Source organism: Polymorphospora sp. A560 (assembly GCF_045781765.1).
Lineage (GTDB): Bacteria > Actinomycetota > Actinomycetes > Mycobacteriales > Micromonosporaceae > Polymorphospora > Polymorphospora lycopeni.
Genome location: NZ_CP122282.1, coordinates 6,757,840 through 6,815,510 on the forward strand (window position 1 = coordinate 6,757,840; position 57,671 = coordinate 6,815,510).

Here is a 57,671-nt window from a genome sequence, read left to right on the forward strand (position 1 = left end):
GACATGGTTGTAGTTGCTGGCCATGCTCCGGCAGTAGGCACCCGTGCCGGGCACGGCGAGAAGATCTCCGGGCTGCACGTCGGCGGGCAGGAATTCATCCTTCACCACGATGTCCCCGGACTCACAATGCTTTCCCACCACGCGGGCGAGGATCGGCGTCGCGTCCGACGATCGTGACGCGATCGTCGCCGAATATGACGCATCGTAAAGGGCCGTGCGGATGTTGTCGCTCATCCCGCCGTCGACGCTGACGTAGGTGCGGATGCCGTCGACGTCCTTGACCGTGCCCACCTCGTAGAGGGTGAACACCGCCGGCCCGATGATCGCCCGGCCCGGCTCGACCGACAGGTGCGGCACCGCCAGCGAGAGCGCGGCGCACTCGCTGTCGACGATCTTGTTGAGCCGCTTGCTGAGGTCCTGCGGCGTCGCCGGGTCGTCCTGGGTCGTGTACGCGATGCCGAACCCGCCACCGAGGTCGAGTTCGGGCAGCTCCACCCCGCGCGCGTCACGGATCTGGGCCTGGAGGCCGAGCACCCGGCGGGCCGACACCTCGAAGCCGCTGGCGTCGAAGATCTGCGAGCCGATGTGCGAGTGCAGGCCGCGCAGGTCCAGCACGTCCTCGTCGATGATCCGGAAAGCCGCCTCCGCCGCCGCCCCGCCGGCCAGCGAGAAGCCGAACTTCTGGTCCTCGTGGGCGGTGGCGATGAACTCGTGCGTGTGCGCCTCGACCCCGACCGTCACCCGGACCAGCACCTTGGGGCGTACGCCCCGCTCGCGGGCGATCCCGGTCAGCCGGTCGATCTCGTCGAACGAGTCGACGATGATCCGGCCCACCCCGGCGTCGACCGCCTGGGTCAGCTCGGCGACCGACTTGTTGTTGCCGTGGAAACCGATCCGCTCGGCCGGCATCCCGGCCGCGAGCGCCGTCCGCAGTTCGCCGCCGGTGCAGACGTCGAGGTGCAGCCCCTCCTCGGCGATGACCCGGACCACCGCCCGGCACAGGAACGCCTTGCCGGCGTAGTAGACGTCCTGGTCGGGGAAGGCCGCCCGGAAGTCCCGGCAGCGCGACCGCAGGTCGCCCTCGTCCAGCACGTACGCCGGGGTGCCGAACTCCTCGGCGAGCGCCCCGGCGGTGAGCCCGCCGACGGCGAGCGTGCCGGTCGCGTCGCGCGCCACGTTGCGCGGCCAGAGTTGCGGCACCAGGTGGTTGACGTCGTCCGGGGTACGCAGCCAGGCCGGCCCCCGGCTGCCGAGGTCGCCGTGCAGCGCCCCCGCTTCGTGTGCGCGCATGTGTTCCTACTCTCCTACGGCTCGCGGTCGGCGGGTCACGGCACGACGCCGGGCCGTGACGCGCCGCCGGCTCGCACTACATCCGTTCCGGCGCGGATACGCCCAACAGGCCCAGGCCGGCGGCGATCACGGTCCGGGTGGCGTCGTTGAGCCACAGCCGGGCGCGGTGCCGGTCGGTGATCTCCTCGTCGCCGCGCGGCAGGATCCGGCACCTCGGCTCGTCGTAGAACCGGTGGTAGGTGCCGGCCAGCTCCTCCAGGTAGCGGGCCACCCGGTGCGGTTCACGCAACTCGGCCGAGGCCGCCACCACCGCCGGGTATTCACCCAGCGCCTTGAGCAGTTCGTGCTCCTTGTCGTGGTCCAGCAGTTCGGGGTGGAAGTCCGCGGCGTCGCCCCGGCTCAGCCCCGCGTCGGCGGCGTTGCGGGACACGCTCGCCGTCCGCGCCGCGACGTACTGCACGTAGTAGACCGGGTTGTCCCGGCTCGCCCGGGTCCACAGCTCCACGTCGATGTCGATCGGCGAGTCGCTGGAGTAGCGGGCCAGGGCGTACCGGGAGGCGTCGACGCCGATCGCGTCGACCAGGTCCTCGAGCGTGACGACCGTGCCGGCCCGCTTGCTCATCCGCATCGGCTGGCCGTCGCGGACCAGGTTGACCAGCTGCCCGATCAGGACCTCCAGCGCCCGGTCGGGGTCGTCGCCGAAGCAGGCCGACATCGCCCGCAGCCGGCCGACGTAGCCGTGGTGGTCGGCGCCCAGCATCATCACGACCCGGTCGAAGCCGCGTTCGCGCTTGTCGAGGTAGTAGGCGCAGTCGGCGGCGAAGTAGGTCCAGTCGCCGTCGGACTTGCGCAGCACCCGGTCCTTGTCGTCGCCGAAGTCGGTGGTGCGCAGCCAGGTCGCCCCGTCGGCCTCGAAGACCCGGCCCTGGTCGCGCAGCCGGGCCAGGGCGAGGTCCAGCTCACCCCGGTCGTGCAGGTCCTTCTCGTTGAAGTACGTGTCGAAGTGCACCCCGAACTGGGTCAGCGACGACTTGATCTCGTCGAACATCAGCGCGACACCCTCGGCCCGGAAGACCTCCTGGGCGGCGTCGTCGTCGAGGTCGAGCACGTCGGGGCGGCGGGCCCGGACCTCGGTGGCGATCTCGGCGATGTACGCCCCGCCGTAGCCGTCCTCGGGCGTCGGCTCGCCCCGGGCCGCGGCGAGCAGCGAGCGGGCGAACCGGTCGATCTGGGCGCCGGCGTCGTTGAAGTAGTACTCGGTGCCGACCTCGGCGCCGGTGGCGCGCAGCAGCCGGCCGAGCGCGTCGCCGACCGCCGCCCACCGCACGCCGCCGATGTGCACCGGGCCGGTCGGGTTGGCGGAGACGAACTCAAGATTGATCTTCTGGCCGGCGAGCCGGTCGCTGTGCCCGTACGTCGGGCCGGCCTCGACCACCTCGCGGGCCAACTGGCCGGCGGCGGCCGCTTCGAGACGCAGGTTGAGGAAGCCGGGGCCGGCGATCTCGACCGACTTGATACCGGGCGTCCGGTTCAACTGCTCGGCGAGGCTGGCGGCCAGATCGCGTGGCGGCACACCGACCCGCTTGGCGAGTTGCATCGCCAGCGTCGACGCGTAGTCGCCGTGCTCGGGATTACGCGGTCGCTCCACCGTCGTTACGTCCGGCAGCACGGACGGGTCGAGCCCGCGCTGGTCGAAGACGGCGTGGGCAGCGGCGAGCACGACCTCGGCGAGTTTGGCGGGAGTCACCGATGCATGTTACCGGGGGTAGACTCGGTCACTCGGCGGCGACCCTGCGCGTTCTCGGGAGCCGCCGGCCCCGTGCAACAGACCGTGCCGCGGACGCGGTACGGATCTCAGCACGGATCGCAACACGCGCAGTGACGAGCACCACAGCACCAAGATCCGCGTACGACACGTCCCCCCGTGACCGATCCCGATATGGCGAGGCCCCATGAGCATCAGCACCCCGGGTGGCAACCAACGCCGTCCCTCCGTGGTCAGCACCGGTAAGAAGGCCCCGGCCAGCAAGGCCACCGCCGACGGCAAGCCGGACACGGACGACAAGAACGCCACGACCGGCGGCAAGGCCGGCACCGCCACGAAGAGCGGACCGAAGACAGGCTCCGGCCGCCCCGGCGGGCGCCCGGCCGGCGGCGGCAAGGGCGGCGGCAAGGGCCGCAAGCCCATCGCGCCGGTCAAGGTGAGCCAGGGCCGGGCCTGGGGCCCGATCGCCATGTTCGTCGCGGTCGGCGTGCTGGCCGCCGGCATCATCGGCTACGGCGCCTTCGCCGCCTTCCAGGGCTCGAAGCCGTGGGAGGACCGGGCCGCCGACATCTCCGGCATCACCAACTTCCGGGAGACCGACCCCGAACTCGTCGCGGGCAGCCAGCACACCCCCGACCCGGTGCAATACACGATCACCCCGCCGGTCGCCGGCCCGCACAACGCCGCCTGGCAGAACTGCTCCGGTGACGTCTACGACGCGCCGATCGCCAACGAGCACGCGGTGCACAGCCTCGAGCACGGCGCGATCTGGATCACCTACCGCCCCGACCTGCCGCAGGACCAGGTCGCCCGGCTGGCCGAGCGGGTGCAGGGCACCGACAAGACGCTGATGAGCCCCTACGAGGGCCTCGACTCCGCGATCTCGCTCCAGGCCTGGGGCTACCAGCTCAAGGTCGACGACGCCGACGACAGCCGGATCGACGACTTCATCCGCGCGCTGCGGATCAACGCGTCGATCGAGGGTCCGAACGCGCTCTGCGCCCAGGGCATCACCGCCACCGGCACCACCCCGCGCAACATCGGTGGCGGCCAGTAACCAGCCGTCCGGCAGCCCGCACCCCAACCGGTAAGGAACGCAGATGGCCACATCCGTGGAAGCCGAGGTGCCGACGAACACCGGCACCTCGGCTCCCGGCGACTCGACCGAGCGCCGGCCCGCCCCGCGCTACGGCCTGGCGGTGGTGGCGATCGCCCTCGTCGTCGGCCTGCTCGCCGGCTACGCGGGCGGTTGGCTCACGCCGACCCTGACCCGTCCCGGCGAGAGTTCGCCCGAGGTCGGGTTCGCCCGGGACATGTCCGCGCACCACGCGCAGGCGGTCGAGATGGGCCTCATCGCCTTCCGTAACGCCACCGACCCGGACACCCAGCAGATCGGCATCGACATCGCCGCCGCCCAGCAGGGCGAGATCGGCACGATGCAGACCTGGCTGCGGCTCTGGGGCGTCGACCCGTCCGGCAGCCAGGCGCCGATGGCGTGGATGCCGGACGGGGTCGAGGCGATGCGTGACCGGGGCAACCTGATGCCCGGGATGGCCACCCCCGAGCAGATGGCCGCGCTCCGTACCGCCACCGGGCCACAGGTCGACCTGCTCTTCATCCAACTGATGCGCGACCACCACCTGGGCGGCATCCACATGGCCGACGCGATCATCGAGATGACCGACGACTCCGAGGTCATCAAGGTCGCGACCACGATGAAGAACACCCAGCAGACCGAGCTCGCCAACTTCGACATCCTCGAGAAGCGACTTACCTCCTGAAATGTCCGACCATGCTGTTTGCGTAGTTTCCCTGCGCCAACGGCCACCCCGCCCGTCCCGGGCTCGTTGTCCGGACGTGCGGGCTGTATTGAGAGACACCAGGCGGTCGGTCGCCAGCTGGTGCCGGCGGCACACGATCGGCGGTGACGGCGCGGTCGTCACCCGCCGCACGGACGGGCCGGAGCAGGCGGACCCGCTCACCCGTGAGCAGGAACTCGACCTCATCGACGTGCTCCGCGGCCGGCTGCCCGACCAGGTCGGCTTCGACGAGGAACTGTGGACCCGGCAGAGCGTCGCCGAACTCGTCGAGCACCTCTACGACATCCCGATGACCCCGCGGATCATCGGCCGCTACCTGCGCGGCTGGGGCCTCGGCCCGCGCGAGCCCGTGGAACGCGCCTGTGGCCTGTGCGCCGGCGCGGTCGCCCACTGGGTCGACACCGAATACCCCGCCATCGTCCGCAGCGCGCTGGACCACCACGCCGAGCTGTACTGGGTCGGCCGTACCCGGCTGCACGGCGTGGCACCGACCGCCGACGTACTGTCGGCCGTCTCCGCCCGGGGCCGGATCCGTTTCATGATCACCACACCGTGGGCAGACCGGTCGGTACCCCGCGACTTCCTGCTCCGGCTCAGCGGCGCCGACCACCGTACGGTCCACGTCGTCGTCGACGGATCGTGGGCCTCGGTCGACAGTCCCCGCCGTACGCCGGCCCGGATCGTGTTGCACCCGCTGCCGAGCTGTGGGCGCGGCACCGCGACCCGGCCGGGCGCAGACACGGGCGATACCGGTTGGGCGGGACAGCAGGGGTCCTGATACTCTTCCGTGGTCGCTGAGCCCCCGTAGCTCAGGGGATAGAGCACCGCCCTCCGGAGGCGGGGGCGCAGGTTCGAATCCTGCCGGGGGCACCATCGATAACCAGCACGAAAAGGCCCCTGACCAGGGAGAATCCGGTCAGGGGCCTTTATCACGTGTCCGGCTGTGTCCGGCCATCTACGGCCGCTGGCGGCCATCTGTCCCGAAGTGGTCCCGAAGTTTTGGCCAGTTCAGCCGTGCCCTAGGGCTCTCTCGACGCGCCGCCGAAGATCCGCGACCCCGCCGTCAAGGCACTTGGCGTAGATCCTGAGGAGCACCTCCACAGACTGTCCGGCCCACTCTGCTACCTGAGTAGCGGGTACACCCTCGTTCAGCCAGGTCGACACGGCGGCGTGCCGCAGGTCGTACGGCGTAGCGGCCAGCGGTGAGGTGGCCACCTCGGGAACCAATACGGCACGGCGCGCGTCGCGCCACACTCGGTTGATCGTCCCCTTTGGAAGATCTTCCTTGTTGCGCTCTCCGATGAACAGGCGACCGTTCGGGCCGTACCCGAACAACTCGATGTGAGCATTGATGATCGCCGTCAACTCGGGAGGGCACGGAGCAGTACGGGTTTCGCCCCGTGCCCGCTGCTTGAGTTGTCGACTGTCGCGGTTCTTGCCGCTGTCCGTCCATTCACTGCCGGCGTACGGATCGGCTCCGTCCAGAATGAATTCACCCCACCCCTCTTTTGGTAGGTGAAGGTTTGACTTGGCAAGCCGTACCGCTTCCTCGGGTCGCATGGCCGCGTAGTACAGGCATGCGTAGAACGCGACCATGCGTGGGCCGATGCGCCCCTGTTCTCGAACGCCTTCCAAAAGGGTTCGCGCTTGCACGGGGTTAGCAACCGATCGCTTGTCAATCGTCGTAACTATTTTCGGCGGCTTCCATTTCAAGTCGGGAAGCGGATTTGCCGAGAGCAGGCGCTTTTCTACGCCGTACTCAAGCGCAGTATTGAAGATCTTTCGGCGGCGACTAATCACGCTCGGCGCGGCCGGCTTGCCATCGAGTCGCACCGTGAGACCGTCCAGCACCGGGCGCAACACATCGGGCCGACTCAGGCTCGACACGTTTCGACTATTGCGCTTCACCCAGTCAAGCGCCAACCGCACTCTTTCGGGGACGTCTTGACCGGTGCGGCGCGCCGTGTTGAATGCCCACCGGCCGAGGGCGTAGCGCAGTAGCTTGCCGTCTGGGCGTCCTCGGGTGCCGGTCAGCATCAGAACCGTAAGGGCGGTCAGCGCCTCGGCGTGGGTACGCCTGGTTGTCGCAGCCACGTGTGGCCACTTCATGTCGGCAAAAGAACAAGCCAACTCGTACCATGACATTGAAGCGTTCTTGCGACGCATCGAAACAGGAAGCCCCGTTTCTACTTCGAACGCCTCACCTTTTCTGGACGCGGCAATCAGGTCCGACCGGAAACTCTCAGCCAGAGCTACAGTCTTGAAGGGTTCTTTCTGCCGCTCGCCTGCCACCTTCCAGCAAACCCAGTAGGTCTGGGTTCGCTTTCCTTCGTATACCTCGATTGCCCAGATTCGGACGTCGTAGGTGGTGGTCAAGCTGCCTCCTCGTAGAGCGATTCAAGCCACGCCTCGTAGTCGCGACGTTCGATTCGGAGTTCGCCGTTAGGCAACTTGCGGGACAACGGTCCCTTCCGCTTTGCCCGCCAGTCGTAGAAGGTCGATCGGCTAATACCAAGGTCGGCGCAGACATCGGCAATGGTCAGGTGGCGAGCAGAGCGGGATGCCCCCGCCGCATTGCGCCGAGCGGTCATGGCCGGACGTCCTTCCTTGGGGTGGCGTCGAGGTAGATCCGTTCCAAGGTGGAGGGTGAGCGGTCGGGGTAGCGGCGGCTGACGTAGCGGATATTGAAGGTCTTGGCGAGGGCAGCAAGTGCGGCAGTCATCTCACTGGAGGTGCCGTGCAGCCTGATTCGCATCGTGGGCGCCTTTCGGACGCAAGTGGCCATCGGTAGAGGATCAGGGAGGTATCGCCACAGAAGGGCTCAGAGCGGCCCTCTGAGAGGGCCGTAGGCGCAAGATCTCGGGTGTCCTGGTGTGTTGGTATGCGCCGAACCGTCTCAGGCGCTCTCAGAGGGTCGTTCGCTCTGGCTCGGGCCGCGCGTTGGTCGCGGTCCGTTGGCTCTTGCGTAGGGGGCTGAACCATCTCGGCATCTCGGCATCTCGGCAAAGGTGCGGTTGACCTGCGGAAATGTCTGCCGAGATCTTTTAGGGTCTGGTGGTTCATCTCGGCAGTCTCGGCATCTCGGCAGGAGGGTTGCCGAGTTGCCGAGATTGAAGGTTGTCGACTGGTTGGGTCTCGGCAGAGGGTTTGTGCTGGTGGAGGGCCGGTTCTGCCGAGTTGCCGAGTTGCCGAGTTGGTTCAGCGATTTCTAGGCGTCGCGTTGTTCGACCCAGTAGACGGCGCGACCTCGTTCGTTGGTGCCGTCGCGGATGACGTGTTCTCCGCGCCATCGTCCGGCTTGGCCGGTGAGGAGGCGGCCGAGTTGGAGGGGGTTGGGTAGGCGGCCGGCGCTGGTGGTGATGAACTGGCCGTCCCATGGGTCGGTGATGTCGCTGCCGATGTGGGTGGGTTCGGCGTCGCGGCGGAGGTCGGCGGCGGTCATGGGGCGGTTGCCGTGGCGGTCGTGCCAGCAGGTGAGGAACGTGCGCCAGCGCGTTTCGTCTTCATCGATCTTCCGGACGTCGGCGGCGTTGGTCAGGAAGCCGTCGATGTCGTGGTGGGCGAGGAAGCCGCCGAGCGCTTGCGCCCAGGGGGTGAATTGGCGCATCGAAAGTCCGGCGGCCCGCGGCGCACCTTGGCGCGTCCAGTCGAGTACCAGGACGAGTAGGTGCCACAGGACGGTGAGTTGGTTGGCGGGGGCGGTGATCCACTGGTCAAGGTGTGGGATGCCGAATCCGGACTGGTCGCGTAGTTCGGGGCGGGGCATGTCCGGGTCGAGATGTACCCGGACGGTGCGGGATGCCATGTCGCCGCCGACCTGGAGGTTGTTGCCGGTGGCCATCCACAGCCGGTCGTTGACGGTGGCGACGTTGCGGGACGCGCCGAGTTGCCGGTCGGACCACACGCCGCTGGTGACGAGTTGGGCGAGTACCGCCGAGTCGATGACGGTGCCCTCTGCGAGGTTGTCCCAGATGACGACGCCGACCTGTTCGGCGAGTACCGCGGTAATGGACTTGCGTAGTTCCTCGTCGGCGTAGGCCCAGGGCATGACGCGCTGGCCGTAGAGCATGCCCGGACCGGCGGTCAGGATCGTCTTGCCGGACGAGGGCATGGTCGCGTCGATCAGCGCGAACGGCGTCAACGAGCGGGTGAAGTGCCGCAGGATCGGGGTGGCCAGCAGCGCGACGTAGTTCGCGCGGTCCGCGGCACTGGCCCACGGGAAATCGCGCAGGAACTGGCCGAGCAGGAACGTGCGTGCCTGGCTGACCTGTTCCGGGGTGGGTTCGTCGGGAACGGGTGGCAGGGCGACTTTGGCGGCGAGGTAGAGGCCGGTGGCCGGGTCGTAGCCGGGCTGCTGTAGGAGGGTGCCGTCGCGGCGTAGGACCGGGGCGCCGATGATGCCGCGCAGCGGGGCGACGCCGGGCCAGGTCTTGCCGGCCAGGACCGAGGCCAGGATGTCGCGGGGCGGGGTTACCTCGTCTTCGTAGACCTGGGGGTCGCCGCTGTCGTTCTTGCGGGTTTTGAGCCGGTAGACGTAGGCGTGTTCGGCCAGCAGGCCGGCCAGTCCGGCCGGGGTGACGGTGCTGGCTGCGACCGGTAGCGGTGAGTCTTCGTCGGCGGCGGTGGCCAGGCCACCGGAGACGGCTTCCATGTGGACCAGCGCACCGGCCGACACGTAGGTGTCGGGCAGTAGTCCTTCGGTGAGCGCCTTCTTGAGTACGCGGATCGTTTCCGGGCCGGAGCCGATCTGCAACCGGGTGGTCACGGGGCTCTCCTTCCTGCTCCGGGGGCGGGGTTAGGCGGCGACGGTTCGGGGCTGACGCGCGCCGGTCCGTAGACCGGACGCGATCGTGCGCGCGACTTCTCCGGCGGGTAGTCCGCGGGACAGTGCGACCGGGGTCAGTACCGCCGTCACGTCGTCGTCGGTCAGGGCGCCACCGGCGGCGAGCTGGCCGAGCGCGACCGCGGCGACGAACAGCGCCCGGTTGCGTTGCCCGTCCGGGGCGGCGGCCAGGTGGGCGACCTGCCGGCGGATCGCCGCCGCGAGGTACGCGCCGCGCCGACTGGTCGGCAGCGCCACGGTTACCGGCCCGCGGGCCGGCAGCGGCGCCGGGGCGAGCAGCCCGGCCAGCCAGCCGGGCAGCGGCATCGGTTCCAGGTCGACGGCGACCCGGTACGGCCGGCCGTTCGCGGTCGAGCCGGCGGCGACGACGTATCCGCCGTGGGCGCGGGTGTCGACCAGCCACCCCAACCGGCCCGCCGTGTTTCGCAGAGCCGGGCCGCTGGTCGGGTGGCGGTAGTAGAGGTGGGTACCGCCTCGGCCGGTCGTGACCGTGTACGTCAGGTCCGGCACCGGCTGTCCGGCGCGTTCAGCGAGGACGGTGAACACGTCGCCGCCGTCGTGTACGCCGTCGAGCCGCCATGCGGCCGGCGGGGTCTGGCCGGGCTTGGGGGTATCCAGGTCGCATACGACCAGCCCGGACGGGCCGCACGCGATACCGATCCCGTAGGGGCGGGTCGACCATGCTCGGCGGATGCGGTCCGGGTCGACGGTGGCGCGTTCCTCCCACCCGACATGGCGGCCGGCGGCACGGCATCGGGGGTCGGTGCCGTCGCAGCGCTCGGCGGTGCACCGGTCCGGGAACGCGGGCCGCTTGTCGTCAGGAATCAGCGGAAAGACGTACCAGCCGCGTTCGGCGTAGCCGAGAGCAGCGGTGAGTAGGTCAGGCATGGAAATTCTCTCCGTTCCGGTCGGTCAGGAGTCAGGCGGAGTGAGGCAGGTCGAACAGCCCGGCCGAAGGCCGGTCCGATCGGCTCGTCCGTGGGCGGAGCGGCACGACCGGCGCCAGCCCGACCGGGCCGACGAACGCCCGCCGGGGCGCGGTCGACGCGGCGGCCCGCAACGCGGCGACCACCTCAGCCAGTGTTCGGCGCGGGGCGTTCGACCACGGGATGACCGGGGCACGCATCCCAGCCGCCCCGTAGCTGGACAGGTGGTAGTTGAGGTGATCGAGCGTCGCCGCGTACGCCTCGGGCGTGCCGGGCGGTGTGCTGGTCAGGTACCACTTCGGACGGCCGACAAGCGCGGCCCGGACAGCGCCGAGGATCGACGCCGGGAACATGCCGGTCCGATGCACCGGACAGTCGCGTTGGCAGTTGTCGTGGGAGTCGTAGAGGCGGTGGTCGCGGGTCCAGCCGTGGCGGCCGATGTAGGCGGCGGCCAGGTGAAGGGTGTCGGGGATGCCGGTCGGTCGGCCCATCAGGCTGCCTTGCGGGCGGTTGCGCGGACGGTGGTGGCCCAGTTCAGGGCGTAGGTCAGGCAGTTGGCGCAGTTCTTGTGCCGGGCGGCGTGGCCGGGCAGCGGTGGCCGGCGTCGGGCGTCGATAGACCAGGCCATCGAGTCGGCTGAGGTGAGTAGGTGGCCGTGTTCGGCCAGTCCGAGGACTTTGAACCCGAACCCGTGCAGGCGTCGCACGCCGCGTAGGTGCAGGGCGCGCAGGATCAGCCCGGCGTCGCGGGTGCCCTGCCGGCGGCATACCGAGCCGAGTCCGACCAGCGGCACCGTGGTCAGGTCGAGCCCGATCATCGACTGGTAGAGGTCGACGCACCGCAGGTAGTCATCGGGCTGCCAGCCCTGCACCACCGGGATGATCGGTAGGTCGGGGGCGAGGTCGCGCAGCTGCGCGTAGTTCGCCACGGTCCGCCGCTGGTGTTCGGCCACGGACAGGCCGGTTCCGGCGAACCGTTGCCCGGCGGCGATCCCGCCACCGATGACGATCGGTTCGCACATCCAGTCCTGCGGGGCCGCCCACAGCAGGTGTCCGATGTGGTCGCGGTAGCGACGTAGCCGGGCCACGTATTCGGCCGGGGTGACGGTCCACCGGCCGTACTTTTGTAGCTCGGTGAACCCGCCGGAATCGCATGCCCACGGCGCAGCTGCGACGGGCAGTGTCTTGTAGACCCGTAGCCGCCGGTCGGAGACGAACAGCGGCACCCGTGCGCGGGACAGCCAGCCCGGCTGGTGACTACCGAGCATGAACAGTGGCCCACCGTCCAGACCAGCTCCGACGCTGGCGACCGGCCGGGCCATCACGCGGCCCGCCTGGCGGTGGCCGACACGGCGCCGTTGGTGATCAGTCGACCGATGTGTTCGGCGACGTCGGGGACGACGGCGTTTCCGAGTGCGCGACGTCGGTCCACCCCACGGGGAATCCCATGAGCCACTCGACCCACGTCGGGTTCGGTGGCCCACCGATCGCGTCCCCCAGGTCGACCGTGCCCCCCTTCGCTCTGGCCATCCGGCGCAGCAGGGCCGGTTCGCTGAGCCCGCCACGGGCACCGTCCTTGGCCTTCGGGGTGGGCCAGGATGAACAGGCGCTTACGTGGGTGTGGGGCGCCCATCTCGCAAGCGCTGATGTAGCCGGCACGGGCGGCGTACCCGAGCCGGTCCAGGTCGGCAAGAACAGTGGCGAGGCCACGGGTTCGCAGACCGGGCACGTTCTCGGCGACGACCCATTCGGGCCGCAGATCGGCGACGACGTCGGCCATCGGGTTCCAGAGCCAGCGCGGGTCCTGTTGCGCCAGTTTGCGACCCGCGTCGCTGACCGGCTGGCACGGGAATCCACCGGCGACAACGTGAACAGCGGGACGGGGACGGGACCGCCACCAGGCGACAGCGGTTCGGACATCGTCATGTCGGGGCACCTCCGGCCAGTGGGCGGCGAGCACGTGACGGCAGAACGGATCGATCTCGACCTGACCGACGACCGTCATCCCGGCCCGCTCCAAACCGAGTTCCAGACCACCGATCCCGGCGAACAGCGACAGCACGTTCATCACGCCGCCCCCCGGTACCGGTCCGGCGTCGGCCGGCCGGCGAGCGCGGCGCGCGTGACCAGGGTGCGCAGGTCGCCGAGCAGCGTGCGCAACTGCCGGCGGGCGGTCGACTCGACCGGGGCGAGGGCGATCCGCAGTCGGACGTCGGCGTACTCGCCACCGCCGTCGACCAGGACGCGGGTGAGTACGGCCCGGCCGTGGCCGGGCAGGTCGACCACGATCTCTTCCGATCGGTGTTCGGCGAGGTTGCATCGGTGGTCGCGGGCGCACCAGTCGGTGTGCGGCCGGGGCCGGCGGCGGTTCATCGGGTGCCGTCCCGGCGTACCTGGTTGATGCGGTTGTAGAGCCGGCGGCCGGCGCGGAGTCGGCGGCCGGTGCCGTCGCAGCGGCGGCATTCGCGGAACGCGCGGCCGGACGGGGAGCGTCGGCGGCCGGTTCCGGTGCAGCGTCGGCAGGCTTTGAACGGCCAGACCGAGCAGGCGAGAGCGTAACCGAGTGTGATCAGGATGGCGGTGGTGGCGAGGGTGCCAGCACCGATGGCGGGGGTGTCCACAACAGCCTCCCAGACGGGTTTTTGGGTGCATGAGGCTGTGAGCTGCTATCTGCTAGATCGCAGCTCAGGTTTCCGATGGGGTGCTAGCGGGGCTGCTATCGCTAGCAGGTCGAGCCGCTATCGATAGCAGCCCCGCACCGGCTAGTCCGCCGACCGCTTCCGGTTACGTTCGGTGATCGCGGCGAGGAGGTGGGCGTGGGTGAAGCCGCGCCGGGTGATCTGCTTGCCGTCGATGCGCCGTCCGACGTCCCGAACGGTGATCGACGGGTGCGGCTTGAGCGCGGCGGTCAGTTGCGCCGCCTCCCAACCGCCGTAGACGTCCGGGCGCAGTTCGGCGAGCAGCGTGCACAGCGTCTCGTTCCACGCCGACTTCTCTCCGGCGGGCCAGACCTGGGCGAGGTCGGCGAGCACGTCGGCGATGTGGGCGGCGTCGCGGGTCTGGCTGTCCGGCTCGGGCAGCGTCCCGGCCACCTGCCGCAGCGCGACGGCGCGGGCGACGATGCGGGCGGCGGCGTCGGTGTTGACGTAGTACGAGCGGACCGAGGCGGGCTTGCCGAAGCCGCGCAGGATGCCCCACCCGGCCTCATCAACCGGCTGGAACACGGTGGCGCGGTAGCCCTGCTTGTACGACGACGTCCCGAGGATCATGTCGTTCGCCGTCTGATCGGCCACCGACAGGCAGAACCGGGAGTTGACGTTGCGGGTGATGCCGGTCGGCAGGCTGTCCTTGTCCGGGATCTGCGTACCGATCAGGATGATCACGCCGAGCGCGCGGCCGAGCTTGATGACCTTCTCCAGGATCTCCCCGGCGTCCTTGCCGTACTTGCTGGTCATCAGCTCTTGCAGCTCATCGAACCAGGCCACCAGCGGGTGAAGGCCCGAACCCTTGAGCGAGGCGAGTTCCGGGGTGACCTTGTTCTCCGGTGCCTTGCCGAGCCGGGCGTAGTGCTCGATGCGCTTGGACCGGCGGCGGCATTCCTCGTACAGCCACTCGATGAACGCGAAGCAGCGGGCGAGGGTGTCGTCATCGAAGCCGTTGCCGTACTCGGTCATGACCGGTTCCAGCACGGCGAAGTCCCCGACGCCCTTCAGTTCGTAGCCCCGGATCTCCGTACGTGCGTCCAGGGCGGCGGCGAGGACCAGGTCCCGCAGCGCGAACGTCTTACCGCTGCCGGGTTGGCCGCCGAACAGGTAGTTGCGGAACATCAGGCTGACGTCGACGTTCTCCAGCCGGGGCGTGGTGGCCAGGGGGAACGGCTTGAACACGTCGACCTTCGCCGACGATGACAGCAGCGGCCAGGCGGGCTGTTTCATCTGCGACGCCGGTTCGTAGCCGACCCACAACGCCAGGCGGCCGGTGTGTCCGTCGGCCGGTTCGGGCCACACCTGGTCGAGCGGCAGCCGCAGCGCCGAGGCGAGCTTGCCCCGCCGCGCGACGACCTCGGAGGCTTCGACGCCGTACGGCAGGTCGACGATGGCGATGTGGCCGGGGCCGTCGCGGTGGATGTCGACCGGGAAACTGATCGCACGCGGGTCCTTGGCTACCGCGGAGTTGATGCCGGACAGGCCGAGCGACGTCAGGCCGCGCCGGACGAGTTCGGCGGTGAGCTTGCGGTAGCGGGTCGCCTCGGTCACCCGGTCGGTGATCGGCTTGTCATCCGGCCGACCCACCCGCGCCAACAGCCCAACCGTGAGCGCCGACGCGGCCCACGGCGCCCACTCGGGTACCGGGCCGTAGGCCAGGACCAGGCCACCCGCCGTCGCCGCGCCGGCACCGGCGGCGAGCAGCCACCAACGCCACGTCGACTGACGCTGACGGCGCGCGTCGAGCTTCAACCACTGATCGATGTCCGACGACGAACCCCGACCGGCCGCGGCCTGCCGAAGCCCGTAGTTGCCTTCCTCGGCACTGGCCCACAACAGCAGACGGCCGGTGCCCTTGAACAGCCCGACCGGGCACCACACCAGCAGCTTGCCCGCGTACTTCGGCAGCCGGACCGCGTGGAACGCGGACACGTAGCCGAAGTCCTTGAGCTGCCAGCGGATCGCGGCCTTGATGCCACGCAAGGTGTAGGCCCAGCGGGGCAGGATCGCCCGCCGATCCGGACGGCGGGTCGGGGTGAAACCGGGGTCGTCGTCCCGGTCGACCGGCGCACCGAGCGTCGGCGCGTCGTCGTCAAGCGACTCCGCATCCCCGTCGCTGTCGTCGTCGGTGTCGTCGGCGGCCGGGCTGGTGGAGGTGTCCCCCGCCCCGGCGCGGCGGTTGCGGACCTTGTCCAGGTCGACCACCTCGGCGTCGACCACCTCGCCGTCGATCGTGCGGTCGTCGAAGTCGTCGGGCTGAAACGCGTTGGTACTCATCTGCGGTACTCCCCTCGCGGGCAGGTGGTGGGCGTGGCGGAATCGATCAGGGCCAGGTCAGCGCGGTCCTTCGGGCGGGCGGTGGCCAGCTTGGAGCGGCGGACCTCGGACAGCGGGGCGAACGGGATACCGGCATGCCACTCGGCGGACCGGATGAGGTGGTCGGTGTCGAAGCCGGGCAGCCACCGGTCGGCGGCTTCAATCTGAAGCCGGACCATGCGGCCATGCCCGGACGGCGCGGTGACCGGTCGGGACATGGCGGCCAGCCGGTCCCACGCCGCACCACGCGCCACCACATCCAGGTCACCAAGCTGGGTACGCAGGCCGTGAGCGAGCAACGGACCGGACCCGAACACGACGTAGTCGGTCGCGGGCAGGTGCAGGGCGCGCAGCATGCGGATCAGCGGGTGTCGGCCGATCGTGCTCATGCGGCCACGACCAGGGCCGGGGGAAGGGTCTGGGAACATGGGTGGTCTCTCCTGATGTCTGGTGACGGACGGGGAGACCGGCGGCACGGCACTGGTTTGCGAGGCCGTAGGCCGTGCCGCCGGGCGGGGTCAGCGGTTCTTGTGCCGTCGTCCGAAGCCCTCGCAGACGCCGATGGACTCGCGCTGGCAGTCCTCGCACCGCAGGTCCGGGCGCGGGGTCGGCTGCTGTCGGGCGATGAGCTGCGCGACCAGTTCGACGGTGCTCTTGTTCTTGTCCTTCTTGCTCACGTCGGTTCCTGTCTGTCGGTGGGCGGGTCAGGTGTTGGGGTTCAGGTCCTCGCACAGCACGGCGAGGCCGGTCAGCAGGTCTTCGAGCACGGCCTGTCGGTCGGCGTCCTCGTCGTTGAGCCGCGTCTCGGCCTGCCCGATGAGCTGGTCGATCCGGTGACGGGCCGCTGCGATCTGTCGGCGGTAGCCGGCGGCGGTCACGGCGAGGTGACCGGCGACGTCGGCCATCACGCGGCCTTCAGGTGGCCGCTGTAAGCGGGCGTTTCCGCAGGGTTCGGGCCGGATGGTGAACCGGTCCCGGTGCGGGGCCGGTGGCGCTTGACGGTGCTCACGCTGACCCGCGCCAGGTCCGCGATCCGCTCGTGGGTGGCGGCCGGTTCGGCGTCGTGTGCGGCGGTGACCCGCTGCGCGGCGGTCAGGGAACGCGGCGTGACCCGCTCCACCACGACCGGCTCAACCGGCGCCGGAGCGACCGGTTCAACCGGGGTCGGCTGGTCGACGACGACCGGCTCAGGAGCCGGCTCGGCGGCCGGGGCCGGGCCGGTCACGGCGACCGGTCGGAGGGCCGGCGTGGGGGTCGGCTTGCCGGTCAAGGCGTGCCAGGCGGCCCGTGTGCGGTTGGTGCCGGCGGCGGCGCGGCGGGCGGCGCGTTCGGTGTTGTAGCCCTCCCATGCCTTGCGGGGGTCGCGTTCGTTGTGCTCGATCGACCACCGTTCGGCCATCCGCGACCGGATCGGAAACGCGCGGCGTCGTTTCGGGGAGAACTCGACCCCGGCGTCATCGATGAGGTTGGAGTCCTCGGCGAGCAGTTGCATGTGCTGTGCCCGGCGGGTGTGGAGTCCCCACAGCCACGGGCTGAGCAGCGACAGCAGGGCGAACGCCACCGCCGCAGCCGTCGGCTTGATCCCGTCGGCGAAGTGGGCGTAGTTGATCGCGGCGACCACGGCGGCGATCAGCCATGCCGCCTTGCGCAGCGACGCGGCCGTGGCGTGGGCCTTGAGCATCAGGGCGTCATGGGCGTGCCACTGCACGTAGACGGCAATCGACTCCAGCGCCAGCGCGAACGCCAGCGCGAACGCCAGCCGGGGCGGAACCGTCCACGTTGCCGGGGCGATCTCGGAGAAGGCGTAGGCGGCCTGGGCGTAGGCGGCACCACCGTTGATCAGCAGCAGCGGCAACGCCGGGCGGACCTTCGCCGCGAACGCCGCCCGTGCCTTGCGGCGCCGGTCGCTGCTCTCGGCACGCTCCCGGCGGCGGACCGCCGCGCGCCGCTGGCGTTCCTCGTCTTCGGCGATCGCCCGGCGGCGGGCCTGCTCGGCGGCGGCGTCCTGCCGTTCCCGGTCGAGCTGGGCCATCAGCCGCATCCGCTCGACCTCGGCGGCGGCGGCTTCCCGCCGGGCCGCCGCGTGCGCGGCAGCGGTGTCCGCGTCCACGAACGCGGCACTTCGTCGGAACCTCATCAGTTGTCCTCCGTCCTCTCGTAGGCGGCGGGAGTGGGGTTGGGTTCGATCCATGCCTGACCACGGGGGCGAGACCAGTCGAAGCCGGTGCCGCACCGCTTGAACGGCGGCACCTCAGACCGGACCACCCGGCCGTTACGCCGAAAGATCACGTCGAACGCGTCGGCGCAGTCCGGGCAGGCGTAGATGGTGTGGGCGGCGTACTGGTGACCGAGCAGGCCACGCTGGTACGCCTCCACTCGGATACCGGCCGGCAGGCCGCAGCCCGGCAACAACCGGCGGCGGGTGTCGGCCATGTCAGGCACCCGTCAGCGCGGCGAGCTTGTCTACCGTGTCGGTGTCGAGCGGGCCGGGGTCGGTGCGGTCCGTGGCGTAGGCGCTGATCTTCCAGCCGTGCCACTTAGGCCAGGCGTACAGCGTCCGGTACGGGGTGCCGTCGTCCTTGACCTCGGTGAACTCGTGGGTCGTCAGGTCATCCGAGTTGAGTCCGGCCGCGTGCAGCCAGGAGCGCAGGTCAGCGATCGATTCGAACTCGACGCGCAGGCTCTGCCCGTCGCCTGCCTGTCGAATCTCGGTCGGGTTGGCCAGCAGCAGCAGTTCGGCGAACACCGTCCGCCGGGACTTCCGTTCGGTCATTGCACGAAACTCCTTCACAGTGAGAGGCAGGTCAGGCGACCAGCCGGAACGGGGCGGTCGGGACGCTGATCGCGGCGGCGGCCCGCGTGACGCGGTGCTCGGCGCGACGCACCCGACGCCAGTCGAGCGAGGTCGGGCCGCCGTGATCGGCGGCGTAGATCAGGGAAATCTCCGCGTCGAGCAGGTCCAGTTCGGCCGCGATCAGCGGCCACTCACGGTCGATCGCGGCCAGGTCGGCGGCGGTCGGGCCGTCCAGTTCGGGGTTCACTTCGATCGGTTCCTTCCGGTACGGCGAGAGCGCGACGGCTGCCGGCAAGACCGGCACCGACGCTCATCGGGGGCCAGCGGAGCGAGGCGGCCACACCCGCCGCAGTCACGCCACACGGCGCTGCTCCTGGTCGTAATCCGCACGGCGGCGGCGATGCTCACGGACATGACAGCTCACCTCTCTCCAGCTCAAGTCAGGTCGGACAAGCAACCGGGGCGCGGCCAACACCGGCCGCGCTCCCCAGGCGACGCGGCGTGCGAACAGCACGCGGGCGACCCTCGGTTGGGCAAGCAAGGGGCCAAACCCCTGAAAGCGGACAAGTCTTGCGGCCGGACAAGTCAACGGCCGACGCTCGCCTGCCACCCCTAGATCGCATGCTCGGGACCAATGAGGAAGACGAATCTCCCTGCGTCCCGGACCTCTGTGCAGTTCTCAAGTGGAGCCATGCGCCACGGCTTCCAGCAGATTCACGAGCGGCGCAGCCGAAGCCACCTCCGCCGGCTGTGGAATCACCAGCTTCCTTGCTCGCCAAGCGGCGACAGGGCTCAGCGTATACGCAGCTGCGTATACGCACAAGTTCTGCGTATGCGCAGCTGCGCTCCCCCTTGAAGGCGGGTGCACGCGACGCGCGCCGACCGAGCAGGTGGGCACGACGCGACGTGCCCAGCGGCGAGCCGACTGTCGCGGTTCGCCGGAGGACGGCAGAATCTTGGGGCGTGGCTGAGCTGATGCTGACTGCGGAACGTCGCGCCGAACTTCTTGCGCTACTGGGCGACCAGCAGCGATTGCGCGCCACGTATCCCAATGTGGCCGAATATATGGAGATGGCGCCAATGCTGTCAGGAACAGGCGATTGGCGCGCCGACGATGCGTTCGACCTGCGATTCGCGCACTATCTGACTGGCGGAGAGTCTGCGACAGAGAACCCCTATTGGGACCTTGTTGAGCCATCCGTGTTTGCGTACGAGAATCGTCGGGTGGTAAACGGTGGCAATATCAACGGCAGTGCGCGACTTGCATTTGCGCAGATGGCCCTACAAGCACACTATGCATATGCCATTCCAGCACCAGGGACGATTCAGTGGTGCTCGCAATTTTGCGGCGATCGTCCCATTGTGGAGCTTGGGGCCGGTCGAGGATACTGGGCGGCTCAGCTAACTCGCGCGGGTCTCGCAGTGCGCGCCTTTGATTCCGAGCCACCCGACCGAACGCAGAATGTGTCATTCCCTCGCGCTCCAGGGCAGCCCGATACCTGGTACGACGTTGGCGACCTGTCAGGCTTCACTTCGTGCTTGAAGAACGCTTCGGATGAGGTGTTGTTTCTTTGTTGGCCCCCGGGGTGGGGCGACACGATGGCGTCAGATGCACTGGTCGCTTTTGAACGCGCCGGAGGTCAGCGTCTCATCTTCATCGGTGAACCTAAGGGTGGCAAGACTGGCGACGATGCGTTCTTTGAGCGCCTAACAACGGCCTGGCGACTGGAATCGCGAGACGAGAGCTATGTCTCGTGGTGGAACCTGTCGGACGTGGCCCAGGGTTGGGTTCGGCAGTAAACAAATAGCCCCCGGCCGCGCGGCGAACCGCCAGCCGGGGGCTATTTGGGTCTTTAACCGATGGGCATCCTGAATGCCCATGCATCGTAGCGGTTCCATGGATAGGACACGTCCGACACCATGATTGCCCGCCCATCTGCCGCGAAGAACCGCTGGTGAACTGTTTTCGTCAGTTCACCAGGGGCCGTACCCAACCATGCCGCATGTGTAGGCGACGGAATCCGGTCCGCTAGGGTTTCTTCGAGAGTTGTCGCACTTGATATGTCGGTAATACCCGGGGCCAGGTGCGTATCCGAAATAGAGATCGGCCGACCATCTTCTGTGGCACGGGTTACGACATGCGTAATTTCGTCGCCCGGAGCGACGCCAAATATCTCCGCTAGGCTGTCGGTCGCCCGAACCTGAGTGCTTTCGCGCTCGACTTGGATTTCGTGATCTGACTCGTTAGAGAACGTCGTTTCCGCGCTCTCCAACTGACGCTCTGGCGAGACTCGCACAAGGTTGGGACGATCGGTCACGAAGACGCCACGGCGCTGAACGGTTCTTACAAGACCTTGGGTTTGAAGTAATTCGATTGCCTTCCGCACGACGATATCCGACACCCCGTTTTCCTTGGCAATCTCGGCATAGCTCGGAAGCTGCACCCCCGGCGGAAGGTCGCCGCTGCGAATCTTCCGCGCGTATTGGCCCGCGATGGAGACGTACGCGGGGTCCTCCATGGCTGTCGTCCCTTCGACGGCTTGGCCTACGCGAGGCCCGGTCAAACATCAGTATACCCAACACCGTATACGCAGGAGTCGTTTCGTGCGCCGGGAGTGTGGGTGAGTCCGCTCCTCCGTCCACCTGGCACGGTGTCCACCGACCCGCGCCGCGGCATCAGTGAGGCACGGTGGCGAGGTGGCCAGAACACGGCAGGCTCCCGCCCGCAAGCATGATCACGCCACCGACGCCACCTGGTGGACCCTGCTTGCCCCGAGGGCGCCCCGAAGTTGACCAGGCCGCACGGGCACCCCGCACAGTCGCCCAGCTAGATGGGCACCTTCAAGCGGTTCGGGGCGCGCCCTCCGGAGGCGGGGGCGCAGGTTCGAATCCTGCCGGGGGCACCACCGATGATCTTCACCTAGGCCGCTGATCGGGGCAACCCGTCGGCGGCCTTCATCGCATCCAGCCGCCTTTGCCGGCGCCCATCGGGTCCGCCTCGTCGCGCAACCGAATCCTGAGCCCGGAACACGGTTCCCGCTCGCACTCTCTCCGCCGCAACGCGTTCACCGTCGGAATTCCGTCGCGTTCCGCCACGGCTCGCTCGTATCGTGAGTCCGTAAGTTAACGTTGGTAAGTTAGATGATCGATGTTCAGGAGACTTCGATGACGACCTCCGCCCGGCACTGGTGGGTGCTCGCGACAGCGGGATCGGCGCAGTTGATGGTGGTGCTGGATTCGACGGTCGTCACCATCGCGCTGCCCTCGGTCCAGCAGGACTTGGCGATGAGCGACGCCTCCCGGGGCTGGGTGGTCGCCGCCTACGCCCTGGCGTTCGGCGGGTTGCTGCTGCCGGGCGGGCGTCTCAGCGACACCCTCGGAGCCCGGCGAACCTTCGTGGTCGGGCTGGTCGGGTTCGCGCTGGCGTCCGCGCTCGCCGGCCTGACCCCCACCGCGGGGCTGTTGTTCGCCGGGCGGGCCGCGCAGGGCGTGTTCGCCGCCCTGCTCGCTCCCGCCGCGTTGGCGATCATCTCGGCGGCGTTCACCGATCACCGGGCGCGGGGCATCGCGTTCGGTGTCTACGGGGCGCTCACCGGGGCGGGCGCGGTCATCGGACTGCTTCTGGGTGGTGCGCTCACGCAGTATCTCGACTGGCGCTGGTGCCTTCTGATCAACATTCCGATCGCGGGCATCGCACTGGTCGGGGCCCTTACGGTGACCGCTGACCGGCCCACCCGCCGGATGCGACCCGATCTCGTGGGCGCCGGCAGCAGCGCGGCCGGCATGGCCGCCCTGGTGTTCGCACTCGCCGAGGTCGCGAACCGGGGCTGGGCCGACCCGCTCGTCGTCGTCCCGTTGGTGACCGGGGTGCTGCTGCTGGTCGTGTTCGTCATCGCGCAGCGGACGGCCGCCCACCCCCTCCTGCCGCTCGGCGTGCTCCTGGACCGGACCCGGGGCGGCGCGCTGCTCGCGATCGGGCTGCCGCAACTCGCACTGTTCGGGTTCTTCCTCGTGCTCACCTACTGGTTCCAGCAACTGCTCGGCTATCCACCGATCCGTGCCGGGTTGGCGTTCCTTCCGCTCGCGCTGGCGATCGCCGTCGGATCGACGCTGATCGCCGGCCTGCTCGCGCCGCGCCTGGCGGCCCGGCGCCTGATCGTCCCCGCGCTCGTCGTGATGGCCGCCGGGATGGCGCTGCTGGTCGGGCTCACGCCCGACGCACAGGGGCTCTACCTGACCCGGTTCCTGCCCGCCGAGATCCTGATCGGGCTGGGGCTCGGTTGCGCGATCAATCCCGCGGTCGCCGCCGCGACCAGCGGCGTGGACGGCGCCGACACGGGCGCGGCGTCGGCCGCCGTGAACGCGGTGACCCAGCTCGGCGGCTCGATCGGCACCGCGCTGCTCAACACCGTCGCGGCCACCGCCGCCGCGGCGGCGCTGCGGACGGCACCGGGCCCGGACGCGATCGTGGCGGGGTTCGACGCCGCCCTGCTGACCGCCACGGCGATCCTCCTGCTGGCGGCCCTCATCGTGGCACTCGTCATGCCCCGTGGTCGCCCACGCCGGCCGGCACCGGCGGCTGGACGGGAAGGCCCGGAAAGCACCCCGGACAGCGACGCGTGTGGTACGACCGGCACGTCGGGAGGGGCGAAGGGCGCATCACCGGTAGCGTGACGGGTCGGGCACGCTGCGCCGGTGGAGGTTGTTCGAGATGGCAGACGCGACCAGGACGGACGCGGGCGGCAAGATCTCCGTCGTACCGGCCAACGAGGCGAGTGGCGACGACCTGCGGGCCGTCTTCGGAACCCGCGGCGAGGCCGCCAACTGCCAGTGCCAGCACTTCCGGCACGCCGACTCGTCGTGGCGGTCGGCTCCGGTCGAGGAACGGGCCCGCCGGCTGCGCGAGCAGACCAACTGCGGCGATCCCGACGCGAAGACGACGACCGGCCTCGTCGCCTACCTGGACGGCGAACCGGCCGGCTGGTGCGCGGTCGAGCCGCGTACCGAGTACGTACGCCTGCTGCGGGCCCGGGTCCCGTGGAGCGGGCGCGGCGAGGACCCGGGCGACCCCGGCGTCTGGGCCGTGACCTGCTTCGTCACCCGGGTGGGGTTCCGTCGCCGAGGGGTGAGCCGGGCGCTCGCCCGGGCCGCCGTCGACTTCGCCCGCGAGCGCGGCGCCCGGGCCGTCGAGGGCTATCCGATGATCACGGAGGCGGGACAGGACCTGGTCTGGGGCGAGCTGTACGTCGGCAGCCGCAGCATCTTCGCCGCCGCCGGCTACACCGAGGTCAGCCGGCCCACCCGGCGGCGGGTCGTGATGCGGGTCGACTTCTAGCCCCAACGCCGTTCAGTTAGGGGTGGGCGGGGCTGGTCAAGGGGTGTGTTGATCAGGAAGTGAGAAGCGGGGTTCCGGTATCAAGGTTTGTCACTCCAAGACAACCCGAACCAGGAACCCCGCTTGGTGGATCAGATTGCCATAACACGGACGGTCACGGTAGCTGCCGGACCGTTCGCGGCGGGTCATCTCGGTGAGTTGACCCGCCTCGTGCCGTTCGAGATGGTCGATGACGTGCTGGCCACGACCCGGCGTACGCAGCGACGGGTCCGTCTGTTGCCGGCCCGGGTCGTGGTGTACCTGCTACTGGCCGGCTGTCTGTTCGCCGACCTCGGCTACCGGCAGGTGTGGGCGAAACTCGTCGCCGGCCTACGCGGGCTACCAGTCGCCGATCCCAGTGGCAGTGCGTTGCGGCAGGCCCGGCAACGACTCGGCCCAGCCCCGTTACGGGCCCTGTTCGACCTGCTACGCGGCCCTGCGGCCACCGGCGCCGTCGCCGCGGTGTGGTGGCGGGGCCTGCTACCGGTCGTCATCGACGGCACCGTCATCGCCGTAGCGGACTCGCCGGCCAACCTGCGCCGCTACGTCAAACACCGCTGTAACAACGGCGGCTCCGGCTACCCGACACTGCGGCTGAGCGCCCTGCTGGCCTGCGGCACCCGATCGATACTCGACGCCGTGTTCGACCCGAGCACCACCGGCGAGACAGTCCAAGCCGAGCGACTGGCCCGCAGCCTACGCGCCGGGATGCTGCTCCTGGCCGACCGCAACTACGCCGCCGCCGCCCTGATCACCACAATCACCACGACCGGAGCGGACCTGCTGATCCGCTGCAAGACCGGCCGCAGGCTCCCCCTGATCCGCCGTTACCACGACGGTTCCTGGCTGTCGGTCATCGGCGGCCGACACGTCCGCGTGATCGAGGCCCGGATCAGCATCACCACCACCGCCGGCAGCCACACCGGCGACTACCGGCTCATCACCACCCTGCTCGACCCGCGTCGCTACCCCGCCGCCGACCTCGTCGCCCTCTACCACCAGCGATGGGAGATCGAGACCGCCTACCTGGAACTCAAGTCCACGATCCTCGGCGGCCGGGTCCTGCGTGCCCGCACCCTCGACGGCGTCGACCAGGAGATCCATGCCCTGCTGATCGTCTACCAACTGCTACGGACCGCCATGACCGACGCCACCGACAGCCGGCCCGGCCTCGACCCGGACCGGGCCAGTTTCACCACCGCCCTCAACGCCGCCCGCGACCAGGTCGTCCACGCCGCCGGCGTCATCGCCGATACCGTCATCGACCTGGTCGGCGCCATCGGCGAACGTGTCCTGGCCGATCTGCTACCCAAACGCCGCATCCGCACCAAGACCCGCATGATCAAACGCTCGAACTCCAAATACCAGGCCCGCGGACCGAACATCGACCGCCGCACCTACAAGGCCACCACCAACATCGACGTCATCACCAACGAACCTTGACCAACCAGCCACCGCCCTAACTGAACGGCGTTGCTTCTAGCCCGGCCCACCCGGGTCAGACCACCATGGACGGCAGCGGCCAGCGGCGCAGCCGGTACGGCAGCCACACCAGGAGGTCGCCGACCTTGGTGACCAGCCCCTCCTCGCCGAAGTCGCGGGCGATGTCGAGGTCGACGGCGGTCAGGTCGGCACCGTCCATCAGCTGGTCGAGCACCGTCAGGTAGGCCGGGTCGTCGATGGTGATCAGGTTGAGCCGGCCGGACCGGCGGTCACGCACCTGGACGAATCCGGGGCCGCGCCGGTACGTGCACTTGTCGAAGTAGAACGCCTTCCGCCAGTCGGCGAGCTGCCCAACCGGGTCTCCGCCCCCCGTCCCGGGCGGGGGCAGCAGTTCCAGCGGCGGCCGCAGGTGGCCGTACGGCAGCCACTCCTGCTCCTCCTCGCCGGGCAGCCGCAGCCGCCAGTCGACCGCGATGCCGTGGCTGGTCAGTTCGCGGATCAGGACCAGGCGCCGTACGGTGTCGACGGCCTGCGCACCGCCGGCCACCGTCAGGTCGACGGGATCCGGCAGGACGACCTTGCGTACGCCGTCCCGGAGCCACCGCACGACGGCGTCGGCGGCCGGGCCGCGCAGCTCGGCGGGGCCGATGTCGATGCCGGGGACGGCGATGACCTCGGGGTCGTGGTCGCGGGCGAGGCCCACCGGGATGGGCCGCAGGTCGGTGTCGGTGCTGGGCACGTTCGGTCCCCTCAGACGGCGGTCAGTACGGCGGGCTCCTGCGCGGCGGCGGCCTCCCGGGCCGCCTCCCGTTCCTGGTGCAGGTGGTCGATCCGGAGCAGGTCCTGGTTCATCGCCTTGGGCGCGATCTGGATGAACTGGCCGGCGTCCTCGAAGACGATGCCCAGTTCGCGCCACCGCCGCAGCAGCGCCGCCACGGCCGGCTCGGGGCTGGACAGCCGGCGGGCGAGGGCGGCCACGGTGTGCGGCTGGTCGAGTTGCCGGAAGGCGGCGACCTCGACCGGGTCGGTGAGCCGCAGGACGTGCCAGTCGAAGTGGCGCCGGCGGCTGACCAGCACGATCTGGTCACCGAGGTCGTGGTGGGAGAGCCTGCTGCGGGCGTACTCGTGCTGCCATTCGGTGACCGCCCGCTCCAGCCGGTCGGCCGTCTCCTCGTCGATGCCCTGTGGTGGTACGTCGAAGAGGTATGCGAGGTCCATCAGCTCGGACTCGGGCAGGTCGTAGATGAGCCGGTACTGGGCGGCCGGGCGCAGGTCGGTGAAGCCGAGTTCGGGCTTGACGAAGAACGGGCTGAACCGTTCGATGGCGATGCGGGTGCTGCCGTCGGCCGGGCACAGGTGGTGCAGGGCCGGCATCTGCTCGACGACGGACAGGTAGTCGTCGTCGGTCTCGCCGGGGAAGCCGTAGAGGTAGTTCCAGGCGATGGTGATCCCGCTGGTCTCGGCGTCACGGAGCATCCGGATGTTGAGGCAGCCGGTGACGCCCTTGTCCATCAGCTTCAGCACCCGGCTGTTCAGGTTCTCGATCCCGGGTTGCACGCTGACCAGGCCGGCGTCGGCGAGGGCCTGCACCTGGGCACTCTTCATGTTGGACTTGATCTCGTATTGCAGCCGCAGGTCGTAGCCGGACTCGGCGAGCCGGGGCAGCAGCGAGGTCACGTACGACATGTCGAGGATGTTGTCGACCACGAACATGTCGAGGACCTGGTGCCGCTCGGCCAGGCCGATGATCTCCTCGTAGAAGCGGCCCGGGTGCTTGCTGCGGAACTGCATGAACGACCCGTTCAGGCCGCAGAACGTGCAGTGGTGCTTCTCGCCCCACCAGCAGCCGCGGGCACCTTCGACGACGAGCCGGGGCTCGACCCAGTGCCGGGCCCGGGACCCGGCGAGGCGCTCGAAGTAGCCCGAGTAGTCGGGGGCGACGATCTCGGCCGGCGGCAGCGGCGTGGTGCTCATCTTGTTGGCGACATGCCGGCCGCCGGGGCCGGGCCAGCACAGCCCCTCGATGCCGGCGAGCGCGTCCGCCAGTCCGGTGGCGCCCGCCGGGTCGGCGGCCGGGGCGGCTCGCTCGGCGTCGAGCGCGGCGAGCAGCCGGGGGAACGCCGTCTCGCCCTCGCCCCGGACCACGTAGTCGATGAAGGCGAAGTTGCGGTGGATGGCCGCGCCCTGCTCGCCGTCGCAGTTGGCGCCGCCCATGACGGTGCGGATGCCGGGCGCCAGCCGCTTGATCGCCTTGGCGGTGGCCAGGGCGGCGGCGTTCTGCTGGAACGTCGAGGTGAAGCCGACCACGTCCGGGGCCCGCTCGACGATCCGGCCGGCGAGTTCGGCGACGAATTCGGGGGCGAGCCGGTGCAGCTCGAGGTTGAGCGCCAGCTCCCGCTCGGTCATCTGGTCCCGGACCCGGCTGGTGAACTCCTCCACCCGCCATTGCGGATCGTCGTACAGCGCCGACGAGAAGACCCAGTCGCCGCAGCCGGCGAAATAGGTGAACAGCGAATAGTAGTAGTAGTCGCTCAATCCGAACTCGGTCCGGTCGACCACCCAGTCGACAAAATCGAGGTTGGCGTGGAGAACCTCGACCTCGGCATCCGGCAGCTTCTGGCGGACACTGTTGGTGAGAATTCCCAGCGCCAGTGAAGGGACGTCGATAGAAGTCCATGGCATGTTGACCAGCAGAATCCGCACGTAACCTCTCCTCTCGTTTTCCGCCAGGGCCGGATGACCGGATACGGGGTGGGGACGCCACGCCGGCACGAATGGCCGCCGGCCCGGCGGCCCGCACCCCGTACGGCCGGACCTAGAACTTGACCTTGACCGTGACCGTGACCGTGACGTTCGAGCTGCGGAGCTGGTCGCGGTTGCCGTTGATCGGGTCGTTCTCGACAACGTTCTTGCGCATGTCGTTCACCTCCTCTCCGCGTCGCCGGGACCGGGTCGCGTGCCGACGGGTCAGCCCGCCGGTCGCGCCATCGCGAGCGCGACCGGCGTGCCCTCCTCCCGCACGCCGTCGAAGTGGCGCTGCATGAACAGCAGCACCGTCTGCATCAGGGCCAGGTGGCTCTGGGCGTCGAAGTCCTCGTGCCCGGCCTGCCGGCGGACCACCTGGTGCGGAACCCGCCGGGCGGCCAGCAGCCTCGCGTACGCCTCGACCGGTGCCGGCGGGCAGCGCACGTCGCCGGTGGAGATCGCGAAGAGCACCGGGGCCCGGACCTGGTCGACGTAGGTGATCGGCGAGGCGCGGGCGTACGCCTGCGGCACCTGGTCGGGGGTGCCGCCGAACAGCAGGACGTCCAGTTCCCGCAGAGCCGGGGTGGCCGCCTCGAACGCCGCGGCGTAGTCGGCGACCGGGCTGATCGCCACCCCGAGCCGCCACAGGTCCGGCTGCCGGCCGAGCGCGAGCAGGGTCAGGTAGCCGCCCCACGACGTGCCCCACAGGGCGACCCGACGGTCCTCGATGGCGCCCTGCGCGACCAGGTGGGCGCGGACCGCGGCGAGGTCTTCCAACTGGGTGAGGCCGACCCCGGCGCCGAAGTCGTTGCGCCAGGCCGATCCGTAGCCGCTGGAGCCCCGGTAGTTGACCCGGACCACCGTGCAGCCGGTGCTGACCAGGATCTCGACCAGCGGGTCGTAGGCGTCGCGGGCGTGTTGGAAGGGGCCGCCGTGGACCAGGAAGACGGCCGGCCGCGGCAGTTCCCGGTCGGTGGGGGTGGCCACCAGCGCGTGGATCGGGCCGCCCGGTCCGGGCACCCAGATCTCGTCGCGGTGGCAGTCGGTCGTCGCCGTGTCGTCCGGTGCGCTCGGGCCGCCCGGCCCGGTCGGCCCGTACGGCAGCTCCACGCCACGCAGGGAGCGCAGCTGTGGCGGGGTGACCGAGTCGCTCCAGATGTAGGCGATGTCGCCGTCCGGCCAGACGGCCGCGTCGAGGATGCTGCCGGGCGGGGTGTCGACGACCGTCCGGGTGCGCCCGTCGAGGTCCACCTCGTACAGCAGGCTGCGGGCGTGCCGGTCCTGCCGGACCAGGATCCGCCGCCCGTCCGCGAACCAGCCGGCGGTGACCTCGGTGTCGAACCGGCACCAGTCGTGGCGGGTCAGCCCGTCCGTCTCGGTCCAGGTCGCCGGCAGGTAGCCGCCGCCGTCCTCGACGACCAGCAGCAGTCGGGCCGGGCCCGGTCCGGGGGCGAAGCCGAGGGCCCACACCCGCCGCTCGGGCCGGCCGGCGATCCCGGCCACCCGCTCGCCGTCGGCGGTCAGCACGGTGACCGCCGTGCCGGCCGAGGCGTCGGCGCCGACCGCGACCAGCCGGCCGGCGGGGTCCAGGTCGACCAGGTAGGCGTACCCGGGGATCCGGGCGGCCTCGGTGACCCGCCCGTTTGCGGTGCGCAGGTGCAGGACGAGCCCGTCGTCGCCGGAGAGCCCGACCAGGGTGGTGCCGTCGGTCGCCGTCGCGATGCCGCCATGCCGGGCCGGGGCGACCCCGGGCAGCGCCTCGACGGACCGGTCCGGCCGGCCGAAGTCGCAGATCCGCCACCGGCCGACGCCGGCGAGGTCGTCGTCGAACCACCACACGGTGTTCCCGGTGGGGTCGAGGGCCGCGCGGATGGTGCCGGTGGCCCGGTCGGTGACCTGCCGGACGGTACCGTCGCGCCGGTCCCAGGCCAGGATCTCGCACCGGCCGTCGACGTCGCCGACGTAGACGGCCCGGTGCGGGGCGTGCTCGGCCAGCACCGGCAGTGCCGGGTAGAAGAGCCGGTAGCCGCGACTCATCCGCGGACCTCCTCGGTCGCCTGGGTTTCCCGGCCGGCCGGGCCGGCATCCTGCTCGGTTCCACGGCCGGCCTGGTCGGTTCCGGGGCCGGTCCCGGTGTCGACGTGGGCGGCGAGCCGGCGCAGGTTGGCGGTGGTGTACGCGGCGAGCACCGCCAGCGCGGCGGCGAAGACGAGGGCGACCACGGTCGGGCTCTGCCACGCCACCAGTACGCCGGCCAGCAGCGGTGCCGGCGTCTGGAGCACCTCGCCCACGGTTCCCATCACGGTGGCCACGCGGCCCTGCATCCCGTCGGGGGTCAGCTCGATCGCCCGGGACTGGAAGATGACCCCCAGCAGCGGGCTGAGCAGGAAGACCAGCCCGAACAGCAGCCCGTAGTTCCAGGTCTGGCGGGCCTGGGACATCACGACGACCAGGGCGACCATGGCCCACGACGCGAACACGACGACCGTCATCGGGCGGACCCGGCTGAAGACCAGGGGTGCGCCCAGCGCGCCGACCAGCCCGCCCACGCTGGCGATGGTCAGCAGCAGTCCGATCGAGACGGCCGGGGCGCCCTCCCGGCCGGCGGTGAGGATCGCGTAATAGATGAGCGCGCCGAAGACGAAGTTGATCCCGGCCGCCCAGATGGTCACGAAGCGCAGGACCGGCTGCCGCCAGACGAACCGCAGCCCGGCCCGCATATCGGTCAGGAACGAGGTGCGCTCCTGCCGGTCGGGCGTGAGGTCGGTGCGAATGGCGGCCACCAGACCGGCGGCGAGCACATAGGACACGACGTCGACCAGGAAAGGGACCCAGCGCCCGAGCTGGTAGAGGGCGCCGCCGAGGACCGGGCCGGCGATCTGCGCCGCGTGGTTGCGCGCCTCGAGCCGGGCCAGGGCCTTCTTGTCGTCGGCCGGAAGCACCCGGCGGATGGCGCCGGCGCCGGCCGACTCGTAGCCGCTCTGCGCGATCCCCTCGACGAACGCGGCACCGGCCAGCAGGGTGAGCGTCGGCACCCCGGCCGCGACCGCGACGAAGACCACGGCCATCGCGGCGGCGGCGAGCAGCAGCGCGCCGATCATCATCCGCTTCCGTGGCAACCGGTCGGCGAGCACACCGGCCACCGGTGCGGTGACGAGCCGGCCGGCCAGCGCCAGCGCGCCGACCAGTCCGGCCGCCGCCGGTGAGCCCGTCACCGCGAGTGTCACCAGAGGAAACACGATTCCGGACGCCTGCGACCCGATCTGGTCGATGGCTCCGGCCATCCAATAGAGCCGGAAATCACGGCTCCGACGGGCGTCTTCCTCCGTTTTCACGACAGATGGCGAATGAGCTGCCATTACATGGATCGCATTGATCGCATAAGTGTCCAAATCAATGAACGAAAGCGTGCTGGCCGGGGAGATTCCGAATACAGAACTGCGAACAGCGAAATGAAATGCCGCCCCATATCAGAAGGCCGTGGCCAGAAGGCTAACAGCCTTCACTTCCGAAGGCAAGGATGTGAATACATCGAGCTACCCGGGGCAATGATTGAGCGACTTGCGACCGGTGTGCCGGAATTCACCACACCCATCCGGATGCCGTACACCAACACCCCGTTATTCGAGTTCACGATCTGCGGCCCATTTCAAGGGCCAACACGGCTTTAGGGCGAATACGTCACATTGCCCCGGATCACTCCCGGAGGCACCCCACCCTCCGGGCGACCGGAGAGCCGCGCCGCCGGCGGCACCTCCGCCGCCCGACCGACGCTCCACGGCGCACCTGAAACTTCTTGCACATGACGACGACTCCAGGAGCGCAGCTCAACAACCTAGCAACATAGACGATCATTGTGAACCTCTAGTGTCATGCACGTTGGCCTGGTAACTTTCTGGAAACTCTGCAAGGTCTTGCAACCCAAGTCAAACACTGACTGCTCTCTGTCCAAATAAGGCACGACTGATGCGCAGCACCGGTCCATGGCGTGCCCGCTGCTTGCGCTGTCTGCAAGAGATTCCACCGATCGTGCCGGCCGGGCCGGTGCGCGTGGTCAGGAGTTCCACATGAGACCAGGCACAGCAAGGGTTCGCAGACGGTGGGGCGGGCTCGCCCTCGCCGCCGCGCTGGCGGCGGGCCTGCTCCCCCTCGACGTCGCCGCGGCGGCGAACAGCGTCACCGTCTACTACCAGCCACCGTCCGCGTGGAACGCGACGGTCAACGTCCACTACGCACCGGACGGCGGCTCCTGGACCGCCGTACCGGGCATCGCGATGGAGGCCGCCTGCACGGGCTGGCGGAAGAAGACCATCGACCTCGGCACCGCGAGCGGGCTCCAGGTGGTGTTCAACAACGGTTCCGGCGTCTGGGACAACAACAACGGCCGCAACTACCGGCTCGGCACCGGCACCGTCCGGGTCTCCGGCGGCACGGTCGGCGCGGGCGACCCCTGCGCGCCGACGCCGGAGCCGACCGGCGCCACGGCCGAGGTCTACTACCACACGGCCACGCGGGGCTGGTCCGGCGCGAACATCCACTACCAGCCGACCGGCGGGAGCTGGACGAGCGTGCCGGGGGTGGCGATGGAGGCCGCCTGCGCCGGTTGGGTGCGCAAGGTCGTCGCCCTCGGCACCGCCGGGGGCCTCCGGGCGGCGTTCAACAACGCTGGCCAGTGGGACAACAACAACGGCGCGGACTACACCCTCGGCACCGGCCGCAGCACCGTACGGGCCGGTGTGGTGACCCCGAACGCGACCGACCCGTGCGGCCCGCCGCCCCCGCCGGACACCGAGGCACCGTCGGTGCCGGGCGGGGTCACCGCGACCGCGAGCGGGCTGAGCATCACGCTGGCCTGGTCGGCGTCGACCGACAACCGGGGCGTGACCGGCTACGAGATCACCCGTACCGGCGGGCCGCAGGGCACCGCCAGCTTCACCGCGACCACGACCAGCCACGTCGACAACCGGCTGACCCCGAACACGCGGTACACGTACACGGTCCGGGCCCGCGACGCCGCCGGCAACCGGTCGGCGGCCAGCGCGGCGGCGTCGGCGACCACCGGCGACGCTCCCCCGGCACCGACCAACGGCTCGCCGCTCGGCGGCGACCCGCGCGAGGACACCATCTACTTCGTGATGACCGCCCGGTTCTTCGACGGCGACGAGTCCAACAACCGGGGCGGCAGCCAGCACGTACGGTCCGGCAACGCCGCGAACGACGACCCGATGCTCCGGGGCGACTTCCAGGGTCTGATCGACAAGCTCGACTACATCAAGGGGCTCGGGTTCTCCGCGATCTGGATCACCCCGGTGGTACTGAACCGCTCGGACTACGACTTCCACGGCTACCACGGCTGGGACTTCTACCGGGTCGACCCGCGCCTGGAGACGCCCGGTGCCACCTACCAGGACCTGATCAACAAGGCGCACGCCAAGGGCATCAAGATCTTCCAGGACGTCGTCTACAACCACAGCTCACGCTGGGGCACCAAGGACCTCTTCACCCCCACCGTCTACGGCGTACGCGACGAGCAGTGGAAGTGGATGTACAGCGAGAAGCAGGCCGGCCGCCAGTACGACCCGATGGTCGAGCACCAGGGGAACGACCCGGCGCTGACCCCGGCGCAGAACGCGCTGGCCAAGGGCCGGCCGTACAACGGCGACGTCTGGTCGACCACCGCCCCGGCCGGCAACCAGTGCCTCAACTGGGGTGTCCGCAACGGCACCAGCCCGGAGGGCTACGCGCTCTACAACTGCCAGTGGCCGTCGCCCACCAACAAGCTCTTCCCCGCCGACCTCTACCACCAGTGCTGGATCGGCAACTGGGAGGGCGAGGACTCGCGCAGCTGCTGGCTGCACGAGGACCTGGCCGACTTCAACACCGAGAACGCGACCGTCCAGCAGTACCTGATCGACGCCTACAACCGCTACATCGACATGGGCGTCGACGGCTTCCGGATCGACACCGCCGTACACATCCCCCGGGTCACCTGGAACCGGCGCTTCCTGCCCGCCATCCAGCAGCACGCGGTGGCGAAGCACGGCGAGAAGGGCAAGGACTTCTACGTCTTCGGCGAGGTCGCCGCCTTCGTCAACGACAAGTGGAACCGGGGCTCGGTCAACCACTCCGCCCAGTTCTTCACCTGGAAGGAGCGCAGGGAGTACAGCCCGGACGACGTACGCGCCGCCATCGAGCAGTACGACCACGAGCAACTGCTCGGCACCGGCGGCCAGCCGACCAGCGACAACGCCTTCCTGCGCGGCAACAGCTACCACACCCCCGACCACTCGAAGTTCTCCGGCATGAACGTCATCGACATGCGGATGCACATGAACTTCGGCGACGCCGGGAACGCGTTCTGGAACGGCAAGGACTCCGACGACAGCTACAACGACGCCACCTACAACGTCGTGTACGTCGACAGCCACGACTACGGCCCGAACAAGTCGTCGGTCCGCTACACCGGCGGCACCGCCGCCTGGGCGGAGAACATGAGTCTGATGTGGACGTTCCGGGGCATCCCGACGCTCTACTACGGCTCGGAGATCGAGTTCCAGAAGGGCGCCCGGATCGACTGCGGGCCGACCTGCCCGCTGGCCACCACCGGCCGGGCATACTTCGGCGACCACATCGAGGGCACCGTCACCGCCCCCGACTTCGGGGTGGTCACCGGCGCCACCGGCCCGGTCACGGCGACCCTGGACAAGCCGCTGGTCAAGCACGTCCAGCGGCTCAACCAGATCCGGCGGGCGATCCCGGCGCTGCAGAAGGGCCAGTACTCCACCGAGGGGATCAGCGGCGGCATGGCGTTCAAGCGCCGATACACCGGCGGTGGGGTGGACAGCTTCGTGCTGGTCACCGTCTCCGGCACCGCCACCTTCACCGGCATCCCCAACGGCACCTACACCGACGCGGTCACCGGTGACCGCCGTACCGTCACCAACGGCACCCTGACCGCGAACGTCAGCGGCCAGGGCAACCTGCGGGCGTACGTGCTCGACCTGCCCGGCAACCCGGCCCCCGGCAAGGTCGGCGACACCGGACCGTACCTGAGGTAGACCGGCGCCCGGCCGGTGCGACGCCGCGTCGCACCGGCCGGACCGGTTCACTGGCTGAGTTCGGCGACCTCTTCGGCGGTCAGGCGACCACGGGAGCCGGGCGCCGTCCGGGCCTGCGCGCCACCCACCGGCGGGTCCACCGGCCGGCGCCAGTGCCAGTCGGTGACCGCCTGGTAGGCGGCGACGACCGACAGCAGCCGGTCCTCGGCGTACGGCAGGCCGCCGAGGATGGTGCCGATCGGCAGCCCGGCGGCGGTGAACCCGATCGGGAAGCCGATCTCCGGCAGGCCGATCGCGTCGAACGGGTTCGGGCTGGTCTGCACCACCACGTCGCACTTGCTGAAGATCTGGTCGAAGACCCGCTCCAGCAGCACCAGCTTGGCCCGCTGTCCGGTGACGAAGGCGTTCGCGCCGAGCATCGCGCCCTGGAGCCAGCCGGTCAGCGAGACGCCGAAGCCCTTCAGGTCGGTCCGCAGGTACGGCATGAACGGTTCGCTGCGCTCGGGCAGCCGTACGTTGTTGAACGCGGTGCCGGTGAGCAGGTCCCAGTCGTCGGGGTACGGCACGTCGACCAGGGTGGCGTCGGGGATGGCGGCCAGCGCGGCGAGGAACGCCTGCCGGGCCAGCGCGGTCGCCGAGGTGCCGTCGGCGTATCCGGGGAGCACGCCGATCCGGGTCTTCCAGCGCATCCGCAGCCGGCCGCCGTCGTACCGCGGGGTGGCCGCGTTGATCAGGTTCGGCACCGGCGGAAGGCCCTGGCTGCGCGGGTCGGCCGGGTCCTCGCCGGCCATCGCCATCAGCATGATGGCGGCGTCCTTGGCGTCGCGGGCCAGCGGTCCGGGGTGGTCGCGGGTGTAGCTGAGCGGGATGATGCCGGCCAGCGACACCCGGCCCATGGTCGGCTTGATGCCGGTCAGGTTCTGCGCGTTCGACGGCGCGGTGATGGAGCCGCCGGTCTGGGTGCCGGTGCCGGAGGTGGCGAGCCGGCCGGCGACCGCGGTGGCGGTGCCGGTCGACGAGCCGCCGGGGTTGGTGCCCGGGTTCGTCGGCGTCCAGGCGTTGACCGTGGTGATCTCGCCGTTGGGGGTGGTGGCCCGGGTGGTGGCCAGCGGTCCCATCTGGGTCTTGCCGAGCACGATCCCGCCCTGGGCGACGAGCTTGGCGACCGACGTCGCGTCGTACGGCGGCACGAAGTCCTTGAACAGGTAGGAGTTCGCGGTGGTCGGCACGCCCTCGGTGAAGTAGTTGTCCTTGATCGCCAGCGGGATGCCGTGCAGCGGGCCGCGGTGCGGCCGGTTGGCGAGTTGCCTGGCGGCCTTGACCGCCTGTTCGGCGAGGACCAGGTTGAACGCCTGGTACGTCGGCTCGTACGCGGCGATCCGGTCGAGGTAGGCCTTGACCAGCTCTTCCGGGGTGATCTTCTTCTGCCGGATCATCCAGGCCGCCTCGGAGACCGTCCACTCCGTAGGGTCGGCCATGGTGTCCGCGCGCGGCTTGTTGTACGCGGCCGGCTTGTCCAGTTCGGGGTTGAACTTCGCGGCCGGGGCGCTGTTCGGGCCGGGAGCGGCGGCGGCGACCCCGGCCAGGCCGGGCAGCACCACGGTGCCGGCGGCGGAGGCGGCGGCCAGCGCGGCGGTGCGGGCCAGGAAGGCGCGGCGGTCGATCGTGCGGTCGAGGGGCTGCTGGTCCGGTGTCGTCTCGGTCGTCACGACTGCCGCCACTCTGTGCTGATCGACGGGTAGAGCATCGGCGCGGGCTGCTGGGACAGGGCCATCGCGAGGGCCGGGTCGGTGGTGCCGGGGGTGGGCAACTGGTAGGCGGCGAGGACCGGGACCGTGCCGCGCACGAAGGAGCGCAGCGAGGCGAGGACGGAGTCCCGGCCGGGGGTTCCGGTGACCGGGTCGGCGGCGGTGCCGGCGGGGAGCTGGTCGAGGTCGATGCCGAGCGAGGCGAGGTGGGCGCGGATGAACGTGTTCAGTTCGTCGTCGGTCGGAGGAGTCGGGGGCATGGAACCTCCTGGTTGCGAAGGGATGGCCACAATCTCTGGCCGGATCGTGTCCGGCGTGTGTCCCGATGATCACGTGATCATGAAACTGTAAGGCTCTGACCTGCTGATCTGAAGACCCCGGCGGACGTCGGCCGGTTCGCCCCGCCCCGGCGTACGGGTGTGGCGGACCGGCTGGTTGACTGCGGCCCATGAGCGAAGCGGGAGCCCCGGTCGACGCCACCCCGGCGGCCGGCATGTGGATCACCACGGTGCCGATGGAGGACGCCGACGGCCTCAACCTCGTGCTCGGTGTCGACATCCAGGGTGGACCGGGCGAGCGGATCGTCTCCGCGCTGCTCGGCTACGGGCACGAGGGCGAGGAGGGCGTGTTCTACCTGCTCCCCGACGATCTGTTGGCGCGCTGCGAGCGGGTCGGCGACCGGGTCTCGGTCCGGCTGCTGGCCTGGCCCACGGTGATCGAGAGGACCCTCCGGTCGCGCGACGACGAATTGGCCGCCACGGCGGCCGGGCTGCCGCCCGACGAGATCGGGGACGGCCGGGTCACGCTGCTGCACCGCGAGATCCGGACCGACACCGACTTCATTGTCGGCGTCGGTCCGGACGACATGCCGCCGGTCCTGATCATCGACCACGTCGGACCGGCGACCCTGCCAGAACTGTTCGCCTCCTTCGAGGACGGCGAGGCCGGGATCGCGGTGGTCAACGCCGGCTGACCCGCGCTCCCGACAACCGGCCGGCTACGGCGCGCAGCAGTCGCGTTTCACCCCGGCCAGCGGCGAGGTACGCAGGATGCGTACCTGACCGAGGTCCCCGCCGAGCGGGTCGGCGAAGTCGCCGTTCGGCTCGGGCAGCAACTCGACCGCGAGCGCGCTGACCGGCGCTCCGGGCGGCAGTCCGGCCAGTTGCAGGGCCGCCCGCACCTCGGCACCGGTCCAGCGGGTCTCCCCCTCGACGACCAGCGGGACGGTGTCGGTCCGCCGCCTCCGGGGCGGACGCATCCGGCGCAGGTCGATCTGGACGTTGCGGCTCGTGCTGCCGTCGGCCTGCACCACCCGGGCGTACAGCACGGTCCACAGTTCGGTGTTGGGCGGGTGTGGCAGCACCCGCCGCAGTCCGAGGTACGGGGCGGCGTACGGGGCCCGGGTCCGCACGGCCCCGTCCGGTTCGGCGACGACCGAGCACACCAGTTCGGGCGCGGGGTGCTGGACGCCGTCGAGGACGAGGGGCTCACCGAAGCGGCCCTGCGCGGTCGACCAGAGCGGGTCGGCCGCCGGGCCCCGGTCGTGGCCGACCCGGATCTCGTACGTGTAGAAGGCGAACAGTTCCGGTGAGTTCGGGTCGGTGTTCGGCGGCAGCGGCACCAGGAAGTGCCGGTCGCTGTCGGCGCCTGGTTCGAGCCGTTGCATGGTGGCCAGGCCGGCAAGGTCCTGCACCTGGCCGGGGGTGATCACCCGGACGGGTTCGGGGTCGAGTGGGACGCCTTCGACGACGACGGGATCGGCGACCGGCTCGACGCCGGGCAGCAGCATCGGGTCGGGGGTGCCGGTCAGCGGCCGGACGAAGTACGCGTCCCGGGGGTCGGCGAGCGGCTCGGCGAACTCCAGCCAGAGCCGCCGTACGCGCGGGGTGGTGCTGGCGTATCCGGGGTCGTGGCCGTAGGGGGTGAGCGCGATGCCCGCGGCGACGACCCGCGGCGCCTGCCGGGGCGGGGTGACGACCGGCAGCAGGGTCTCGACCGTCTGGTCGACGGCGGCACCGTCCTCGAAGAGCAGCCGGGCCCGGTAGGTGACGGCCATCTCGTACGGCAGCCCGTCGGGGCCGGACCGGGGCGGCAGCGCGTCGAGGAACAGCAGCCGGACCGACGAGCGGTCGGGCCGGTTCGCCGCCTGCACGCCGACGGTGTGCATCAGTTCGATGGCGCCGACGTCGGTCGTCTCGGTGGCCGCGCCGGGCGCGTCGGGCAGGTCGACGGCCCTGGTCACGACCAGCGTCGGCGATCCGCTGCCGCGCCACGTCCAGTCCCGGTCGACCACGACCTGGACGGCGTTGATCCACTGGTCGGCGAGTTCGGTGGGTTCGCCGAACTCGAGGCTGGAGGCGTCGGGGGCGGCGTGGTGGGTCAGCCCGGCGCAGCCGAAGGCGATCCGGTCACCGGGCGGCCCGGTGAGCAGTGGGCCGTCGGCGACCAGGTCGAGCGCGCCGGCGAGCCGGCCGAGCAGGGCGGGGGTCGGCTGGTTCTGGGCGACCACCGGCCGGGACGGGGCCCGGTCACCGACCGGGTCGGGGCGCAGGAACACCGACCGCAGCCGGTCCGCCGGTGGCAGCGGGCGCAGCGGGTCGGTCTCGGTGGCGGTCGCGTGGAGGTCGATGGTTTCCGGCGGCCCGGTCCGGGCCCGCTGGCTGCCGAAGTAGGCGGGGTCGTCCGGGCCGAGGGCACGTACCCGCAGGCGGACGTCGCGGGCGGTCACCAGGGTGACCGGTCCGCTGGCGGTGCCGTGCTGCGCGGTGACGTCGACGGCGTGGTAGTCGGCGGCGTCGGTCCAGGACAGGGCCAGGTCGAGCGGCTCGGCCGGGTCGTCCGGGAAGGCACGGGTGGTCGTGTACCACTCGACGAAGCCCTCGTCGTCGGCGAGCGGGTCGAAGGTGGGCACCCGGAGCAGCACCTGGATCCGGAGGAGGGTGGCGTCCGGGTCGGGGATCGTCGGCGCCTTCGCGGTGCCGGGCGGCGCGGCGTCGTTGGCGGCGATCTGGGCGAGGAGGTCGGCGCGGGCGGCGGGGCCGGCGGCGAAGACGGCCTCCGGATAGCCGAGCCGTGGTCGCCGGATCCGGACGGTGGGCAGGGCGCCGTCCGGCGGCGCGGTCACCTGGTCGACCTCGACCATGCCGGGCGCCCGGTGGCGTCTCACGTGGATGGTCGTGGTCGGCGCCTCACCGCTGCGCCCCGGGGCGCTGTCGACGTCCGGTCCACCGCCGGTGGTGTCGGCGAGCCGGACCCGGAACTCGTACCGGTTGCCGTACCGGAGTGCGACGGCGTCGGCGCCGACCGGGGTGGCGGGTTCCGGACGGCCCGGTGGCACCTCCATCAGCCGCTGCTCGTCGACGGTGTCCACGACGAGCGAACCACCGCGCCAGTTGGCGAACCAGGCCGGCAGCCAGGTCTGGCCGCTGTGCTCGGCCGGCGCCACCTCGGTCCAGCGTTCCTCGACGGCGGCACCCAGGTCGACACCGATGTCGAGCGGGGCCTTGACCACGGACAGCGAGGTCCAGGTGGTGCCGCCGGCGGGGCGTACGTCGACGCGGTAGCCGAGGACGCCGCGCGGGGCGAGGACCGGGTCCTCGCCGTCGGGCGGCGCGCCGAGTGCCCGGTTCTGGCCCTCGAGGATGTCCTCGTCGTCCCAGGCGAGTTGGATGCCCTCGTCGCGGGCGATGGGCGCGCCGGTGCCGTCCTCGTCGAGCGGGTCGGCGCTGACCGGCTGCCGGGTGTGCACGACCTTCGCGTGCCCGTCGTCGAACCGGACCGCCTCGACGAACACCTTGTCGAAGTTGCCGAGGGCGGCGGCGGCCGTCGCGTCGTCGGAGACCGGGAAGACGACCGGGGTGAAGACCGGCCGTTCGGTGTCGGACAGTTCCGGGACCCGGGTCGCGAACGGGCGTGGGACGACGTGGCCGAAGTAGTCGCCGGCGGGGGCGAGTTCGGCCCACAGCCAGCCGCCGCCGGCCAGCCGGGTTGCGGCGTCGAGCGGCACGTCCAGGTCGACGACGAGGCCGAGCGCCTCGGCGAGCCGGGGCAGGCGCAGGGCGTACGCGAGGGCCTCGCCCCAGCCGACGACCATCGGCGGCGGGGCCGGTTCGGGCTCCGGCGGGCAGTTCATCAGGCAGTGGTAGGAGTCGTCGACCACGGCGAGCGAGGTGCGGGGCCGGACGAACGGGAAGGACCGCCGGTAGCTCGCCGGGAGGTACTTGCGTACCTGCCGGGTCAGGTCGCGGACCTGGGGGGCGAACGTGTCGGCGGCGGGCGAGTCCGGGATGTCGAGGGCGTCCTTGATGGCGGTGAAGACGGCCCGGGAGTGCGGGTGTCCGATCGTCCCGGTGGCCGGCAGCGACACCGTCTGGTCGACCAGGGTGCGCTGCGGCAGCGCGCCGGCGGTGTCGCTGATGTGGACGGTGAAGGCCCACTTCGCGTCGGCGAACGCGGGAACCGCGGGCGGCGCGGCGAGCAGCGGCGCGAGCGGGTTGCCGGTCGGTGCGACGAGAAGCCGGATCGAGAGGGTACGGGAGCCGGGGTTCCACCGCTGGAGGTACGGCACGAGGGTGAGTCTGGGTGGGGTGGCCATCGCTAGCTCCCTAGCTCCGCTGTCTCGGTGACCTGGTAGGTGGCGCTGATCGACAGGAACAGGAAGATGTCGACCTGGATCTTCACCGATCCGCTGTAGTCGCACTTGGTGACGCCGTCGGCCTTGTAGACCAGGCCCTTCAGCTCGGCCCTGATCTTGACCTTGACGATTTCGAGGTCGACGCCGGCCTCCATCGCGACGAGGCCGCCGTACTTCGTCGTGTCCGCGATCGCGTCGTAGACCAGGACGAACCCGATGCCGAGGAAGGCGTACGCCTTGAACGGGCCGATGGTGCCCTCGACGCCGATGCCGACGAACGCGGTCAGTTCGAGCTGTTCGCTGTCGATCACGCCGTTCACCGACGAGAGGCTGAAACTGACCTTGCCGCTGACGACGAGGAACGCGGCGGCGGCCCCGACGGTGAACAGCGGGACCTTGCCCTCCAGTTCGGCGCCGAACGCCGCCGACGCCTTGGCCCCACCGGTCGCCAGGTCGACGCCGGCGCTCTGGGTTATCGACAGGGTCAGCTTGACGCCGCTGCCGGCCGGGAAGACGGCGGTGGTCGGCGGGATGGTCTTTCCGACCCGGACGCTGATCTTGATCTCGTGCTTGGCGTTGCTGGCCCCCAGGTCGACCGGCCCCTGGCTGCCCCGGGCCCCGAAGGTCGGGATGTAGCGCAGGATCTCCTCGATCTCCGGCAGGAGCAGGGAGGTCAGTTCGGCGATCTGCGGCCGGCGGTCGGAGCCGCCGACGACGTGCCACTGCGAGCCGGTGAGGCCGGCCAGGCCGGCGATGTCGCTCCAGATCCGCAGCCCGGTGAAGTCGACGTCCCACCGGTCGAAGCGCAGGTCCAGCCGCAGCGTCGCGCTGTCGTAGAAGAGACTCGACCCGTGGCCGGGGGTGCCGGACAGCCGCAGCGGGGTCGGATGGTTGACGACCTCGATCGGCGCGGAGAGGGCGAGTTCACCGCCCGGCCCGACGTCGAGGTGCGGCCCTCCGGTCAGCTCGATGGTGTTGGCCGGCGGCGGGAACGCCCCCTTCGACGTCGACCGGGCCAGGATGTCGGCGAGCGCCGGCTGTACGCCGGCCTCGATCCGGGCGGTGCCGGCGGCCGGCACCGAGGGCCGGGGAAACAGGAAGGCGTGCGTCGGGGTGCTCTGGAGCAGGGCGTAGTCGTTGGCCGGGGCCGCCGGGGTGAGCAGGTCGGCGGCGTCGGCGAACCGGTACGGGCCGGGCACGCCGGCCAGTGGCGGTTCGGCGTGGAGCGAGTCGTCGGCCGGGTAGGCGATCGGGTAGCGGCGGACGACCGGGACGCCCCGGCTGTCGGCGACCGGGACCGCCTCGCCACCGCCGGGCGGCACGGCCGCCACCGGCCGGGTGACCACCGACCATGCCCCGGTCGTCGGCAGTTTCGGTACGCCGCGCACGGTCGCGACGAAGAGCGGGTCGGTGCCGGCCATGGCCACGCCGACCTCGACCCGCTGGGCCCGGAACGGCAGCCCGCTGCCGCCGAGGTCGAGCCAGGTGTCGACCGGCCCGCCGATCGGGCCCTGCGCCTCGATCAGCGCCCGCAGCGCGTCGGCGCCGGCGGGTACGCCGTTCGGCGCGGTCTGGAGGTAGCCGAGGACACCCCGGGCCGGGGTACGGCCGGCGCGCCCGTCGAGGGCCACGTCGGCGTCGAAGTAGTACGGGACGAACCGGGCGCCGCCGTGCGCGAACTCCGCGCCGGGCGCGGGCCGGATCGTGCGTACGTCGAACAGGCCCCGGAACAACCCGGCGTCGAACCCGTACGGCGCCACCACGATGTCGCCGGCGGCGGTGTCGAAGTAGCGGTAGTCGAACAGGCCGGGGGTGAACGCCTGCCAGCCGCTGTCCCGCCGGATCACGCCACCGCCGGGGCGCCGTTCGATCGTCACCGACCGGGTGACCCGGATGCCCCACGGGTGCAGCACGCTGTTGACCTTGACCACCTCGAGGGCGGTCCGGCCGAGCAGGACCCGGAACTGCACCTTGGCCGCCTCGCTGAACGCGGCGAACGGGTTGTTCCAGTCGCTGAAGTTGGAACCGCCGTAGCCGGACAGGTCGATCCGGGTGACCGGCACCCGGGGCCGGGCGGCCATGTCGTTGTTGAAGACCGTCTCGACGCTGCCGCCCGATCCGGCGGTGGCGCCCAGCACGGACAGACCGAGCGGCCCGCCGGAGGCGAGGTCGACACCGTTGAGCAACTGCCGCATCCGGCCGGCGAACGTCGGCGAGACGCCACCGTCGTCCGGCCGGCTCCCCTCGGCTTGCGCGGTGATCTGGATGCCGCCCCGCGACGCCACCTCCGGGAACTCCGGCCGGGTCAGCCCGTAGAGGTCGGCCCGCCGGTCCGGCGTCTCCTGCGGCTGCAACCGGATCGCGGCGATCAGGCCGAACGGGAAGGTGGTGCGGACCGCGACCGTCTCGCCGTCACGGTGGGCCTCGACCGTGCCGTGCAGGGCGTCCTCGGGGATGATCGGCATCAGCCGCTGCGAGCGGGCGCCGACCTGGGTGGCACCGCCGTCACCGGCCGCGGCCAGCGGCGTCGGGAACCAGCCCAGCGTCACGAGGTCCTGGTCCTCGTCCAGGGTGCGGACCGGCTCCCACTGGTGCTGGGGCAGCGCGACCACCCGCATCCGGGCGACCTCGGACCGCACGGCGAGGCCGTCCACCGGGAAGGCGCCGGCCGGGGCGGGGCCGTCGGACCGGTCACCGACCGCCACGCCGAGCAGGTCCTGGTTCGTCGACACGTCGAGCAGCGTCAGGCCCGGGGCGGGGCCGAGGAACTCGGTCAGGTAGTTGTCGACGATCGCGAGGCTCCGCTCGTCCTCCCGCCGCGCCACCTCGACCCGCTGCCCACGGCCGCGTTCCTCGGCCGTCCGCGCCGTCCTCCAGGCGGCGGCGCCCGCGCGGTCGAAGGTGAGCGTGCCCTGTTCGACCTGGGTCAGGCCGACGTCCGGGGCACCGTCGGGAGCCGGCACCGGCCGCGACCCGCCCGGCGACGCGGTCCGCCCGCCGACGGCGAGGTTCCCGGCGAGCAGGCCGGCGAACGACACCGCCACGGCCTCCGGCGCCGTCCAGGTGACCCGGCACAGCAACGGGGTACGGGGCTCCCGCCCGATCCGCGGCCGGCGCACGGACACGTTCGACACGTACGGGTCGGGCAGGATCGGCGCCCACGCGTACGCCTGGAGGAGAAGTTGCGCGGTGCCGGCGTCGATCCGGCGGGCGTCGACCAGGGTGCCGTCGACGATGACGAGCGTGGGTGCGGTGGTCCACACCAGCGCGTTGCGCAGCGCGAACTGGTGGACGGCCGGACCGCCGGCGACGGTGGCACCGAGCCGGGCGGTGACCGTGCCGGCCGTGTGGCGCAGCAGCAGCACGGAACCGCCGGTCGGCGTGACGACCGGACGGCCGTCGCTGGTGACCGGACGGTCGACGGCCAGGTCGGCGCGCCCGGTCACCATGAGCTGTTCACCGTCGGCGACGTGGCACCGGTGGTGGAACAGGAACGTGTCGTCGTACCGCTGCCGCCAGGGCAGCCGCTGCCCGCCGCCGTCGCTGATCGCCCACAGGTCGAATTCGTGGGTGACGGGTACGGACAGCGGGGCGACCTGCTCGGCGAAGACGGTGACGGCGGTGCCGGCGACGGTGAGCCACGCGTCGCCGAGTTCGTGCGGTCGGGAGTCGGGCCCGTACCAGCGGGCGGTCAGGCCGCTCACCCGCAGGCACCAGTGCGGCGTGACGGCGGCCGCGCCGAGGATCGCCGGGTCGGGCGCGACCACGACCGGCAGCCCCAGGCCGGCGCCGGTGACCCGGCCTTTGCCGGCGTACCGGACCAGTTCGGTGTCGGCCGCCGCCGGGTCGAGGGTGCGCGGATCGACGTCGTACTCCAGCACGAGCGTCCACAGTGGCTCAAGGAAGGTCCGGGCGCCGGTCGGGCCCGGCAGGTCGAACACCCGGCCCCAGACCTCGGCCCGGCCACCGGCTCCCTCGACCCGGCTGCCGCCGGAACGGAACCACAGCGTCAACGCCTCCGGGAGCACGGAGCCGCGGGCCGTCGGGTCGTCGGGTTCCGGTTCGAGCCGTACGGAGCCCTCCAGCGGCGCGCCGAACTCGACGACGTCGCCGGTGACCGTCGCGGCGCCGGCGAGCCGCAGCGCCCCGGCGCGCACCCGCACCCCGACGTACGCGTCGGCGGGCAGTGCGGCGTCGAGCAGGTCGCCCCGGACCCAGACGGTGCCCGGACCGACGTCGACGGTCGTGGTGCGCGGCGTGACCACCGGCGGTCGGGCCGCCGTCAGTACCAGGGCCGGTGCGGTGACCCCGCCGGCCCGGACCTCCAGCCGGCGCGTCGCGGCGAACACGTCGAACCAGATGTCGATGCCGGCCCGGTTCCGGTACGGCCCGAGCCGCCGGGCGGGCGCCAGCCCGGACAGGGCGTCCGCCGGCCGGCCGGCGAGGAGCATCTGGTGTTCGTCGCGCCGGTGCGCCACCAGCGCGTCCGCGGGGATGCCCGCGAACCTGTCGTCGTCGATGTCTGCGGTGAGCTGGGTGAAGGCGTCGCTGGCTACGCGGCGTCCACGCTGCGGATCGGACACGCGGGCCTCCTCGGGCCGGGCGGCCGAGGCGGCGGACCTGGAACGGAATCGTCTACGACGGCCTACACCCCATCGTCGGCACCGCCACGCCTGGCGTCAGTCCGATCGTGGACAGTCACGGGGAGTAGGCATGATCCCCGTTCAGGTCGTCTCCCGGGGCGTGTGCCGGCCCGGGGTGTAGCCGTACTCCCGGGCGAAGGCGGTGATGAAGGACGACGGGCTGGCGTACCCGACCCGGTGCGCGACCTCGGTCACCGGATGTGTCTCCAGCAGCACGCGCGAGGCGAGCAGGCGCAGCCGGGTCCGCCACCGTGAGTACGGCATCCCGAACTCACGTTCGAAGTCGCGTTGCAGGGTCTTGACGCTGATGTGCAGCCGGTCGGCCCACTCGTCGAGACGGGTCGGGTCGCCGGGATCGTGTGAGATCGCCCGGGCGACGGTCATCGCGAATCCGGGGCCGCCGGCCGGACCGGTGGACGACTCGGCGACCGGGGCGCCGAGTCCGGCCATGATGCGGGCCCGGGCGGTGAGTGCGGTGTCCTCGGCGCAGCCCTTGCGGGCGATGACCGGCAGCAGCCGGGCCGCCTCGTCGTCGATGGCGGCGGCGCCGGCGCGCAGGTCGGCCAGCGCCGGCGGCACCTGGCGCAGGCAGACCCGGTAGACGGTCTGCTGGTCGGCCGCCTGCACCTCGTGGGTGACGGCCCGGTGCACCCAGAACACCTCCCCGCCGCCGACGAACCGGGTCCGCGTCCCGTGCCGGGTGGCGAGCACGCCGGTGGGTGACCAGTAGAACTGGTGCAGGAAGTCCTGCCGGCTCTCCCCGAAGTCGAGCAGGGCCGCCGAGCGGTACTTGAGGATCAGGATCCCGTCGGGTCGGCCCAGGCCGTACCCGTACTCCTCGCAACTGTGCGGGTCGGCGCCGACCGGGTCCTGCACGGTCACCGACTGACCTCCGCTCGACATTGCGTGACCTCCCGTCGACATCGCACGACCGGAGCTAAGGCTAGCCTTAGTTACGCTCCGGCGTGAAGCCGGTCCACCGCTCTGACCTGCGACGGTTCAAAGGAACAAGGCAATGTCAACTCGACCCTCCTGGCGCCTGGTCGGTGCCACGGTCCTGGCGCTCGGCCTGCTCGCCGGCTGCGGCGCCACCGACTCCGGCACCGACGACACCGGCGGCGACGTGGCGACCCGCGTCTTCCAGGCCGACAACGGCGACATCACGATCCCGGCCGACCCCGAGCGGGTGGTGGCCACCGGCTACGCCGTCCCGGTCCTGATCGAGGCCGACGCCGCCCTGGTGGGCATCTCGACCTGGAAGCGCGGGCTGGCGATGATGACCGAGGAGGACCTTGCCACCTACGAGGGCCTCGACAAGATCGCCGGGGAGACGGCCGCCGAGACCAACTACGAGGCCATCGCCAACGCGAAGCCCGACCTCATCGTCATCGGCGTACCGGCACCGGTCCTCGCCGACATCGACCTGGACCGGCTGGAGTCGATCGCGCCCGTCGTGGCCATCGGCCCCACCGTCCCCTCGGCGTGGCGCGACCTGTCGCGGCGCCAGTCCGACGCCGCCGGCCGGCTCGACAACTTCGAGGCCGCCAAGACCGCGTACGAGACGAAGGCCGCCGCACTCAAGACGAAGTACGCCGACGCCCTCGCCGGCCTCGAGTTCGGCCACCTCGGCGCGTACGGCGCCGTCGCCGCCGGCACGTTCCACCGCGAGTTCGCCGGCTCGTGGGGCACCAACATCGCCCAGGACGTCGGCGTGACGTACTACGGCGAGGTCAAGAAGAAGGGCGGCGGCGGGCTCGACGTCACCGAGTATCCGTCGATCGAGGAGGTGCCGGCGAGCTTCGGCGCGGCCGACGCGATCACGTACACGCTCCAGGCCGACGGCACGGTGAGCGAGGCGGTGCAGCGGGTGCTCGACACCGACCTGTGGAAGAACCTGCCGGCGGTCAAGGCCGGCCTGGTCTTCCCGGTGCGCTACACCGAGGCGGCGACGTTCGCGTCGGCACTGAAGACCCTCGACTCGCTCGACCAGGCGCTCGCGCCGCTGCTCACCCGATGAGCGAGGCCCGCCCCGACCCGCGTGCGGCGATGGCCGCCCACCAGCGGACGGGCACCGGCACGACACGCGTGCCGTACCCGATCGGGGTCCGCACCGTGCCGGTCCTGGCCCGGCAACAGGTCACCCCGCGCATGGTGCGGCTCACGGTCGGCGGACCGGATCTCGCCGGATTCCACACCTACCAGGCCGACGACCACATCAAGATCGTCTTCCCGGATCCGGACGGCACCCGGCGGGTGCCGGTCCCCAACGACCGACAGATGCTCGACTGGCCGGACCCGCTGCCCACCACCCGCCGCTACACGGTACGGCGGTACGACGCGGCGGCCGGCGAACTCGACATCGACTTCGTGCTCCACGCGGGCGGGATCGCGTCGACCTGGGCGGCCGGCGTACGGGTCGGCGACGAGGTGACCATCGCCGGCCCGCCCGGCTCGAAGGCGTTCGCCCTCAACTACGACCACTACGTCTTCGCGGTCGACGCCACCGCGCTGCCGGCCGCCGCCCGTTGGCTGGAGGAGTCGCCGGCCGACGTCTCGGCCCACCTCGTGATCGAGACCGGGCACGCCGACGAGCAGGCGTACCCGCTGGCGGAGCGGGCCGGCGTCGAAGTGACCTGGCTGCCGCGCGCCGACGGCCGCTCCCGGCTGGCCGCCACGGTCGAGGCGCTGCCGCTGCCCGACGGGCGCAACTTCCTCTTCGCGGCCGGCGAGGCCGGTGACATCAGGCCGCTGCGGGCGTGGAGCCGGGGCCGGCTCGACGCCCTGTTCACCGGGTACTGGAAGCGCGGAGTTGCCGGGTTTGACGACGACTGAGCTGTCGCGGCAGGTCGCCATCCTGGCCGGCTCCGTCGCGCTGCTCGTCGTCGCGGCGGGTGCCAGCGTGAGCGTCGGGGCGCACGCGATCCCTCCGGCCGAGGTGTGGCGGGCCCTGACCGACTACGCCGGCACCGACGAGCACCTCATCGTCCGCGACATCCGGATCCCCCGTACGGTGATCGGCATCTGCGTCGGCGCCGCCCTCGGCACCGCCGGCGCGCTGATCCAGGCCCTGACCCGCAACCCGCTGGCCGAACCCGGCATCCTCGGGGTGACCGCCGGTGCCGGGTTCGCGATCAACCTGGGTGTCCTGTTCGGCCTCGCCGGCACGCAGTCCGCCCGGTTGGGGCTCGCGGTCGCCGGCTGCGCCCTCGCCGCCCTCGTGGTGTACGCCGTCGGCCGTACCTCACCGCTGCGGCTGGTCCTCGCCGGCGTCGCGCTCACCTCGGTCCTGATGGGCGTCTCGCTGGGGCTACGGCTGCTCTTCCCCGACGTCTTCGACCGCTACCGCTTCTGGTCGGTCGGGACGCTGGCCGGCACCGAGCAGACACCGCTGGCCGTACCGGTGCTGCTGATCGTGGCCGCCCTGGTCGGCGCCATGGTGGTGAGCGGGCCGCTGCGCGCCGTCGCCCTGGGCGAGCAGGTCGCCCACGCGCTCGGCGCCCACGTCGCGCGGACCCGCACCGCCGTGCTGGTGCTCGTCACCCTGCTCGCCGGGGCGGCCACCGCGGTGGCCGGGCCGATCGCCTTCGTCGGGCTGATCGTCCCGCACCTGGCCCGCCGGCTGGCCGCCGGCTCGATCCCCTGGCTGACCGGGTACGCGATCGTGCTCGGGCCGGTCCTGCTGCTGATCGCCGACATCGGCGCCCGCGTCCTGCTGCCCACCGGCGAGGTGCCGGTGGCCGTGGTGACCGCGTTCATCGGCGGCGTCGTGCTGATCTGGGCCGTCCGCCGCTACGGGGCGGCAACGCTGTGACCGGCGACGCACCCCCGGTCGCGATCCGGGCCGGGCGGTTCTCGGCCCTGGTCGAGCGGCGTACGGTCGCCGTGTCGCTGACCCTGCTCGGCATCGCCCTGCTGCTGGCGTTCGTCGGCCTCAGCCACGGCAGCACCTGGTCGACACCGCCGGAGGTGTTCGCGGCGCTGACCGGGCGCGGCGACTCGGCGGTGGTGATCCTCCAGTGGCGGCTGCCCCGGGTGGCCGCGGAACTCGTCTTCGGTGCCGCCCTCGGCCTCGCCGGGGCGATCTTCCAGAACCTGACCCGCAACGCGCTCGGCAGCCCGGACGTCATCGGCCTGGACGCCGGCGCGTACACCGGGGCGCTGGTCGCGATCGCGGTCCTGAACGGGACGTCGGCACAGCTCGCCACCGGCTCGGTGCTCGGCGGCCTGCTGGCCGCGGCGGCGATCTACCTGCTGTCGCTCGACTCCGGGCTCAGCGGCCTGCGGCTGGTCGTCACCGGGATCGCGGTCAACGCCATCCTGACCGCGCTCAACTCGTGGATCGTGCTGCGCGCCGAACTCGACGTCGCGATCGCCGCGACCGGCTGGAACGCGGGCTCGCTGAACGGCGTCGACTGGGACGAGCTGTACCTGCCGTTCGCCGTGATCGGCATGCTCGCCCTCGCACTCGTCGCGCTGTCGAACGCGATGCACCAGGCGGCACTCGGCGACCAGCTCGCGGTCACCTCCGGGGTCGGCCTGAACCGGCTCCGCCTGCTGCTGGTCCTGGTCGGGGTCGGCTGCACCGCGACGGTGACCGCGGTCGCCGGTCCGATCGTGTTCATCGCGCTGGCCGCGCCGCAGATCGGCCGCCGGCTGGCCCGGGCCGCCGGCGTCACCCTGCTGCCGGCCGCGCTGACCGGCGCGGTGCTGCTGCTCTGCGCCGACCTCGTCGCGCAGATGCTGCTGGCCCCGGTCGCGCTGCCGGTCGGCGTGGTGACGACGGCGATCGGCGGCTGCTATCTCATCTGGCTGCTCATCAGGGAGGTGAAGCGACGGTGAAGGCGCGGCTGACCGCCCGGGACCTGACCCTCGCGTACGGCGACCGGGTGGTGTCGACGCAGATCGACCTCGACATCCCCGACGGCGCGTTCACCGCGATCGTCGGGCCGAACGCGTGCGGGAAGTCGACGCTGCTGAAGGCCCTCGTCAGGTTGCTCACCCCGGCGACCGGAGCTGTCCGCCTCGACGGCCGTGACCTGGCCGCCCACCGGCCGAAGGCCTTCGCGCGGGAGGTCGGTTTCCTGCCCCAGGGACTCGTCGCGCCGGAGAACATCACGGTCCGGCGGCTGGTCGCCCGGGGCCGCTACCCGCACCAGTCGCTGCTGTCGACCTGGTCGCCCGACGACGAGCGGGCCGTCGACGAGGCGATGGCGGCGGCCGGGGTCACCGAACTGGCCGGGCGGCAGGTCGAGGAGCTGTCCGGCGGCCAGCGGCAACGGGTGTGGATCGCGATGGTGCTGGCCCAGCGGACGCCGTACCTGCTGCTCGACGAGCCCACCACGTTCCTCGACATCACCCACCAGTACGGGCTCCTCGCCCTGTTCGCCCGCCTGCGGGACGAGGGCCGTACGGTCGTCGCGGTGCTGCACGACATCAACCAGGCGTGCCGGTTCGCCGACCACCTGGTGGCGATGAAGGACGGCCGGGTGGTCGCCGAGGGGACACCGGCCGACATCGTGGACGCGGCGCTGATGCGGCGGGTCTTCGACCTGCCGAGCATCGTGATGCCCAACCCGGCGACCGGTGCGCCGATGGTGGTGCCGACGGCCTGAACGGGCCGCCGCCCGGTCAGTCGCGCTCGGCCTCGCAGATCCAGGCCGGCAGCTTCGGGCGGCCCAGCTCGTCCTTGTCGACCGGGATGCCGGCCCGGCTGAAGAACTCGCCCGCGACGGTGTTGACCAGGTAGGTGCCGATCCGCAGGTCGGTGATCCGCCAGCCGGCGCCGCCGAGGGTGCCGTGCAGTTCGTCGGCCGAGATCCGGTAGACGCCGGGCAGGTCGAACGGCATCGTGTCGGCGAAGCAGAAGAGGTTGAGCCGGGAGCCGGGACGGCCGGCCCGGTGGAGGGCGGCGGCGTAGGCGCGGCGCTGTTCGGCGTCGAGTACGTCGTACAGGGCGCTGTCGAGCAGGGTGTCGAAGCGGCCCTCGTACGCGGCGAGGCTGGTCGCGTCGGCGACCTCGAAGACGGCGTCGGCACCGGCGGCGTCGGCCCGCTTACGGGCCCACTCGACGGCGGTCGGGGCGACGTCGACCGCGACCACCTGGTAGCCGAGCTTGGCGAGGTGGATGGCGTTGTCGCCGAGCCCGCAGCCGGCGTCGAGCACGCTGCCGGAGATCCGGCCGGCCCGCTCGCAGTCGACCACGACCGGCTGCACCGCACCGATGTCCCACGGGACGGCGGCGAAGGTCATCCCCTCGACCGGTGACTCACCCTGGTAGAACGCCTCGAAGTCCATCGTGGAACTGTCGGTGGGGTTGGTGCTCATCGGTCCTCCTCAGCGCGGGCCGGACAGCCGTCCAGGAGCTTTCTACACCCGGCCGTACGGGCCGGGCCGAAACCTGAAAGGGACTTGTCAGTCGGTCTTGACCGGCGCGGTCCGTACGGTGCGCAGCGCGACGACGGCGACCGCGCACATGGCCACGGTCAGCACCACGCTGATGACGGCGGTGACCTCCAGTGCCCGGGCGAAGGCGTCGCGGGCGGCGTCGAGCAGTTCGGCGCCGAGCGGGCCGGGCAGTTCCTCCGCGACCGCGACCGCGCCGCCGAGGGTGTCCCGGGCCGAGCCGGCGGCGTCGGAGGCGACCCCGACGGGCGTGGTGTCGGCCATGATGCCGCGGTAGACGGCGGTGCTGACGCTGCCCAGGATGGCGATGCCGAGGGCGGTGCCGAACTCGGAGCCGGCCTCGGAGATCGCCGACGCGGCACCGGCCTCCTCCTCCGGCGCGGTCGACACCATCAGGTCGGTGGCCAGGATGTAGACCGGGGCGAGGCCGACGCAGAACACGACCGAGGCGACGACCGGCACGACGACTCCCCCACCCGCCTCGACCTGGGTGAGGACGGCGAACCCGATCGCGGCGCAGGCGAGTCCGGCGCCCATGACGTACCCGGGCCGTAGCCGGGTGGCCAGCGCCGGTCCGGCCATGGCGCCGGCGATGAACCCGATCGACGACGGTACGGTCCACAGTCCCGCCTGAAGCGGCGAGAGCCCGACCACCAGTTGCAGGTACTGGGCGATGAGGAACAGGGTGCCGAAGGCGACCAGGAACGCCAGCGTCTGCGCGGCGAGCGAGGCGCTGAACGCCACGCGGTGGAACAGCCGCAGGTCGAGCAGCGGGTCGGCGAGGCGGCGCTGCCGTACGCCGAACAGGACGGCCACCACGACGCCGGCCACGATGGAGACCACGGCGGTCCAGGCCGCGGCGCCCTCGGCGATCTGCTTGATGCCGTAGATGACCGCCAGCACGGCGACCACCGACATGGCCGCGCTGAGCAGGTCGAACCGTCCGGCGGCCGGGTTGCGGTATTCGGGCAGCAGGGCCGGGCCGAGGGCCAGCAGGAGCACCATGACCGGTACGCCGACCAGGAACACCGAACCCCACCAGAACCGTTCGAGCAGGACGCCGCCGACCAGTGGGCCGATCACCGCGCCGAGCGAGAAGCTGATCGTCCAGATGCCGATGGCCAGGGTCCGCTGGGCCGGGTCGTGGAACATGGTGCGGATCAGCGAGAGGGTCGACGGCATCAGGGTCGCACCGGCGACGCCGAGCAGGGCCCGGGCCAGGATGAGCATCTCGGCGCTGGTGGAGAAGGCCGCCAGCAGGGACGCCGCCCCGAAGGCCGCGCCGCCGATCAGCAGCAGCCGGCGCCGGCCGACGCGGTCGCCGAGGGTGCCCATCGCGATGAGCGAGCCGGCGATGAGGAAGCCGTAGATGTCGACGATCCACAGCAGTTGGGCGCCGCTGGGCCGCAGGTCGGCGCTGAGGTGCGGCACCGCCAGGTTGAGCACGGTGAGGTCCATGGAGACCAGCAGGCAGGGCAGGGCGAGGACGGCGAGCCCGAGCCACTCGCGGTGTCCGGCGCGGGGGCTGGCGACTTCGGTGGTCATCGGCGCGGATCTCCCTGGGGGTCGGCGGACGGCGGCGGCGCACCAGTGAGCACGATGGCCGCCCCTCCCGCGTGGCGGGAGGGGCGGCCGTGCGGGCGTATCTTATGTCATCGGATCATCACTCAGGGCGAAAACCAAGATCCGGCGACCGATTCCCCGATCGACCGCGGTTGATCGGAATCGGTCCGCTCAGCGCGGGTAGTCGCGCACCGGGTCGAAGGTGATCGGCAGGTCGACCAGGCTGCGGAACATCGAGCTGCGCTGGTAGGAAAGGTCTTCCTCGGCGCACGCCAACCGCATGTTCTCCAGGTTGACCAGGCGGTCGAGCGCCGACCGCAATTCGATCCGGGCGAGCACCGCGCCGAGGCAGAAGCGCATTCCGGCGCCGAACGACATCGGCTGGACGTTGGTGCGGGTGATGTCGAAGCGGTCCGGGTCGTCGAACTGGAGCGGGTCGCGGTTGGCCGCCCCCATCAGCGCGACGACGAAGTCGCCCTTCTTGAGGAGCTTGCCGCCCAGTTCCACGTCCTCGCCGAGCCGGCGGCTGTTCGACTGCACCGCGGAGTCGTAGCGCAGCCCCTCCTCGACCGCTCCCGGGATCAGGCCGCGGTCGCGGCGCAGCAGCTCGAGCTGCTCGGGATGCCGCAGCAGGGCGAGGATGGTGTTGGTGATCTGGTTGGTCACCGTGTCGTGGCCGGCGAACACGACCGAGATGATGGTGCTGATGATCTCGTTGATACTCACCGGACGCTCGCCGGCGCGGGTGCTCGTCTCGACCTCGGCGAGCATGATGCTGATCAGGTCGTCGCGCGGCTGGGCCTTGCGGATCTCGATGAGTTCGCGCAGGTAGTCGGCGAAGGCCCCCATCGCGATGTTACCCTTCCTGATCTCCTCCTCGTTGGGCACGAGGTCGAGGGTCGGGGCGATGTCCAGCGACCAGGTGCGCACGCCCTGGTAGCCCTCCGGCGGGATGCCGAGCAGGTCGCAGACGAAGACCAGGGCGACCGGCGCGGCGAAGTCGCTGACCAGGTCCATCTCACCGCGTACGGCCTGCGGGGCGAGCAGGTCGTCGACGGTCCGGTCGATGTCGGGGCCGAGGGCCCGCATCCGCTTGGGGGCGAACACCGGGGCGACCAGGGACCGCAGCCGGGCGTGGTTCGGGTCGTCCTCGAAGAAGAGCGTGTAGGCCATGATGTCCTTCAGCGGCCCGGGGCCGATCATGACCTCCCAGAAGTCACGCACGCTGGCGCAGCCGAACCGCTTGTCACTCATCGCCAGCCGTACGTCGGCGTAGCGGGTGACGTACCAGGTGCCCTCGGCGCCCTGGTGGACCGGGTCGTTGCGCAGCAGCCAGTTGTAGTAGGGGTAGGGGTCGTTCTGGAAGCTCGGCTCCAGCGGGTCGAGGCCGGTCGCGGGAACCGGAGTACCGATGAGCGGGATCGTCATTTGCCTTCCTCCATCACAGACCCGGGTGCTCAGTCACTTGAAAATCATAGAGTTGATGAAAGACCATGTATACCCGTGAACCTGTCCGCCTACTGCCGTAATCCTTATCTGTCAACGCTTTGAAAGATCTTTGCTGGACGGAAGCCGTCGACGGATTGCAAGATTCATATAGCTGGCCGGTCGATCCTGTTAGGATCTGGCGGCGACGCGACCCCGACCCGGGAGGCCCGCTGTGTCCGACGCCGCGCCCATCACGCCCCACGCTCCGGCCCACGCCGCCGATCCGGCCGCGCCCGATCCCGGGGTGGCCAAGCACTTCGACCCGGTCGTCGACGACGCGGTCGACAGCGGGCGGGTGGTCGGCGCGGCCGTCCTGGTCGCCCGGCGCGGCGTCGTCGTCTACGAGCGCTACGCCGGCTGGGCCGACCGGGAGCACCAGGTCCGACCCTCGGCCGGCACCCAGTTCCGGCTGGCCAGCATGACCAAGCCGCTCGTCTCGGTGGCCGCGCTGGCCCTGGTCGAGCAGGGCCGGCTCACCCTGGACACCCCGGCACACGAGGTGCTGCCGTACTTCCGCCCCACGCTCGCCGACGGTCGCACGCCGGACGTCACCCTGCGCCACCTGCTCACCCACACCGCCGGGCTCGGCTACGGCTTCCTGCAACCGGACAACCAGCCGTACGCCGACGCCGGGGTCTCCGACGGCGCCGACGTCAGCGCGTCGACGCTGACCGACAACCTGCGCCGGCTGGCCGGCGTGCCGCTGTCGTTCGAGCCGGGCACGGCCTGGTCCTACTCGCTGGCGACCGACGTGGTCGGCGCGATGGTCGAGGCGCTGACCGGCGAGCCGCTGCCCGCCGTCGTGGAGCGCCTGGTGACCGGCCCGCTGGGGATGCGCGACACCGTCTTCCACGCCGCCGACCCGGCCCGCCTGCCGGCCGCGTACGCCGACGCCGACGAGCCGGGCCGGCCGGCCCGCCGGATGGGCGCCGCCGACGAGGTGCCGCTGCCCGGGGCGGGAGTGATCCGCTACGCGCCGGACCGGGTCACCGCCCCGGACGCCTACCCGTCCGCGGGGATGGGCATGGTCGGCACCGCCCGCGACTACCTGCGCTTCCTGGAGGCGGTTCGGCTGGGCGGCGCACCGGTCCTCTCCCCCGCCACGACGGACCTGATGACGACCGACGCGGTCGAGGGTCACCCGCTGGACATCGCGCCCGGCTACGGCTTCGGGCTCGGCTTCTCGGTCGTACGCGACCGCGCGGAGGCGGGCGACGCCCGGCCGGTCGGCAGCTACGGCTGGAGCGGGGTCTACGGCACGCACTGCTACGTCGACCCGGCGGCCGAGGTCAGCGTGGTGTCGCTGACCAACACGGCGCTGGAGGGGATGATCGGCGGGTTCGCCAACGAGGTCGAGCAGGCGCTGTACCGCGTCGACTGGTAAGCCCGCCACGGGCCGCTTTTCCGCCGGTTCACCCGCTAACATGGTGAAATGGGCACACAGTCCGTTCCTGAGCGTCTGCAATGGACCGTCGACCGGCTCGGGCTGAAGCCCGGCGACGACGTACTCGAGATCGGCTGCGGCCGCGGCGTCGCCGTGGCCCTCGTCGCCGACCTGCTCGACGGCGGAACGATCACCGCCATCGACCGCTCCGACAAGGCCATCGACGGCGCCCGGCAGCGCAACCGGAAGCACGTCGACGCCGGCCGCGTCGTCCTGCACACGGCCGCGCTGGAAGACGTCGACCTCGGTGCCGCCACCTTCGACGTGATCTTCGCGGTCAACGTGAACCTCTTCTGGGTGCGTCGCGCCGACGCCGAGTCCGGCCTGCTCAAGCGGCTGCTACGCCCCGGAGGCCGGCTGCATCTGGTGTGGGAGCCGCCCGGCGGTGGCAAGGCCACCCAGATCGCCGACACGGTCGGCGGGCTGCTCTCCGACAACGGGTTCGAGGTCACCGTCGAAACCGGCACGACCGGCACCGGAGCGGCCCTGGTCGACGTACGGGGCACGGTGCGCTGATCCGGCACACGAACCGGGGCCGGCCCGACGGGCCGACCCCGGTTCGCGGTTCTGCGTCAGCGGCGCACCTGGTAGGCCCGGGTGATCGTCTGCTCGACCCGGTTGCCGGCCTTGTCGAGGTGGGTGGCCCGCAGCGACACGTGGTCCACACCCCGC

50 protein-coding genes and 1 tRNA gene (2 of these 51 only partly in view) are annotated in these 57,671 nt (G+C 71.0%); 17 read left to right on the forward strand and 34 right to left on the reverse strand.

The window, feature by feature from the left end:
- Positions 1–1,290, reverse strand: the 5' portion of a protein-coding gene (gene lysA, locus QCD66_RS30470; RefSeq protein ID WP_375736072.1) for a diaminopimelate decarboxylase. It extends 96 nt beyond the left edge of the window; the window shows 1,290 of its 1,386 coding nt (coding positions 1–1,290); the start codon lies at positions 1,288–1,290; its stop codon lies off the left edge, out of view.
- A 76-nt stretch (positions 1,291–1,366) separates the two neighbouring features.
- Positions 1,367–3,037 (reverse strand): arginine--tRNA ligase, encoded by a 1,671-nt coding sequence (gene argS / locus QCD66_RS30475; protein WP_375736071.1) that lies wholly within the window; start codon positions 3,035–3,037, stop codon positions 1,367–1,369.
- A 205-nt stretch (positions 3,038–3,242) separates the two neighbouring features.
- On the opposite strand from argS, the gene QCD66_RS30480 reads away from it, so the two are divergent.
- From QCD66_RS30480 to QCD66_RS30495, 4 genes are all read left to right on the forward strand, one after another.
- The gene (locus QCD66_RS30480) at positions 3,243–4,112 is read left to right on the forward strand and encodes a DUF3105 domain-containing protein (protein ID WP_364208660.1); all 870 of its coding nucleotides are present in this window, start codon (positions 3,243–3,245) and stop codon (positions 4,110–4,112) included.
- Between the two features lie 43 nt (positions 4,113–4,155).
- Positions 4,156–4,836, forward strand: coding sequence for a DUF305 domain-containing protein (locus QCD66_RS30485; protein WP_375736070.1), 681 nt, complete (start codon positions 4,156–4,158; stop codon positions 4,834–4,836).
- 76 nt (positions 4,837–4,912) lie between these two features.
- Positions 4,913–5,653 carry a winged helix-turn-helix domain-containing protein gene (locus QCD66_RS30490; protein ID WP_375736069.1) on the forward strand — a complete coding sequence of 247 codons (741 nt, stop codon included), beginning with the start codon at positions 4,913–4,915 and terminating at the stop codon, positions 5,651–5,653.
- A gap of 20 nt (positions 5,654–5,673) precedes the next feature.
- Positions 5,674–5,748, forward strand: a tRNA-Arg gene (locus tag QCD66_RS30495).
- Between the two features lie 135 nt (positions 5,749–5,883).
- Here QCD66_RS30495 and QCD66_RS30500 read toward each other — a convergent pair.
- From QCD66_RS30500 to QCD66_RS30585, 18 genes are all read right to left on the reverse strand, one after another.
- Entirely contained in the window at positions 5,884–7,251 is a 1,368-nt protein-coding gene (locus QCD66_RS30500) for a tyrosine-type recombinase/integrase (protein ID WP_375736068.1), read from the reverse strand.
- Positions 7,248–7,466, reverse strand: a complete 219-nt coding sequence (locus tag QCD66_RS30505) for a helix-turn-helix transcriptional regulator (RefSeq protein WP_375736067.1) — start codon at positions 7,464–7,466, stop codon at positions 7,248–7,250. Before QCD66_RS30505 ends, QCD66_RS30500 begins: the two co-directional genes overlap by 4 nt.
- The gene (locus tag QCD66_RS30510) at positions 7,463–7,660 is read right to left on the reverse strand and encodes a DUF3970 family protein (RefSeq protein ID WP_407566885.1); all 198 of its coding nucleotides are present in this window, start codon (positions 7,658–7,660) and stop codon (positions 7,463–7,465) included. The genes QCD66_RS30505 and QCD66_RS30510 overlap by 4 nt, the downstream gene beginning before the upstream one ends.
- A gap of 423 nt (positions 7,661–8,083) precedes the next feature.
- Positions 8,084–9,640 carry a hypothetical protein gene (locus QCD66_RS30515; RefSeq protein ID WP_375736066.1) on the reverse strand — a complete coding sequence of 519 codons (1,557 nt, stop codon included), beginning with the start codon at positions 9,638–9,640 and terminating at the stop codon, positions 8,084–8,086.
- Positions 9,641–9,670: 30 nt separating this feature from the next.
- Positions 9,671–10,606 (reverse strand): bifunctional DNA primase/polymerase, encoded by a 936-nt coding sequence (locus QCD66_RS30520; protein WP_375736065.1) that lies wholly within the window; start codon positions 10,604–10,606, stop codon positions 9,671–9,673.
- 31 nt (positions 10,607–10,637) lie between these two features.
- Positions 10,638–11,135, reverse strand: coding sequence for a hypothetical protein (locus tag QCD66_RS30525; RefSeq protein WP_375736064.1), 498 nt, complete (start codon positions 11,133–11,135; stop codon positions 10,638–10,640).
- The gene (locus QCD66_RS30530) at positions 11,135–11,911 is read right to left on the reverse strand and encodes a hypothetical protein (protein ID WP_375736063.1); all 777 of its coding nucleotides are present in this window, start codon (positions 11,909–11,911) and stop codon (positions 11,135–11,137) included. Before QCD66_RS30530 ends, QCD66_RS30525 begins: the two co-directional genes overlap by 1 nt.
- 53 nt (positions 11,912–11,964) lie before the next feature.
- Complete coding sequence (locus QCD66_RS30535; protein WP_375736062.1) at positions 11,965–12,711, reverse strand: DNA cytosine methyltransferase; 747 nt, start codon at positions 12,709–12,711, stop codon at positions 11,965–11,967.
- A complete protein-coding gene (locus tag QCD66_RS30540; RefSeq protein ID WP_375736061.1) occupies positions 12,711–13,016 on the reverse strand; it encodes a hypothetical protein in 306 nt (101 codons plus the stop codon). The genes QCD66_RS30535 and QCD66_RS30540 overlap by 1 nt, the downstream gene beginning before the upstream one ends.
- Positions 13,013–13,264, reverse strand: a complete 252-nt coding sequence (locus tag QCD66_RS30545; RefSeq protein WP_407566886.1) for a hypothetical protein — start codon at positions 13,262–13,264, stop codon at positions 13,013–13,015. Before QCD66_RS30545 ends, QCD66_RS30540 begins: the two co-directional genes overlap by 4 nt.
- 141 nt (positions 13,265–13,405) lie before the next feature.
- A complete protein-coding gene (locus tag QCD66_RS30550) occupies positions 13,406–15,625 on the reverse strand; it encodes a cell division protein FtsK (RefSeq protein WP_407566887.1) in 2,220 nt (739 codons plus the stop codon).
- On the reverse strand, positions 15,622–16,053 hold the full coding sequence (locus tag QCD66_RS30555) for a hypothetical protein (RefSeq protein ID WP_375736929.1): 432 nt from the start codon (positions 16,051–16,053) through the stop codon (positions 15,622–15,624). The genes QCD66_RS30550 and QCD66_RS30555 overlap by 4 nt, the downstream gene beginning before the upstream one ends.
- A gap of 129 nt (positions 16,054–16,182) precedes the next feature.
- Positions 16,183–16,341: a hypothetical protein gene (locus QCD66_RS30560; protein WP_375736930.1), complete on the reverse strand. Its 159-nt coding sequence runs from the start codon at positions 16,339–16,341 to the stop codon at positions 16,183–16,185.
- Positions 16,342–16,368: 27 nt separating this feature from the next.
- Entirely contained in the window at positions 16,369–16,569 is a 201-nt protein-coding gene (locus tag QCD66_RS30565) for a hypothetical protein (protein WP_375736931.1), read from the reverse strand.
- Positions 16,569–17,801 carry a hypothetical protein gene (locus QCD66_RS30570; RefSeq protein WP_375736932.1) on the reverse strand — a complete coding sequence of 411 codons (1,233 nt, stop codon included), beginning with the start codon at positions 17,799–17,801 and terminating at the stop codon, positions 16,569–16,571. The genes QCD66_RS30565 and QCD66_RS30570 overlap by 1 nt, the downstream gene beginning before the upstream one ends.
- A complete protein-coding gene (locus QCD66_RS30575; RefSeq protein WP_375736933.1) occupies positions 17,801–18,097 on the reverse strand; it encodes a hypothetical protein in 297 nt (98 codons plus the stop codon). The genes QCD66_RS30570 and QCD66_RS30575 overlap by 1 nt, the downstream gene beginning before the upstream one ends.
- A 1-nt stretch (position 18,098) precedes the next feature.
- A complete protein-coding gene (locus tag QCD66_RS30580; RefSeq protein WP_375736934.1) occupies positions 18,099–18,437 on the reverse strand; it encodes a hypothetical protein in 339 nt (112 codons plus the stop codon).
- 31 nt (positions 18,438–18,468) lie between these two features.
- A complete protein-coding gene (locus QCD66_RS30585; protein ID WP_375736935.1) occupies positions 18,469–18,705 on the reverse strand; it encodes a DUF6284 family protein in 237 nt (78 codons plus the stop codon).
- A gap of 716 nt (positions 18,706–19,421) precedes the next feature.
- On the opposite strand from QCD66_RS30585, the gene QCD66_RS30590 reads away from it, so the two are divergent.
- Positions 19,422–20,258, forward strand: coding sequence for a hypothetical protein (locus tag QCD66_RS30590; RefSeq protein ID WP_375736936.1), 837 nt, complete (start codon positions 19,422–19,424; stop codon positions 20,256–20,258).
- 53 nt (positions 20,259–20,311) lie between these two features.
- Here QCD66_RS30590 and QCD66_RS30595 read toward each other — a convergent pair whose 3' ends face one another.
- Complete coding sequence (locus tag QCD66_RS30595) at positions 20,312–20,977, reverse strand: GntR family transcriptional regulator (protein ID WP_375736937.1); 666 nt, start codon at positions 20,975–20,977, stop codon at positions 20,312–20,314.
- 646 nt (positions 20,978–21,623) lie between these two features.
- Between QCD66_RS30595 and QCD66_RS30600 the strand changes: the two genes are divergently transcribed.
- The 3 genes from QCD66_RS30600 (at position 21,624) to QCD66_RS30610 (ending at position 25,275) form a co-directional block, all read left to right on the forward strand.
- A complete protein-coding gene (locus QCD66_RS30600; RefSeq protein WP_407566888.1) occupies positions 21,624–23,132 on the forward strand; it encodes an MFS transporter in 1,509 nt (502 codons plus the stop codon).
- Positions 23,133–23,169: 37 nt separating this feature from the next.
- Positions 23,170–23,793, forward strand: coding sequence for a GNAT family N-acetyltransferase (locus QCD66_RS30605; RefSeq protein ID WP_375736939.1), 624 nt, complete (start codon positions 23,170–23,172; stop codon positions 23,791–23,793).
- A gap of 126 nt (positions 23,794–23,919) precedes the next feature.
- A complete protein-coding gene (locus tag QCD66_RS30610; protein ID WP_407566889.1) occupies positions 23,920–25,275 on the forward strand; it encodes an IS4 family transposase in 1,356 nt (451 codons plus the stop codon).
- Between the two features lie 55 nt (positions 25,276–25,330).
- Here QCD66_RS30610 and QCD66_RS30615 read toward each other — a convergent pair whose 3' ends face one another.
- From QCD66_RS30615 to QCD66_RS30630, 4 genes are all read right to left on the reverse strand, one after another.
- Positions 25,331–26,014, reverse strand: a complete 684-nt coding sequence (locus tag QCD66_RS30615; RefSeq protein WP_375735151.1) for a DUF5825 family protein — start codon at positions 26,012–26,014, stop codon at positions 25,331–25,333.
- Between the two features lie 11 nt (positions 26,015–26,025).
- Complete coding sequence (locus QCD66_RS30620) at positions 26,026–27,978, reverse strand: RiPP maturation radical SAM C-methyltransferase (RefSeq protein ID WP_375735150.1); 1,953 nt, start codon at positions 27,976–27,978, stop codon at positions 26,026–26,028.
- 264 nt (positions 27,979–28,242) lie between these two features.
- Positions 28,243–30,057, reverse strand: a complete 1,815-nt coding sequence (locus tag QCD66_RS30625; protein WP_375735149.1) for an alpha/beta fold hydrolase — start codon at positions 30,055–30,057, stop codon at positions 28,243–28,245.
- Positions 30,054–31,379: an MFS transporter gene (locus tag QCD66_RS30630; protein WP_375735148.1), complete on the reverse strand. Its 1,326-nt coding sequence runs from the start codon at positions 31,377–31,379 to the stop codon at positions 30,054–30,056. The genes QCD66_RS30625 and QCD66_RS30630 overlap by 4 nt, the downstream gene beginning before the upstream one ends.
- Before the next feature lie 708 nt (positions 31,380–32,087).
- On the opposite strand from QCD66_RS30630, the gene QCD66_RS30635 reads away from it, so the two are divergent.
- Positions 32,088–35,078: a carbohydrate binding domain-containing protein gene (locus QCD66_RS30635; RefSeq protein WP_375735147.1), complete on the forward strand. Its 2,991-nt coding sequence runs from the start codon at positions 32,088–32,090 to the stop codon at positions 35,076–35,078.
- A 47-nt stretch (positions 35,079–35,125) separates the two neighbouring features.
- On the opposite strand, the gene QCD66_RS30640 is transcribed toward QCD66_RS30635, so the two are convergent.
- Positions 35,126–36,787, reverse strand: a complete 1,662-nt coding sequence (locus QCD66_RS30640) for an amidase (protein WP_375735146.1) — start codon at positions 36,785–36,787, stop codon at positions 35,126–35,128.
- On the reverse strand, positions 36,784–37,086 hold the full coding sequence (locus QCD66_RS30645; RefSeq protein ID WP_364208692.1) for a hypothetical protein: 303 nt from the start codon (positions 37,084–37,086) through the stop codon (positions 36,784–36,786). Before QCD66_RS30645 ends, QCD66_RS30640 begins: the two co-directional genes overlap by 4 nt.
- 188 nt (positions 37,087–37,274) lie before the next feature.
- Between QCD66_RS30645 and QCD66_RS30650 the strand changes: the two genes are divergently transcribed.
- The gene (locus tag QCD66_RS30650) at positions 37,275–37,799 is read left to right on the forward strand and encodes a hypothetical protein (RefSeq protein ID WP_375735145.1); all 525 of its coding nucleotides are present in this window, start codon (positions 37,275–37,277) and stop codon (positions 37,797–37,799) included.
- Positions 37,800–37,823: 24 nt separating this feature from the next.
- Here the strand turns inward: QCD66_RS30650 and QCD66_RS30655 are convergent, their stop codons facing one another.
- From QCD66_RS30655 to QCD66_RS30665, 3 genes are all read right to left on the reverse strand, one after another.
- Positions 37,824–41,420: a hypothetical protein gene (locus QCD66_RS30655; RefSeq protein WP_375735144.1), complete on the reverse strand. Its 3,597-nt coding sequence runs from the start codon at positions 41,418–41,420 to the stop codon at positions 37,824–37,826.
- 2 nt (positions 41,421–41,422) lie between these two features.
- Complete coding sequence (locus tag QCD66_RS30660) at positions 41,423–46,042, reverse strand: hypothetical protein (protein ID WP_375735143.1); 4,620 nt, start codon at positions 46,040–46,042, stop codon at positions 41,423–41,425.
- Positions 46,043–46,183: 141 nt separating this feature from the next.
- Positions 46,184–46,984, reverse strand: coding sequence for a helix-turn-helix transcriptional regulator (locus QCD66_RS30665; protein WP_375735142.1), 801 nt, complete (start codon positions 46,982–46,984; stop codon positions 46,184–46,186).
- A gap of 133 nt (positions 46,985–47,117) precedes the next feature.
- Here QCD66_RS30665 and QCD66_RS30670 point away from each other — a divergent pair, with 133 nt between their 5' ends.
- The 5 genes from QCD66_RS30670 to QCD66_RS30690 are packed head-to-tail and all read left to right on the forward strand — an operon-like array spanning position 47,118 to position 51,714.
- On the forward strand, positions 47,118–48,119 hold the full coding sequence (locus QCD66_RS30670) for an ABC transporter substrate-binding protein (RefSeq protein WP_375735141.1): 1,002 nt from the start codon (positions 47,118–47,120) through the stop codon (positions 48,117–48,119).
- Entirely contained in the window at positions 48,116–48,934 is an 819-nt protein-coding gene (locus tag QCD66_RS30675) for a siderophore-interacting protein (protein WP_375735140.1), read from the forward strand. Before QCD66_RS30670 ends, QCD66_RS30675 begins: the two co-directional genes overlap by 4 nt.
- Entirely contained in the window at positions 48,921–49,913 is a 993-nt protein-coding gene (locus QCD66_RS30680; RefSeq protein WP_375735139.1) for a FecCD family ABC transporter permease, read from the forward strand. Before QCD66_RS30675 ends, QCD66_RS30680 begins: the two co-directional genes overlap by 14 nt.
- A complete protein-coding gene (locus QCD66_RS30685; RefSeq protein ID WP_375735138.1) occupies positions 49,910–50,941 on the forward strand; it encodes a FecCD family ABC transporter permease in 1,032 nt (343 codons plus the stop codon). Before QCD66_RS30680 ends, QCD66_RS30685 begins: the two co-directional genes overlap by 4 nt.
- On the forward strand, positions 50,938–51,714 hold the full coding sequence (locus QCD66_RS30690; protein ID WP_375735137.1) for an ABC transporter ATP-binding protein: 777 nt from the start codon (positions 50,938–50,940) through the stop codon (positions 51,712–51,714). Before QCD66_RS30685 ends, QCD66_RS30690 begins: the two co-directional genes overlap by 4 nt.
- A gap of 16 nt (positions 51,715–51,730) precedes the next feature.
- Here the strand turns inward: QCD66_RS30690 and QCD66_RS30695 are convergent, their stop codons facing one another.
- From QCD66_RS30695 to QCD66_RS30705, 3 genes are all read right to left on the reverse strand, one after another.
- The gene (locus QCD66_RS30695) at positions 51,731–52,426 is read right to left on the reverse strand and encodes a class I SAM-dependent methyltransferase (RefSeq protein ID WP_364208722.1); all 696 of its coding nucleotides are present in this window, start codon (positions 52,424–52,426) and stop codon (positions 51,731–51,733) included.
- An 87-nt stretch (positions 52,427–52,513) separates the two neighbouring features.
- The gene (locus QCD66_RS30700) at positions 52,514–54,049 is read right to left on the reverse strand and encodes an MFS transporter (protein WP_375735136.1); all 1,536 of its coding nucleotides are present in this window, start codon (positions 54,047–54,049) and stop codon (positions 52,514–52,516) included.
- Positions 54,050–54,238: 189 nt separating this feature from the next.
- Positions 54,239–55,495 carry a cytochrome P450 gene (locus QCD66_RS30705; protein ID WP_364208727.1) on the reverse strand — a complete coding sequence of 419 codons (1,257 nt, stop codon included), beginning with the start codon at positions 55,493–55,495 and terminating at the stop codon, positions 54,239–54,241.
- Positions 55,496–55,727: 232 nt separating this feature from the next.
- On the opposite strand from QCD66_RS30705, the gene QCD66_RS30710 reads away from it, so the two are divergent.
- Both QCD66_RS30710 and QCD66_RS30715 read left to right on the forward strand, forming a co-directional pair.
- Entirely contained in the window at positions 55,728–56,939 is a 1,212-nt protein-coding gene (locus QCD66_RS30710) for a serine hydrolase domain-containing protein (protein ID WP_375735135.1), read from the forward strand.
- Between the two features lie 48 nt (positions 56,940–56,987).
- Positions 56,988–57,515, forward strand: coding sequence for an SAM-dependent methyltransferase (locus QCD66_RS30715; RefSeq protein WP_375735134.1), 528 nt, complete (start codon positions 56,988–56,990; stop codon positions 57,513–57,515).
- Positions 57,516–57,571: 56 nt separating this feature from the next.
- Here QCD66_RS30715 and QCD66_RS30720 read toward each other — a convergent pair whose 3' ends face one another.
- Positions 57,572–57,671, reverse strand: partial view of a hypothetical protein gene (locus tag QCD66_RS30720; RefSeq protein WP_375735133.1) — the final stretch only. Its footprint extends 2,159 nt past the window's final position; only the last 100 of its 2,259 coding nucleotides appear in the window; its start codon lies off the right edge, out of view; its stop codon occupies positions 57,572–57,574.

Bases quoted from the DNA above. Each gene is read 5' to 3' on its own strand.
- QCD66_RS30510 (WP_407566885.1), bottom strand. From the start codon at position 7,660: ATGGCCACTTGCGTCCGAAAGGCGCCCACGATGCGAATCAGGCTGCAC.
- QCD66_RS30480 (WP_364208660.1), top strand. From the start codon at position 3,243: ATGAGCATCAGCACCCCGGGTGGCAACCAACGCCGTCCCTCCGTGGTC.
- QCD66_RS30650 (WP_375735145.1), top strand. From the start codon at position 37,275: ATGAGCGAAGCGGGAGCCCCGGTCGACGCCACCCCGGCGGCCGGCATG.
- QCD66_RS30575 (WP_375736933.1), bottom strand. From the start codon at position 18,097: ATGGCCGACACCCGCCGCCGGTTGTTGCCGGGCTGCGGCCTGCCGGCC.
- QCD66_RS30520 (WP_375736065.1), bottom strand. From the start codon at position 10,606: ATGCCTGACCTACTCACCGCTGCTCTCGGCTACGCCGAACGCGGCTGG.
- QCD66_RS30670 (WP_375735141.1), top strand. From the start codon at position 47,118: ATGTCAACTCGACCCTCCTGGCGCCTGGTCGGTGCCACGGTCCTGGCG.
- QCD66_RS30695 (WP_364208722.1), bottom strand. From the start codon at position 52,426: ATGAGCACCAACCCCACCGACAGTTCCACGATGGACTTCGAGGCGTTC.
- QCD66_RS30630 (WP_375735148.1), bottom strand. From the start codon at position 31,379: ATGGCAGCTCATTCGCCATCTGTCGTGAAAACGGAGGAAGACGCCCGT.
- QCD66_RS30530 (WP_375736063.1), bottom strand. From the start codon at position 11,911: ATGCTCGGTAGTCACCAGCCGGGCTGGCTGTCCCGCGCACGGGTGCCG.
- QCD66_RS30580 (WP_375736934.1), bottom strand. From the start codon at position 18,437: ATGACCGAACGGAAGTCCCGGCGGACGGTGTTCGCCGAACTGCTGCTG.
- QCD66_RS30600 (WP_407566888.1), top strand. From the start codon at position 21,624: ATGACGACCTCCGCCCGGCACTGGTGGGTGCTCGCGACAGCGGGATCG.
- QCD66_RS30700 (WP_375735136.1), bottom strand. From the start codon at position 54,049: ATGACCACCGAAGTCGCCAGCCCCCGCGCCGGACACCGCGAGTGGCTC.
- QCD66_RS30565 (WP_375736931.1), bottom strand. From the start codon at position 16,569: ATGGCCGACGTCGCCGGTCACCTCGCCGTGACCGCCGCCGGCTACCGC.
- QCD66_RS30605 (WP_375736939.1), top strand. From the start codon at position 23,170: ATGGCAGACGCGACCAGGACGGACGCGGGCGGCAAGATCTCCGTCGTA.
- QCD66_RS30505 (WP_375736067.1), bottom strand. From the start codon at position 7,466: ATGACCGCTCGGCGCAATGCGGCGGGGGCATCCCGCTCTGCTCGCCAC.
- QCD66_RS30555 (WP_375736929.1), bottom strand. From the start codon at position 16,053: ATGAGCACGATCGGCCGACACCCGCTGATCCGCATGCTGCGCGCCCTG.
- QCD66_RS30550 (WP_407566887.1), bottom strand. From the start codon at position 15,625: ATGAGTACCAACGCGTTTCAGCCCGACGACTTCGACGACCGCACGATC.
- QCD66_RS30570 (WP_375736932.1), bottom strand. From the start codon at position 17,801: ATGAGGTTCCGACGAAGTGCCGCGTTCGTGGACGCGGACACCGCTGCC.
- QCD66_RS30485 (WP_375736070.1), top strand. From the start codon at position 4,156: ATGGCCACATCCGTGGAAGCCGAGGTGCCGACGAACACCGGCACCTCG.
- QCD66_RS30715 (WP_375735134.1), top strand. From the start codon at position 56,988: ATGGGCACACAGTCCGTTCCTGAGCGTCTGCAATGGACCGTCGACCGG.
- QCD66_RS30595 (WP_375736937.1), bottom strand. From the start codon at position 20,977: ATGGAGGACCCCGCGTACGTCTCCATCGCGGGCCAATACGCGCGGAAG.
- QCD66_RS30675 (WP_375735140.1), top strand. From the start codon at position 48,116: ATGAGCGAGGCCCGCCCCGACCCGCGTGCGGCGATGGCCGCCCACCAG.
- QCD66_RS30535 (WP_375736062.1), bottom strand. From the start codon at position 12,711: ATGAACGTGCTGTCGCTGTTCGCCGGGATCGGTGGTCTGGAACTCGGT.
- QCD66_RS30645 (WP_364208692.1), bottom strand. From the start codon at position 37,086: ATGCCCCCGACTCCTCCGACCGACGACGAACTGAACACGTTCATCCGC.
- QCD66_RS30705 (WP_364208727.1), bottom strand. From the start codon at position 55,495: ATGACGATCCCGCTCATCGGTACTCCGGTTCCCGCGACCGGCCTCGAC.
- QCD66_RS30635 (WP_375735147.1), top strand. From the start codon at position 32,088: ATGAGACCAGGCACAGCAAGGGTTCGCAGACGGTGGGGCGGGCTCGCC.
- QCD66_RS30525 (WP_375736064.1), bottom strand. From the start codon at position 11,135: ATGGGCCGACCGACCGGCATCCCCGACACCCTTCACCTGGCCGCCGCC.
- QCD66_RS30625 (WP_375735149.1), bottom strand. From the start codon at position 30,057: ATGAGTCGCGGCTACCGGCTCTTCTACCCGGCACTGCCGGTGCTGGCC.
- QCD66_RS30655 (WP_375735144.1), bottom strand. From the start codon at position 41,420: ATGGCCACCCCACCCAGACTCACCCTCGTGCCGTACCTCCAGCGGTGG.
- QCD66_RS30540 (WP_375736061.1), bottom strand. From the start codon at position 13,016: ATGAACCGCCGCCGGCCCCGGCCGCACACCGACTGGTGCGCCCGCGAC.